At 71.8% G+C, this 48,782-nt stretch carries 44 protein-coding genes and 1 riboswitch (1 of these 45 running past the window's edge); of the genes, 29 read left to right on the top strand and 15 right to left on the bottom strand.

Features of this window, described 5'->3' with window-relative positions:
• Positions 1-414 precede the first annotated feature (414 nt).
• The 5 genes from ACFRIC_RS28280 to ACFRIC_RS28260 all read right to left on the bottom strand — a co-directional run bounded on the left by ACFRIC_RS28280 (position 415) and on the right by ACFRIC_RS28260 (position 6,787).
• Positions 415-1,431 (bottom strand): class I SAM-dependent methyltransferase, encoded by a 1,017-nt coding sequence (locus tag ACFRIC_RS28280; protein ID WP_382791176.1) that lies wholly within the window; start codon positions 1,429-1,431, stop codon positions 415-417.
• Positions 1,428-2,786, bottom strand: a complete 1,359-nt coding sequence (locus ACFRIC_RS28275; protein WP_382791173.1) for a dipeptidase — start codon at positions 2,784-2,786, stop codon at positions 1,428-1,430. The genes ACFRIC_RS28280 and ACFRIC_RS28275 overlap by 4 nt, the downstream gene beginning before the upstream one ends.
• A gap of 125 nt (positions 2,787-2,911) precedes the next feature.
• The gene (locus ACFRIC_RS28270; RefSeq protein ID WP_382791171.1) at positions 2,912-4,231 is read right to left on the bottom strand and encodes an MFS transporter; all 1,320 of its coding nucleotides are present in this window, start codon (positions 4,229-4,231) and stop codon (positions 2,912-2,914) included.
• Positions 4,228-5,490, bottom strand: a complete 1,263-nt coding sequence (locus ACFRIC_RS28265) for an ATP-grasp domain-containing protein (protein WP_382791168.1) — start codon at positions 5,488-5,490, stop codon at positions 4,228-4,230. Before ACFRIC_RS28265 ends, ACFRIC_RS28270 begins: the two co-directional genes overlap by 4 nt.
• Position 5,491: 1 nt before the next feature.
• Complete coding sequence (locus tag ACFRIC_RS28260; RefSeq protein ID WP_382791165.1) at positions 5,492-6,787, bottom strand: ATP-grasp domain-containing protein; 1,296 nt, start codon at positions 6,785-6,787, stop codon at positions 5,492-5,494.
• 396 nt (positions 6,788-7,183) lie between these two features.
• Here ACFRIC_RS28260 and ACFRIC_RS28255 point away from each other — a divergent pair, with 396 nt between their 5' ends.
• From ACFRIC_RS28255 to ACFRIC_RS28230, 6 genes are all read left to right on the top strand, one after another.
• The gene (locus ACFRIC_RS28255) at positions 7,184-8,464 is read left to right on the top strand and encodes a hydroxyacid-oxoacid transhydrogenase (protein WP_382791162.1); all 1,281 of its coding nucleotides are present in this window, start codon (positions 7,184-7,186) and stop codon (positions 8,462-8,464) included.
• Positions 8,465-8,509: 45 nt separating this feature from the next.
• On the top strand, positions 8,510-9,967 hold the full coding sequence (locus tag ACFRIC_RS28250; protein WP_382791160.1) for an aldehyde dehydrogenase family protein: 1,458 nt from the start codon (positions 8,510-8,512) through the stop codon (positions 9,965-9,967).
• 87 nt (positions 9,968-10,054) lie between these two features.
• Entirely contained in the window at positions 10,055-10,531 is a 477-nt protein-coding gene (locus ACFRIC_RS28245; RefSeq protein ID WP_382791157.1) for a response regulator transcription factor, read from the top strand.
• 120 nt (positions 10,532-10,651) lie between these two features.
• Positions 10,652-11,626 (top strand): GlxA family transcriptional regulator, encoded by a 975-nt coding sequence (locus ACFRIC_RS28240; RefSeq protein ID WP_382791154.1) that lies wholly within the window; start codon positions 10,652-10,654, stop codon positions 11,624-11,626.
• Between the two features lie 29 nt (positions 11,627-11,655).
• Positions 11,656-12,705, top strand: coding sequence for an aspartate-semialdehyde dehydrogenase (locus ACFRIC_RS28235; protein ID WP_382791152.1), 1,050 nt, complete (start codon positions 11,656-11,658; stop codon positions 12,703-12,705).
• A complete protein-coding gene (locus ACFRIC_RS28230; RefSeq protein ID WP_382791149.1) occupies positions 12,702-13,931 on the top strand; it encodes a hypothetical protein in 1,230 nt (409 codons plus the stop codon). The genes ACFRIC_RS28235 and ACFRIC_RS28230 overlap by 4 nt, the downstream gene beginning before the upstream one ends.
• A gap of 52 nt (positions 13,932-13,983) precedes the next feature.
• Here ACFRIC_RS28230 and ACFRIC_RS28225 read toward each other — a convergent pair whose 3' ends face one another.
• From ACFRIC_RS28225 to gcvT, 4 genes are all read right to left on the bottom strand, one after another.
• The gene (locus ACFRIC_RS28225; RefSeq protein WP_382791147.1) at positions 13,984-15,351 is read right to left on the bottom strand and encodes an L-serine ammonia-lyase; all 1,368 of its coding nucleotides are present in this window, start codon (positions 15,349-15,351) and stop codon (positions 13,984-13,986) included.
• A gap of 163 nt (positions 15,352-15,514) precedes the next feature.
• On the bottom strand, positions 15,515-16,774 hold the full coding sequence (glyA, locus tag ACFRIC_RS28220) for a serine hydroxymethyltransferase (RefSeq protein ID WP_382791144.1): 1,260 nt from the start codon (positions 16,772-16,774) through the stop codon (positions 15,515-15,517).
• An 11-nt stretch (positions 16,775-16,785) separates the two neighbouring features.
• Positions 16,786-17,163 (bottom strand): glycine cleavage system protein GcvH, encoded by a 378-nt coding sequence (gene gcvH, locus ACFRIC_RS28215; RefSeq protein WP_382791140.1) that lies wholly within the window; start codon positions 17,161-17,163, stop codon positions 16,786-16,788.
• A gap of 182 nt (positions 17,164-17,345) precedes the next feature.
• On the bottom strand, positions 17,346-18,464 hold the full coding sequence (gene gcvT, locus ACFRIC_RS28210; protein ID WP_382791137.1) for a glycine cleavage system aminomethyltransferase GcvT: 1,119 nt from the start codon (positions 18,462-18,464) through the stop codon (positions 17,346-17,348).
• Positions 18,465-18,609: 145 nt separating this feature from the next.
• Positions 18,610-18,706: riboswitch (glycine riboswitch) on the bottom strand.
• A 175-nt stretch (positions 18,707-18,881) separates the two neighbouring features.
• Between gcvT and ACFRIC_RS28205 the strand changes: the two genes are divergently transcribed.
• The 10 genes from ACFRIC_RS28205 to ACFRIC_RS28160 all read left to right on the top strand — a co-directional run bounded on the left by ACFRIC_RS28205 (position 18,882) and on the right by ACFRIC_RS28160 (position 30,410).
• Positions 18,882-19,550 (top strand): AAA family ATPase, encoded by a 669-nt coding sequence (locus ACFRIC_RS28205; RefSeq protein WP_382791134.1) that lies wholly within the window; start codon positions 18,882-18,884, stop codon positions 19,548-19,550.
• Positions 19,551-19,613: 63 nt separating this feature from the next.
• Complete coding sequence (locus ACFRIC_RS28200) at positions 19,614-20,387, top strand: enhanced serine sensitivity protein SseB (protein WP_382791131.1); 774 nt, start codon at positions 19,614-19,616, stop codon at positions 20,385-20,387.
• Positions 20,388-20,614: 227 nt separating this feature from the next.
• Entirely contained in the window at positions 20,615-21,415 is an 801-nt protein-coding gene (locus ACFRIC_RS28195; RefSeq protein WP_382791128.1) for an enhanced serine sensitivity protein SseB C-terminal domain-containing protein, read from the top strand.
• Between the two features lie 477 nt (positions 21,416-21,892).
• Positions 21,893-22,891 carry an ABC transporter permease gene (locus ACFRIC_RS28190; protein WP_382791125.1) on the top strand — a complete coding sequence of 333 codons (999 nt, stop codon included), beginning with the start codon at positions 21,893-21,895 and terminating at the stop codon, positions 22,889-22,891.
• 38 nt (positions 22,892-22,929) lie between these two features.
• Positions 22,930-24,702: an ABC transporter substrate-binding protein gene (locus tag ACFRIC_RS28185; RefSeq protein ID WP_382791122.1), complete on the top strand. Its 1,773-nt coding sequence runs from the start codon at positions 22,930-22,932 to the stop codon at positions 24,700-24,702.
• A gap of 66 nt (positions 24,703-24,768) precedes the next feature.
• Positions 24,769-25,776, top strand: coding sequence for an ABC transporter permease (locus tag ACFRIC_RS28180; protein ID WP_382791118.1), 1,008 nt, complete (start codon positions 24,769-24,771; stop codon positions 25,774-25,776).
• Positions 25,773-26,870, top strand: coding sequence for an ABC transporter ATP-binding protein (locus ACFRIC_RS28175; RefSeq protein ID WP_382791115.1), 1,098 nt, complete (start codon positions 25,773-25,775; stop codon positions 26,868-26,870). Before ACFRIC_RS28180 ends, ACFRIC_RS28175 begins: the two co-directional genes overlap by 4 nt.
• Positions 26,867-28,198 carry an ABC transporter ATP-binding protein gene (locus tag ACFRIC_RS28170; protein WP_382791111.1) on the top strand — a complete coding sequence of 444 codons (1,332 nt, stop codon included), beginning with the start codon at positions 26,867-26,869 and terminating at the stop codon, positions 28,196-28,198. The genes ACFRIC_RS28175 and ACFRIC_RS28170 overlap by 4 nt, the downstream gene beginning before the upstream one ends.
• A 107-nt stretch (positions 28,199-28,305) precedes the next feature.
• Positions 28,306-29,697, top strand: a complete 1,392-nt coding sequence (locus ACFRIC_RS28165) for a M1 family metallopeptidase (RefSeq protein WP_382791108.1) — start codon at positions 28,306-28,308, stop codon at positions 29,695-29,697.
• Positions 29,698-29,744: 47 nt separating this feature from the next.
• Positions 29,745-30,410: a trimeric intracellular cation channel family protein gene (locus ACFRIC_RS28160; RefSeq protein ID WP_355767789.1), complete on the top strand. Its 666-nt coding sequence runs from the start codon at positions 29,745-29,747 to the stop codon at positions 30,408-30,410.
• Here the strand turns inward: ACFRIC_RS28160 and ACFRIC_RS28155 are convergent.
• Positions 30,310-31,632 carry an alpha/beta hydrolase gene (locus ACFRIC_RS28155; protein ID WP_382791104.1) on the bottom strand — a complete coding sequence of 441 codons (1,323 nt, stop codon included), beginning with the start codon at positions 31,630-31,632 and terminating at the stop codon, positions 30,310-30,312. The genes ACFRIC_RS28160 and ACFRIC_RS28155 overlap by 101 nt on opposite strands.
• Positions 31,633-31,793: 161 nt before the next feature.
• On the opposite strand from ACFRIC_RS28155, the gene ACFRIC_RS28150 reads away from it, so the two are divergent.
• On the top strand, positions 31,794-32,654 hold the full coding sequence (locus ACFRIC_RS28150; RefSeq protein ID WP_382791101.1) for a thioesterase family protein: 861 nt from the start codon (positions 31,794-31,796) through the stop codon (positions 32,652-32,654).
• An 84-nt stretch (positions 32,655-32,738) separates the two neighbouring features.
• On the opposite strand, the gene ACFRIC_RS28145 is transcribed toward ACFRIC_RS28150, so the two are convergent.
• Complete coding sequence (locus ACFRIC_RS28145; protein WP_382791097.1) at positions 32,739-33,329, bottom strand: TIGR03086 family metal-binding protein; 591 nt, start codon at positions 33,327-33,329, stop codon at positions 32,739-32,741.
• Positions 33,330-33,431: 102 nt separating this feature from the next.
• Here ACFRIC_RS28145 and ACFRIC_RS28140 point away from each other — a divergent pair, with 102 nt between their 5' ends.
• Both ACFRIC_RS28140 and ACFRIC_RS28135 read left to right on the top strand, forming a co-directional pair.
• Positions 33,432-34,394 carry a helix-turn-helix transcriptional regulator gene (locus ACFRIC_RS28140; RefSeq protein WP_382791094.1) on the top strand — a complete coding sequence of 321 codons (963 nt, stop codon included), beginning with the start codon at positions 33,432-33,434 and terminating at the stop codon, positions 34,392-34,394.
• A 169-nt stretch (positions 34,395-34,563) separates the two neighbouring features.
• Complete coding sequence (locus ACFRIC_RS28135; RefSeq protein ID WP_382791091.1) at positions 34,564-34,914, top strand: hypothetical protein; 351 nt, start codon at positions 34,564-34,566, stop codon at positions 34,912-34,914.
• A gap of 165 nt (positions 34,915-35,079) precedes the next feature.
• Here ACFRIC_RS28135 and ACFRIC_RS28130 read toward each other — a convergent pair whose 3' ends face one another.
• On the bottom strand, positions 35,080-35,706 hold the full coding sequence (locus ACFRIC_RS28130; RefSeq protein WP_382791088.1) for a TetR family transcriptional regulator: 627 nt from the start codon (positions 35,704-35,706) through the stop codon (positions 35,080-35,082).
• 185 nt (positions 35,707-35,891) lie between these two features.
• On the opposite strand from ACFRIC_RS28130, the gene ACFRIC_RS28125 reads away from it, so the two are divergent.
• The 3 genes from ACFRIC_RS28125 to ACFRIC_RS28115 all read left to right on the top strand — a co-directional run bounded on the left by ACFRIC_RS28125 (position 35,892) and on the right by ACFRIC_RS28115 (position 37,756).
• Positions 35,892-36,059: a hypothetical protein gene (locus tag ACFRIC_RS28125; protein ID WP_355767555.1), complete on the top strand. Its 168-nt coding sequence runs from the start codon at positions 35,892-35,894 to the stop codon at positions 36,057-36,059.
• A gap of 245 nt (positions 36,060-36,304) precedes the next feature.
• Complete coding sequence (locus tag ACFRIC_RS28120) at positions 36,305-36,517, top strand: DUF4190 domain-containing protein (RefSeq protein ID WP_326790785.1); 213 nt, start codon at positions 36,305-36,307, stop codon at positions 36,515-36,517.
• A gap of 69 nt (positions 36,518-36,586) precedes the next feature.
• Positions 36,587-37,756 carry a cysteine desulfurase family protein gene (locus tag ACFRIC_RS28115; protein ID WP_382791084.1) on the top strand — a complete coding sequence of 390 codons (1,170 nt, stop codon included), beginning with the start codon at positions 36,587-36,589 and terminating at the stop codon, positions 37,754-37,756.
• Between the two features lie 152 nt (positions 37,757-37,908).
• Here ACFRIC_RS28115 and ACFRIC_RS28110 read toward each other — a convergent pair whose 3' ends face one another.
• A complete protein-coding gene (locus ACFRIC_RS28110; protein WP_382791081.1) occupies positions 37,909-38,613 on the bottom strand; it encodes an N-acetylmuramoyl-L-alanine amidase in 705 nt (234 codons plus the stop codon).
• Between the two features lie 60 nt (positions 38,614-38,673).
• Between ACFRIC_RS28110 and mnmA the strand changes: the two genes are divergently transcribed.
• Complete coding sequence (mnmA, locus tag ACFRIC_RS28105) at positions 38,674-39,795, top strand: tRNA 2-thiouridine(34) synthase MnmA (protein ID WP_382791078.1); 1,122 nt, start codon at positions 38,674-38,676, stop codon at positions 39,793-39,795.
• A 57-nt stretch (positions 39,796-39,852) separates the two neighbouring features.
• Here the strand turns inward: mnmA and ACFRIC_RS28100 are convergent, their stop codons facing one another.
• Both ACFRIC_RS28100 and ACFRIC_RS28095 read right to left on the bottom strand, forming a co-directional pair.
• On the bottom strand, positions 39,853-40,644 hold the full coding sequence (locus ACFRIC_RS28100) for an alpha/beta fold hydrolase (protein ID WP_382791075.1): 792 nt from the start codon (positions 40,642-40,644) through the stop codon (positions 39,853-39,855).
• A 64-nt stretch (positions 40,645-40,708) separates the two neighbouring features.
• Positions 40,709-41,032: a DUF427 domain-containing protein gene (locus tag ACFRIC_RS28095; RefSeq protein WP_382791072.1), complete on the bottom strand. Its 324-nt coding sequence runs from the start codon at positions 41,030-41,032 to the stop codon at positions 40,709-40,711.
• A gap of 50 nt (positions 41,033-41,082) precedes the next feature.
• Between ACFRIC_RS28095 and ACFRIC_RS28090 the strand changes: the two genes are divergently transcribed.
• The 6 genes from ACFRIC_RS28090 to gatC all read left to right on the top strand — a co-directional run.
• Positions 41,083-41,622, top strand: coding sequence for a TIGR00730 family Rossman fold protein (locus ACFRIC_RS28090; protein ID WP_382791069.1), 540 nt, complete (start codon positions 41,083-41,085; stop codon positions 41,620-41,622).
• 109 nt (positions 41,623-41,731) lie between these two features.
• Positions 41,732-42,430: an SDR family oxidoreductase gene (locus ACFRIC_RS28085; protein ID WP_382791066.1), complete on the top strand. Its 699-nt coding sequence runs from the start codon at positions 41,732-41,734 to the stop codon at positions 42,428-42,430.
• Positions 42,431-42,460: 30 nt separating this feature from the next.
• Entirely contained in the window at positions 42,461-43,468 is a 1,008-nt protein-coding gene (locus tag ACFRIC_RS28080; protein WP_382791063.1) for a methionine synthase, read from the top strand.
• A 15-nt stretch (positions 43,469-43,483) separates the two neighbouring features.
• Positions 43,484-45,679, top strand: a complete 2,196-nt coding sequence (gene ligA, locus ACFRIC_RS28075; RefSeq protein WP_382791060.1) for an NAD-dependent DNA ligase LigA — start codon at positions 43,484-43,486, stop codon at positions 45,677-45,679.
• Between the two features lie 260 nt (positions 45,680-45,939).
• Positions 45,940-48,165, top strand: coding sequence for a putative bifunctional diguanylate cyclase/phosphodiesterase (locus ACFRIC_RS28070; RefSeq protein WP_382791057.1), 2,226 nt, complete (start codon positions 45,940-45,942; stop codon positions 48,163-48,165).
• 440 nt (positions 48,166-48,605) lie between these two features.
• On the top strand, positions 48,606-48,782 hold the 5' portion of the coding sequence (gene gatC, locus ACFRIC_RS28065; protein WP_037622623.1) for an Asp-tRNA(Asn)/Glu-tRNA(Gln) amidotransferase subunit GatC. The gene runs 120 nt beyond the window's last position; the window shows 177 of its 297 coding nt (coding positions 1-177); it begins with the start codon at positions 48,606-48,608; its stop codon lies off the right edge, out of view.

The raw sequence follows: 48,782 nt of genomic DNA, 5'->3' as shown, positions 1-48,782 counted from the left end.
GGCTGTCCCCCCCGGGCCCCCGCCCCCCGCCCGCCCCCCCGCGGGGGCCCCGGGCCCGCCGGGCCCGCCCCCCGCCGCCCCCCCCCGCGCCCCCCCGGGGGGGGGGGGCCCGCCGCCCTGTCACCCCGCCCCAGGCAGGCTCCCCGCCCCCTGGCCGGCCCCCGCCGCACACCGATCGCCGAACCGCGCCGGGCGTGGCCGTTCCGGGCACCGACCCGCACAAGCCCCCCCGGGCGGCGACCCGCGCCAGCCGCGCGGGCGTCCGCCGTACCCGCACCAGCCGCGCGTGCGGCCGTGCCCGCGCCACCGCAGCGGGGTGCCCGCCCTTGTGCGACCCGCCGCCGAGTCGGCCGGCGCCGGGCCGGACCGGCGATGTGTGCCGGTCCGGGCCCGGCCCCGGTGCGGGTGGCCGCCTCAGGGGGACTTCCGGCCGATCGCGAGGACGGCCGTTCTCGGCAGGGTGCAGGTCCAGGTGCGGTCGGACGGGTCGTACGCGGCCGAGAAGGTCTCCACGGACCCGTCGGCGCGCCGCTCGCGGAAGATCGACCTGGCCAGTTCGACGGTGTGGCGGGCCGCGTCCGCCGCGTGCCTCCGCTCGATCGCGGCGAGGCCGTACATGTCCAGCAGGTAGCGCCCCAGTTCCAGTTCGGCCTCCCGGGCCGCGGCCGCCGTCGCCACGTACGGGTCGGCCATGTCGGTCACCTCACCCGACTCGAAGCCCGCCTTCGTCAGGTAGCCCCACAGCTCCTCCCGGGTGAAGTGGTCGAAGGCGTGGCCCGTCCGCGAGTACGGGTCGACCACGTCCTGGAACCAGGTCTCCATCGGGGACCCCACGAGGAAGTCGTGCAGCAGCAGGACCCCGCCGGGCCGCAGCACCCGGTACGCCTCGTGGACGAGTTCGGCCCGGTCCTCGGCGGCGATGTGGTGCGACCCGTAGGCGACGAGCACCGTGTCGACACTGCCGTCGCGCATGAGCAGCCGGTCGGCGCGCTGCACCAGCGCCGGACAGTCCGCCGCCCAGGCGGCGCGCACCATGTACGGGGAGGCGTCGCAGGTCAGCACGGACAGGCCGGTCAGACCCCGGGCGTCCGCGACCCTGCGGACCAGGCCGTCTCCGCCGAGCACGTCCACGACGACGGCGGGCCGCCGGTCGGTCCGGGCCGGCACCAGGGAGAGCAGATGGTGGATGCCCCGCGCGCGTGCGGTGAGGTTGCGGGCCTGCGCGCGGATGTACGAGGAGCCCCGGCCGCCGGCCCCGTCCGCGCCGAAGTCGTCCTTGAAGTCCTCGGCCCCGGCCGTGCGGGCCCAGGCCCGGGCCCGCACGGGGTCGACGCACGCGTGCAGATCGGGGGCCGCCCGGCCGAGCCGGTCCAGGTGATCGGCCATGTCCGTCTCGCCGAAGGTGACCTGACGTCCCGCCAGTCCGGTCACGACCGCCCTCCCGTGGACTCCAGGAACAACGCGAGGGCCAGCGCCATGCGTTCGATCTCCCCGGGGTCCACGCTCTCGTCGGGCGCGTGGATGAGGCACTGCGGCTCCTCGACCCCGATCAGCGCGATCTCCGCGTCCGGGAAGGTCTCCTGCAGCGCGTCGCAGGTGGGGATCGAGCCGCCCTGCCCCGCCGTCGTCAGCTCCCGTCCGAACGCCTCCCGCATCGACTCCGCGAGCAGCGCGTAGGCCGGGCCGTCGGTGCGGGCCCGGAAGGGGCGGCTGGAGGAGAGCCGGACGGTCTCCACCTCGACCTGCCAGGGGGCGGCCCGCTCCAGATGCGCCTTCAGCGCCTCCCAGGCGGCGTCCGGTTCGGTTCCGTAGGGGATGCGCAGATTGAGCTTGGCGGTGACCTCGCCGAGCACGGCGGGGGCGGAACCGACCACGGGCGGGCAGTCGATGCCGACGACGGTGAGGGCGGGCCTGGCCCACAGCATGTCGGCCACGCTGCCGTCGCCCACCAGCCGGACCCCGTCGCGCGCCCCGATGTCGTGGCGGTAGCGCTCGGCCGGGTACTCCGCGCCCTGCCAGCGCCCGCTGTTGTCGATGCCGTCGACGGTCGTGTTGCCGGCCGCGTCGTGCAGGGTGGCGAGCATCGCGATCAGCGCGTTGAGCGGGTCGGGGGCGGGGCCGCCGAACGACCCCGAGTGCACCGGCCCGGCCAGCGAGCGGACGGTGACGGTGGCGTGCACGACGCCCCGCAGGTCGGTGGTGGCGGTCGGCAGCCCGGCCGCGGAGTTGCCCGTGTCGCACACGAGCACGGTGTCGGCGTACAGGAGCTTCGGGTTCTCCCGGATCAGGGTGGCGAGACCGCCGGTGCTCTGCTCCTCGGCGCCCTCGGATATGACCTTGACGCCCACCCCGAGCCGGCCCAGTTCGCCGAGCGCCCGCAGCGCGGTGAGCTGCATGACGATGTTGCCCTTGCAGTCGGCGGCCCCACGCCCGTACCAGCGGCCGTCGGCGCGCTCGGTCAGGGTCCACACCGGGGTGGTCCAGGCGGGTTCGTCGAGCGGCGGCTGGACGTCGTAGTGGGTGTAGAGGAGGACGGTGGGGTAGCCGGGCGCGGCGGGCAGGTGGCCGTACACCGCCTTGCTGCCGTCCGGCGTGTCCAGCAGCCGCGTCCCGGGGATGCCGGCGCCGGCGAACAGCCGCGCGACCAGCGCCGCGGCGCTCTCGCACTCCTCCACCGGATACTGCCGGGGGTCGGCGACGGACCGGTGCGCGACCAGGTCCCGCAGGTCCTCCTGCGCCCGGCCCATCAGTTCGCGCACCTGTGCGCGTAACTCCTTGGGCGGCATGCGGCCTCCTTCTCGGTCGGTGTTCGGGGGTGTGTTCCGGGTCGTCCCGTACGAGCGTCGAAGGCGCCCGGACGCGGGCGGCCGCGTCCGGTTCGAGGCGTCCGGACCCGGGCGGAGCGGGCCGGTCAGCCGGACGCGGCAGGTGGACCGGCCGGCGCGGTCTCGGCGGTCCGGCGCCGGTCCACCGCGTCGGCGAGCGAGCGGCGCACCACGCGGGTGCCCGCCCCGTAGCCGATCCCCACGAGGGCCAGGACCAGCCAGAACAGCGACAGCGCGCCATGGCCCGCGGCCAGGTCGAAGCCGCCGCCGACGAAGCCGCCCAGCATGCCGCCGACACCCCAGGCCATCGTGGAGTAGCCCAGATACAGGCCGGTACGGCCCTCGGTCGCCAGGCCCGCGACGACCGCGTCGACCACGCCGCAGAAGAGCGACTCGCCGATCGAGGTGACGATCACGGCGGCGACGACGGGGCTGATCCCGTCGACCGAGCACAGCAGCCAGCCGCCGCCGAGCAGGACCCCGGACGCCGTGAACAGGTCCAGGCGGCCGACCGTGGAGCGCTTCTCGACGCGTGAGCCGATCAGCCACACGGTCAGCATCACCACGACGGCGTTGCCCGCGGTGAGCAGGCCGACCAGGTCGGAGTCGAGTTTCTGGTGGACGACGGTCAGGGGCAGCGCGACGCGGTACTGGGTGATGAGGAACCAGCCGCCGACCGCCAGCGAGCAGAAGATCATCAGCGGCCGGTCGCGCAGGGCCTCGGCCATGGCGGCGGGTCTGATGGGCGCCGCGTTCGTGGCGTGCAGCCCGCGCAGCAGCACCGCGGAGGTCACGGCGAACCCCAGGTGCAGGGCGGCGGCGATGAGGAACCCGGCCTTCATCGCGCCCGCCGCCATCAGCGCGGTGCCGATCAACGGGCCGATCAGGGCGGCCCCGTTGATCGACACGTAGTAGCGGCTGAGGTTGGCCGCGACCCCGCCGGACCTGCTGGAGGCGAGGACGCTGCGCGCGCCGTTGTTGTTGAGGGAGCCGCCGATGCCGAGCAGCGCGACGGCCGCGCCCCAGACGGCGAAGCTGCCGCCGGCCAGGGTGAACACGACGTACGCGCCCGCCTCGACGGCGAGCCCGAGGCTCAGGATCCGGGCGGCGCCGAAGCGGTCGCTGACCCAGCCGGACGGGATGCCGAGCCCGCGCCGGGTGAACTCCATGACGGCGAAGAGCAGTCCGGTCTGGAAGCTGCTCAGCCCCTCGTCCCTGGTCAGGTGCACCGCGAGGAACGGCACGACCATGAAGAAGCCGATGTTGGTGGTGAAGCGGCCGAGGATGACGACGTACGCCGGACCCCGTCCGGCCAGGAAACGGCCGGGCGGCGTCCCCGGGGTGTGCTCCGCCCGCGCCCCGGAGTTCCCGGCGAGCGTCACGCCGTCTCCCTTCTCGGAGGTCATCGGGCGGACTCCCCCTCGGTACGGACGACGATCCGGGCGGCCGCCGCGTCGGCCGCGTCGGCGGCGGTCTTGGGGTCGGGGCCGGCGGCGACGACGTGCCCGGCCCGGTTCCAGGAGTCGCCGAGCGCGACCAGTTCGGCTCCCACGGCGGGGAGTTCGCCGATCCGGATCACACCCTCCATGGCCAGCGCCTCGGCCGTGCCCGTCACCTCGGTGACCCATCCGGGCCGGGGGGTGAGGTAGCGGATCGAGGCGCCGCCCGCGAGGCCCGTGGCCGGCCCCGGCAGGACGCCGTGGGCGAGCGCGAGGACGGCGCCCTGGAGCATGTCGACGCCGGTGACGTGGTGGACGAGCTCCCAGATCTGGTCGCCGCCCTGCCGGGCGTTGATCTCGACGACGGTGGCGCGCTCGCCGTCCTCGGCGAGCATCACCTCGGTGTGACAGGGGCCCCAGGCGTAGCCGACGGCGTCCAGGGCCTTCAGCGCCGCGTCCACGACGGTCCGGTGCCGGTCGGGCGGCAGCGGAGCGGGCAGGTCGTGGCCGGTCTCCACGAAGTGCGGGGCACCCGAGGTGTGTTTGCGGGTGACCGCGAGGACCTGGTGGCGTCCGGCGGCGGACAGCGACTCGACGCTGAACTCCTGGCCGGTCAGGAACTCCTCGGCCAGCACCCTGGACGCCGACTCGCCCTGCGGCCAGGCGAAACCGGTGCGGGCACCGCTGGTCCAGGCCCACGCCGGGGCCAGCTCCTCTTCCGTGCGCACGAGATGGACGCCGGTGCCGCCGTTGCCGTCGACCGGCTTGAGGATCACTCCGGCCGGACAGCGGCGGAGCAGTTCGCGGGCCTCGTCGATGCCGGCGCACACCCGGTGGGCCACCGTCCCCAGGCCCCTGTCCCGCAGGTGCGCGCGCATGGCCGCCTTGTCCTGGGTCAGGGCGAGCGTGGCGGGGGTGTTGCCGCGGGCGCCCAGTGCCTCGGCCACGACGCTGGCCGGGCGCAGCGAGAGCTCGGTGAGCCCGAGCACCGCGTCCACGGGGCGCCGGGCGTGCACCTCGCGGGCGACGGCGAGCAGGGCGTCGGGGTCGGTGAAGTCGGCGTCGACGACCTGGAGGGCGAGGGATTCCTCCAGCTCCCGGTCGCCGCCGGGGCGGTGGACCACGGTGAGGGCGACCGGCAGGCCGACGAACTTGCCCAGGACGTCGTGGCGGGGACAGATGAGCAGGAGGTGGGGTACGTGGGTCCCGAACGACTGGCCCGGCATGTCAGGCGGTCCTCCCATCGCCGGCCGCGTCGTCGGCGCGGGCCGCGTTCCACGTCCGTTCCAGCTCCCGGATGCGGGCCGAGTCCTTCTCGATGGCGTCCCAGTCGTCGGCGCCCTGGATGACCCAGCCCAGGCTGGTGGTCACGTCGTTGGTGAGCGGCATGTCCCGGCCCTCGGCCGGGATCGACATGGAGTGGGTGGTGGGCAGGTCCGCGATCGCCTCGAGGATCTCCATGTGGTGCACCGGTCCGGCCAGGTCCGAGCAGAGCCAGAGGGTGCGGACCTCCTTGACGAGCTCGAACGACGGCACGAACTCCCCGTCGAGGACGTGCCGTACGGTGCGCTCGATCTGGTTGTCGCCGGTGGCCAGTGACCCGGAGATCATCATGCAGCTCCCCGAGTAGCGGGCGGCCAGCTCCACCAGGCGCGGGCCCTCCGGCGTCATGATCGCCTCGGCGTGCGTGGAGCCGTTGCGGATGCCGACGGCGTCGGCCGCGCGCATCACGTAGGGAGCGAGGACCGCCACGTCGGGGTGGTCGGGGGCCAGGAAGTCGGCGACGTCGTAGATGCCGTAGCGCGGGCCCCGGTCGTGCTTGGCGTAGACGCAGGTGTCGACCAGGCCGTGCCGCCCGTCCACCGAGTACAGGTCGACGATGTACTCGGGTCCCTCCAGGAACTCCTGCACGATGACGGTGTCGTTGCGCAGTTCGAACCCGTTGACCTGGCCGAGGATGTGGTCGAAGTGGCCGCGCCACTCGCCGCCGGCCGGCACGAAGTGCACGTTGTCGGTCCCCGCGCTGTGCGGCGGCTTCAGGATGAGCGGCCGGCCGGCGAGACCGCTCGACCCGATCCAGGCGGCGGCCTCGGCGGGGTCGGCCGTCGACAGGGTGCGCGGACCGGCCACTCCGGCGCGCTCCAGGGCGAGCGCCATCTCCCCTTTGTGCCGCTGGTATTTGGCGCTGCCGGGAACGTTCTGGAACTGTGGCATCAGACGTTCCACGAGCCGGGCGGCGAATTCGACACCGCTCTCGTTGCCGGTGACGATCCCCACCGGGTCATAGGATTCCACAATCTTTGCCATTGCCTCGAAGTCGCCGTCGAAATAATGCACGGCCTCGAAGTCGTCGGGGTACCAGATGTTCTTCTTGACGAATTTCGCCAGTGGCTGTGGGGTGCTCATGACGGTGACCGGCAGCACGCCCCGGGCCCGGAAGGCGCTGGCGAAGCCCCGGTCGTCGCCGTCCCTGATGTGGTAGCCGTCTACGACGATCACGTACCGCCGCCCAGTGGACTTCATGACTCAACTCTGCTGGCCGGGACGCCTCCGGCGACAGTGGCGGAACTGACACGCAACCACGATTTCCTGCCAGCGGCGCCTCGGGGCCGGCGTCGGGACGGACCCGTGCCGGGGCGCGGACCGGGGTGTTGATCCGCTGACTTCCGATATGTGCCGGTGGTAGTGATTGAGCCGTTTCTGTCATAGGGCAAGGGACCTATGGCGGGACTCAGGCCGACTGGCTACTGTGGCCCACGCCTGGTCGAAATTCTGTGTGAAGGTGACGTCGATTCGCCGGGTCGGCCGAGACGTCTGGGTGCGCGTCCCCGTTCGTCATGTCATTTTCTCGGCCGGAATTCCGAGTCAAGTCGATGAAGGCGGGGACGGACTGTGGAATCGCTCGGGTGGGGCGGCGGGATGCCGGAGCATGAACGATTAATCGCCTGGCAGGCTCCACCGCTGAAATTCGGTGTCGGCGCCACCGGGGACCTCGGACACGAACTGCGCCGGGCGGGTGTCGCCTCGGTCCTGCTGGTGACCGATCCCGTCCTCGCCGGGCTCGGCCTGCCGGCCCGCGTCGCCAAGGGGATCGAGCAGGAAGGGATCTCGGTCACGCTCTTCGACCGGGCCCGGGTCGAACCCACCGACACGAGCGTCGCCGACGCGGCCCGGGAGCTCGAAGGCCTCCACGTGGACGGCTACGTCGGGCTCGGCGGCGGCAGCTCGATCGACACCGCCAAGATGCTGAACCTGCTGCTCACCCACCCCGGCCGGCCGGTACGCGACTACCTGAACGCCCCGATCGGCGCCGGAGCCCCGATCCCGGGCCCGCTCAAGCCCCTGGTGGCCGTGCCCACCACCGCAGGCAGCGGCAGCGAGTGCACCGCCATGGTCGCCCTCGGGGTGACGGACCTGAACGTGAAGACGGGCATCAGCGACCTGCGGCTGATGCCGTCCCTGGCGCTCGTCGACCCGGCCAACACCCTGACGCTGCCCCCGGCCGTCACCGCCTCCTCGGGCTACGACGTCCTGACCCACGCCTGCGAGTCGTACACGGCCCGCGCCTACGACCGGCGCCCCCCGTACCCCACACCCGCCGACCGGCCGCTGTACATCGGCGCCAACCCGATCAGCGACGTATGGGCGGAGCAGGCGCTGGAACTGGTCGGCCGCTTTCTGCGGCGCGCCGTGCTCAACCCCGACGACCTGGAGGCCCGTACGGGAATGAGCCGGGCCGCGAGCTTCGCCGGGATGGGATTCGGCAACGCGGGCACCCACATCCCGCACGCCTGCGCCTACCCCGTGGCGGGCATGGTCCGCGACTACCGGCCCGACGGGTACGAGGTCGACCACGCCATGGTGCCGCACGGGGCGGCCGTCGTCTCCACCGCGGCCGCGGCCTTCGAGTTCACCTACCCGACCTCTCCCGAACGCCATCTGCGCGCGGCCGAGTTGCTCGGCGCGAACCTCGACGGGGTGACGGAGGCGAACGGTTCGGACGTGCTGCCGGCCACGCTCCTGAGCATCGTCGCGGACACCGGAGGACCCACCGGGCTGCGGGACTTCGGCTACTCGGCCAAGGACCTCCCCGGCCTCGTCGAGGGCGCCCGCAAACAGCGGCGGCTGCTGGTGTGCTGCCCGCGCGACGTCGCCGCACGTGATCTCGAACGGGTCATCGCCGCATCGATGACCCACTGAACCACCGAAGAAGTGCGCCCCCACGCCAAGGAGCTGGATGCACCCGTGAGTGATGCATCGATACCGGAACACCCGGCCGTCATCGCGGGCAAGCAGGTTCCCACGGACCGGTGGATCGACATCCTCGATCCGTCGGACGCCCGCACCGTGGCCCGCGTCGCCCGCTGCGGCCCGGCCGAGATCGGGGCGGCGGTGGAAGCGGCCCGGCACACCCACGAGACCCTCTGGCGGTTCGCGACGCCGGTCGAGCGCTCCCGTGTCTGCCACCGCATCGCGGAGGTGCTGCGCGCCCGGCGTGCCGAACTCGCGGCGCTGGAGACGCTCGACACCGGCAAGCCGCTGCGCCAGTCGCTCGCCGACGCCGACATCGCCGCCCGCTACTTCGAGTTCTACGCCAACGCCGTGGAGAGCCTCGGCGGCGAGACCATCCAGCACCGGCCGGACCGGCCCGCCTTCACCCTGCGCGAACCCTACGGAGTGTGCGGGCACATCATCCCCTGGAACTACCCGCTCCAGATCGCGGCCAGGACCCTCGCACCCGCCCTCGCGACCGGGAACTGCTGTGTCCTCAAGCCCGCCGAGGACGCTCCGCTGACCTCGCTCAGGCTCGCGGAGCTCGTCGAGGAGGCGGGACTTCCGGCGGGCGCCCTGAACGTCGTACCCGGTCTCGGGACGGAGGCCGGCGCCGCACTCGCCGCGCATCCGGGCCTGGACCGGCTGGCCTTCACCGGCTCGCGGGAGGTCGGCGAAGCCGTCATGACCGCGGCGGCGCGCAGCATCGTGCCGGTCACCCTGGAGCTCGGGGGGAAGTCCCCGCACCTCGTGCTCCCCGACTTCGACGCCGGACGCGCGGTGCCGCAGATCGTGGAGTCGATCACCGAGCACGCGGGGCAGAACTGCTCGGCCGGCAGCCGGCTGCTCGTGCACCGGTCCGTCCACCGCGAACTGGTGGACGCGCTCGTCGAACGGTTCCGCGCCCTGACCATCGGGCCGGGAGCGGCCGATCCCGACATGGGGCCGCTCATCTCCGCGAGACAGCGCGAGCGGGTGCTCGGCCACCTGGACGGGGGCCGGCGCGACGCCGTCCTGCGCACGGGCGGCGGGGTTCCCCGGGGGAAGGCGTACGCCGACGGGTTCTTCGTGGAGCCCACCATCCTCGACGAGGTCACCCCGGAACACCGGGTGTTCAACGAGGAGATATTCGGTCCCGTCCTGTGCGTCTCGGTCTTCGACTCGCTGGAGGAAGCGGTCGCCCTCGCGGAACACACCACGTACGGACTGGCCGCCGGAGTGTGGACGTCCGACGTGACCCGTGCCCACTGGCTCGCCGGGCGGCTCAGGGTGGGCCAGGTGTTCGTGAACAACTACAGCGCGGCCGGGGGCGTCGAGCTGCCGTTCGGCGGCCACCGGCGTTCGGGAATCGGAGTGGAGAAGGGACTGGAGGCGCTGCGTGAATACACGCGGTGCAAGACGGTGGCGATCCACGCGCAGCTTCCTTCCTGACCCGGCGCCCCCGGTTTCCTTCGCACGATTTCGGCCCTACGGAGAAGAGCGGTCCGGTCATTCACCTCGGTGGAGGGAGTTCATCTGATGTCGCCTGTTGTGCGCGGGTCGGTCGAGGAACTGGGGACCCGGCAGTGCTGCGCGGTCTGCGGGGCACCGGCCCAGCCCGTGACGGCCTTGGCCGAGGGCGTCGCCAAGGTGCACAAGGCCCTGGGCGAGGCACGGGACGCCCTCGAGGCCCAGGAACAGCTCATCGAGGACCTACGGGCCGACGGCCGCCGCGGCGCCCCTGCCGCGCCGCCCTCCGCGGAGGCGGCCGGGGCGGGACAGGCCCTCGCCGTGCTGACGGCCCGCGAACGTCAGATTCTCGTGCTCATCTCCCAGGGGAATTCGAATCGGCGTGTGGCGAAGGCACTCGGCATATCCGAGAAAACGGTGAAGAACCATTTGTCCGCGGTCTTCATGAAGGTCGGCGCGTCCGATCGGACGCAAGCCGTCGTCATGGGTATCCGCAGCGGGATCGTGTCCATCGGCCAGCCTGTCGACGATGTGTCCCACCCATGAGCGCCGACGAGTGAATCCCGACGCGCTTCCGGGTCCATGCCGTGAGTATGAGGGCTGATCCGGCCATGCGACAGCGGAGGGACTGTCAGAACACCATGTATTACTGCCACATTGGAAAACATGCTGAAAAACGTAGCCGCGGTCCTGCTCGACAACGTCCACCCCTTCGAGCTGGGTGTCGTGTGTGAGGTATTCGGGATCGACCGCCGCGAAGAGGGGCTGCCCGCCTACGACTTCGCGCTCGTCGCCGCGGAATCCCCGTCGGTGCGGGCGGTGCCCGGATTCACCATCAGCACGCCCTACGGCCTCGACCGGCTGGAGGAGGCCGACCTCATCGCGATACCGGTGGGGGACGACTTCCACACCCGGGAGTTCCCGCCCGCCCTGCTGGAGGCCCTGCGCCAGGCGGTGGCCCGCGGGGCCAGGGTGGTCAGCGTCTGCGTCGGCGCCTTCGTCCTGGGCGCCGCGGGGCTGCTCGACGGACGCCGCTGCACCACCCACTGGCGGTACGCCGAGGCACTCACCGAGCGCTATCCGAAGGCCCACGTCGAACCGGGCGTGCTGTACGTCGACGAGGACCCGATCCTCACCTCGGCCGGCACCTCCGCCGGGATCGACGCCTGCCTCCACCTCGTGCGCAAGCTCCAGGGCAGCGACGTCGCCAACGCCATCGCCCGGCGCATGGTCGTGCCCCCGCACCGCGAGGGCGGCCAGGCCCAGTACATCGAACGGCCGGTGGCGCAGTACGGGGAGGACGGCGTGCGCGAGGTGCTGACCTGGGCCGAACAGAACCTGGACCAGGAGATCAGCGTCGAGCAGCTCTCCGCCCGCGCCTGCATGTCACCGCGCACGTTCGCCCGCCGCTTCCGGGCCGAGACCGGGACCACGCCCTACCGGTGGCTGCTGGCCCAGCGGGTGCTGAGCGCCCAGCGGCTGCTGGAGAACACCGACGAGACGATGGAGGCCGTGGCCGCCCGTACGGGATTCGCCAACGCGGCCGCCCTGCGCTACCAGTTCGTGCACTTCCTCGGCACCACCCCCCACGCGTACCGGCGTGCCTTCCGGGGCCGGTCACCGGACGCGACCACGTACTGAGCCCCGGACGGGGCGACAGGAGGACGGGAATGCTGCGCATCGCGGTAGTCGGCGCCACCGGAGCGGTGGGCCGGGAGTGCCTGGCCCTGCTCGACGGCGGGATCGTGCCCGTGGAACAGGTCGTGCCCGTGGGATCGGCGCGCAGCGTCGGCCGGGACCTGGGCCGAGAACTGGGCCTGTCCCTGCCCCTGGCGGACCTGGTCACCCTCGACGAACTCGACCCCCGCGGCCTGGACGTCGCCGTCTTCTCCGCGGGCGCGGAGGTCAGCGGCCGGGAGGCCGAGCAGCTGGCCGCGGCCGGAGTGCTGGTCGTCGACAACAGCTCGGCGTTCCGGATGCGGCCGGACGTCCCGCTCGTGGTGCCCCAGGTCAACCCCGCCGCGCTCGACGACCGGCCGGCCTGCGGCCTCGTCGCCAACCCCAACTGCTCGACCATCCAGCTCGTACGCGCCCTGCACCCGGTGCACGAACTGGCCGGTCTGCGCGGCGTCGTGGTGGCGACCTACCAGGCGGCCTCCGGCGGCGGGGTGCGCGGCCTGCGGGAACTGGCCGAGGAGTCCAGGGCCGTCCTGGACGACCCCGGCGCGCAGGGCGCCCCCGGCGGGCGCTTCGGGCAGCCGCTGGCCTTCAACCTCGTGCCCGAGATCGGGCTCCCGGACGCACACGGCCTCACGCACGAGGAACGCAAACTCGTCCGCGAACCCCGCAAGATCCTCGGACTGCCGGACCTGCGGGTGAGCGCCACCGCGGTACGGGTGCCGGTCTTCGACTGCCACTCCGAGGCCGTGCACATCGCCCTGCGCGAGCCCGTCACCGCCGAGGCGGTCGAGGAGGCCCTGGCCGCGACACCCGGCCTGCGCGTCCACCGCCGCTCCCACAGCCCCGCGTACCCCATGCCCCGTACGGTCTTCGCCCGCCGCGAGGACCGGGCGCTGGTCCACGTCGGCCGCGTCCGCGTCGAGCCGGAGGACGACCGCGCCCTCGCGCTCTGGGTCGTCGCCGACAACCTGTGGGTGGGCGCCGCCCTGAACGCGCTCCAGATCGTGGAGCTCGCCGCGAAGAACGGGTGGCTGGGATGACGGCCCGGCGGGGGCCGGGTCCCCGGCCGCTGGTGCTGAAGTTCGGCGGCTCCGCCTTCGCCGACCTCGACGGCTACCACCGCGTGGCCCGCTACGCGGCTCGTCGCGGGACCGAGGAGGAGCGTCCGGTGGTCGTCGTGGTGAGCGCGATGTCCGGCACGACGGGCAGACTCCAGCAGACCCTGGACGCGCTGGCCCCCGATCCGCCCGCCCGGGCCGCGGCGATGCTCCTGACCGCCGGGGAGACGGTGAGCGTCGCCCTGCTCGCCGCCGCGCTCGACGCCGCGGGCGTGCCCGGCTGCCCGCTGCCCGCGGCGGCCACCGGGCTCCTCGCCGAAGGGCCGGGCGACCGGGCGGAGCTGGTCACGGCGAGCTCCGAGGCGCTGTCCAGGGCCCTGGCCGACTGCCCGATCGCGGTGGTCCCCGGCGGTCAGGCCGTCGACGCGGCCGGCCGGACGGTCATGCTGGGCCGCAACAGCTCGGACCTCTCGGCGGTGGCGACGGCCGCGACGCTGGGCGCGGACACCTGCGAGCTCTTCTCCGACGTGCCCGGGGTGTGCACCGCCGACCCCCACCTCGTGCCGGCGGCGCGCACCCTGACCCGGATCAGCTACGAGGGAGTGCGCCGGATGTCGCGCCACGGCGCCAAGGTCGTCCACGAGGGCGCCGTGGACTGGGCGGAGCGCGAGGGGGTGCGGCTGCTGTGCCGCCCCTTTCCCTGGAGCGGCGCTCCGGAGGCCGGGACGGCCGTCGGGGCGGGTCCGGCGGCGGCCGCGGTCGTCGTGCTCAAGGACAGCGACGTGTGGTCGTTCCGGTCCGGACGGGAACGGCGGTCCGTGGGGGGACGGCTGCGGGCCGAGGGCCTGACGGTCACCGAGTTCGACACCCCGGACGCGGTGTGTCTCGCGGTGCCGGCCGGAGCGCGTGGCGCGGCCCGGTACCTGCGGACCGCGCGCCTGCTCGACGGCCTGTGCCTGGTCACCACCCTGCGGGCGGACGGCCGGGCCGAGCACACCGTGGTGCCGCGACCGGAGGCCGCCGCCGAGGCCCGCAGACGCCACGGCCTGCTCTACCCGGACGCCTCGGACGCCCCGGACACCGTGGACGCACCGCGACCGGCCGCGCCCCCGCCGTCCAAGGCCCGGTCCGCGCACAGCGACGTCCTGGTCGGCCCGGGAGCCGCACCCGTTCCCGCCCCCGCGCCGGAGGGCGAGCGCCCCGGCTGACCGGCGCGGGCCGGTGCGGGGCCGCCCGCTCAGCGCTCGGGGTCGTACCCGCTCAGCACTCGATGATGTTGACCGCTAGCCCGCCCCGGGCCGTCTCCTTGTACTTCACGCTCATGTCGGCGCCGGTCTCCTTCATGGTCTTGATGACCTTGTCGAGGGAGACCAGGTGCGAGCCGTCACCGCGCATCGCCATCCGGGCCGCCGTGACGGCCTTCACAGCGGCCATGCCGTTGCGCTCGATGCAGGGGATCTGGACCAGACCGCCGACCGGGTCGCAGGTCAGGCCGAGGTTGTGCTCCATGCCGATCTCGGCGGCGTTCTCGACCTGCTCGGGGCTGCCGCCCAGCACCTCGGCGAGCGCGCCGGCCGCCATGGAGCAGGCCGAGCCGACCTCGCCCTGGCAGCCGACCTCGGCGCCCGAGATGGAGGCGTTCTCCTTGAAGAGCATGCCGATGGCCCCGGCCGCGAGCAGGAACCGAACGACCCCGTCCTCGTCGGCGCCCGGCACGAAGTTGATGTAGTAGTGCAGCACCGCCGGGATGATGCCCGCCGCGCCGTTGGTGGGGGCGGTGACGACCCGGCCGCCCGCCGCGTTCTCCTCGTTGACCGCCATCGCGTAGAGGGTGATCCACTCCATCGCGTGGGCCAGCGGGTCGCCCTCGGCGCGGAGCTGGCGGGCGGAGAGGGGGGCGCGGCGCCGGACCTTGAGACCGCCGGGCAGGATGCCCTCGCGGGTCATGCCGCGCGAGACGCAGGCCTGCATCACGCGCCAGATCCCGAGAAGCCCCTCGCGGATCTCCTCCTCGGTGCGCCAGGCCCGCTCGTTCTCCAGCATCAGGGCGGAGATCGACAGACCGGTCTCCTTCGTGAGCCGCAGCAGCTCGTCACCCGTGCGGAACGGGTACTTCAGGACCGTGTCGTCGAGCTTGATGCGGTCCTCGCCCACCGCGTCCTCGTCGACGACGAAGCCGCCGCCCACCGAGTAGTACGTCTTCTCCAGGACGAGGCCGCCCGAGGCGTCGTACGCGAAGATCGTCATGCCGTTGGCGTGGTACGGCAGGGCCTTGCGGCGATGCAGGATCAGGTCGTCGTCGAAGGAGAAGGGGATCTCGTGCTCGCCGAGCAGCCGGATCCGGCCCGAGCTCTTGATCTTCTCGACCCGCTCGTCGGCGCCCTCCACGTCCACCGTCCGGGGCGAGGCGCCCTCCAGACCGAGCAGCACCGCCTTGGGGGTGCCGTGGCCGTGGCCGGTCGCTCCCAGGGAGCCGTACAGCTCGGCGCGTATCGAGGCGACCGGGGCCAGCAGGTCCTCGTTGCGCAGCCGCCGCGCGAACATGCGCGCGGCGCGCATCGGGCCCACCGTGTGGGAGCTGGACGGGCCGATGCCGATCGAGAACAGGTCGAAGACCGAGATGGCCACGGGAACTCCTTGCTGGTTTCGCCGGACGCCGTTGTCCGGCAGAGGTGGTGCGGGACTGCATGGAACGGGGCACCGCGCTCTGCTTCCAGTGTGCGCGGTGCCCCGGATGTCCGTACGAAAACAACCGTACGGGGTGAAAACGCAGGACAGAAACCCTGCGGAACTACTTCAGGCCGGGGTACAACGGGTGCTTGTCGGCCAGAGCGGACACCCGGGCCTTCAGCGCGTCCACGTCGTACGACGGCTTCAGCGTCTCGGCGATGACGTCCGCGACCTCGGTGAAGTCCTCGGCCGTGAAGCCGCGGGTGGCGAGGGCGGGCGTGCCGATGCGCAGGCCCGAGGTGACCATCGGCGGGCGCGGGTCGTTCGGGATGGCGTTGCGGTTGACCGTGATGCCGACCTCGTGGAGGCGGTCCTCGGCCTGCTGTCCGTCCAGCGCGGAGTTGCGCAGGTCCACCAGGACCAGGTGCACGTCCGTGCCCCCGGACAGGACGTCCACGCCGACGGCCTTCACGTCGTCCTGGACGAGACGCTCCGCCAGGATGCGCGCGCCGTCGAGCGTCCGCTGCTGGCGCTCCTTGAAGTCGTCCGAGGCGGCGACCTTGAAGGAGACGGCCTTGGCCGCGATCACGTGCTCCAGCGGACCGCCCTGGAAGCCCGGGAAGACCGAGGAGTTCAGCTTCTTCGCGAAGTCCTTCTTCGCGAGGATGATGCCGCCGCGGGGGCCGCCGAGCGTCTTGTGCGTGGTGGAGGTGACCACGTCCGCGTACGGGACCGGGTTCGGGTGCAGACCCGCCGCGACCAGACCCGCGAAGTGGGCCATGTCGACCCACAGGAAGGCGCCGGCCTCGTCCGCGATGCGGCGGAACTCGGCGAAGTCGAGCTGACGCGGGTAGGCGGACCAGCCCGCGATGATGACCTTCGGGCGGTGCTCCTTGGCGAGCCGCTCGACCTCGGCCATGTCGACCAGGCCGGCCTCGTCCACGTGGTACGCGACCACGTTGAACTGCTTGCCGGAGAAGTTCAGCCGCATCCCGTGGGTCAGGTGGCCGCCGTGCGCAAGGTCCAGGCCGAGGATGGTGTCGCCGGGCTGGGCCAGCGCGAACAGCGCGGCCTGGTTGGCGGACGCGCCCGAGTGGGGCTGGACGTTGGCGTACTCGGCGCCGAACAGGTCCTTGACCCGGTCGATGGCGATCTGCTCGGCCACGTCGACGTGCTCGCAGCCGCCGTAGTAGCGGCGGCCCGGGTAGCCCTCGGCGTACTTGTTGGTCAGGACCGAGCCCTGGGCCTCCATGACCGCGACCGGAGCGAAGTTCTCCGAGGCGATCATCTCCAGCGTGGACTGCTGGCGGTGCAGCTCGGCGTCGACGGCGGCGGCGACGTCGGGGTCGAGCTCGTGCAGGGGGGTGTTCATGAGAGACATGCGGTGACTCCTCAGCCGGCGGTGAACGCGGTGTACTCGTCGGCGGACATCAGGTCCTCGGGCTCGCCGGCGACGCGGACCTTGAACAGCCAGCCGCCCTCGAAGGGCGCGGAGTTCACCAGGGCCGGGTCGTCCACGACGTCCTGGTTGGCCTCGACGACCTCGCCGTTCACCGGGGAGTACAGGTCGCTGACCGACTTGGTCGACTCCAGCTCGCCGCAGGACTCGCCCGCGGCCACCGTGTCACCGACCTCCGGGAGCTGGGCGTAGACGACGTCGCCGAGCGCGTTGGCCGCGAACTCGGTGATGCCGACCGTCGCGACGCCGTCCTCGGCGACCGACAGCCACTCGTGCTCCTTGCTGTAACGCAGCGTCTGGGGGTTGCTCATGACCTGAATTCTCCTGTACGCGGTGGAGTGCTGATGGAGGGAAGCGTGGGTGACCGGGCCGATGTGCCCAGGGTCACGTCCGGCACCCGGCGGGCGCCCGCCGGTGCCGGCGCCTCGGGGGCGTCCGCCGGGGGCGGCGCCCGGAAGGCGTCCGTGTCATGTCCGGCCCGTGCGGGCCAGTGTCACTTCTGGCGCTTGTAGAACGGCAGCGCCACGACCTCGTACGGTTCGTGGCTGCCCCGGATGTCCACGCCCACACCACCGGTGCCCGGCGCGGCGTGCGCGGCGTCGACGTACGCCATCGCGATCGGCTTGCCCAGCGTGGGGGAGGGGGCGCCGGAGGTGATCTCGCCGATCACCTGGCCGTCGGCCACGACCGCGTACCCGGCGCGCGGCACCCGGCGGCCCTCGGCGACCAGGCCGACGAGGATCCGCGGCGGGTTCTGCTCGGCGCGGGCGGCGGCCTGCTCCAGAGCCGCGCGGCCCACGAAGTCGCCGTCCTTCTCGAACTTCACGACCCGGCCGAGGCCGGCGTCGAAGGGGGTCAGCGAGGTGGTCAGCTCGTGCCCGTACAGCGGCATGCCCGCCTCCAGGCGCAGCGTGTCGCGGCAGGACAGACCGCAGGGGACGAGACCGGCCGGGGTGCCCGCGTCGGTGAGCGCCTGCCACACCTTCTCGGCGTCGGCGGGGGCGACGAACAGCTCGAAGCCGTCCTCGCCGGTGTAGCCGGTGCGGGCGATCAGGGCCGGGACGCCGGCCACGGTGCCCGGCAGTCCCGCGTAGTACTTCAGGCCGTCGAGGTCGGCGTCGGTGACCGCCTTGAGGATGCCGGGGGACTCGGGGCCCTGCACGGCGATCAGCGCGTACGCGTCACGGTCGTCGCGCACCACGGCGTCGAAACCGGCGGCGCGCTCGGTGAGGGCGTCCAGCACCACCTGGGCGTTGGAGGCGTTGGCCACGACCATGTACTCGTGCTCGGCCAGGCGGTAGACGATCAGGTCGTCCAGGATGCCGCCGTCCTCCTGGCAGATCATGGTGTAGCGGGCGCGGCCGACGCCGACGGTGGCGATGTTGCCGACCAGCGCGTGGTTCAGGAGGGCCGCCGCCTGCGGTCCGGTGACGGTGATCTCGCCCATGTGGGAGAGGTCGAAGAGTCCGGCCTTCGTGCGGACGGCGAGGTGCTCGTCGCGCTCCGAGCCGTAGCGCAGGGGCATGTCCCAGCCCGCGAAGTCGGTCATGGTCGCGCCGAGCGAACGATGCAGGGCATCGAGCGCGGTGTGACGGGGTGCGTTGCTGCTCATCGGTCTGGCTCCCAGGGCATGACGGCGAGGTCGTTCCTCCCCATCTGTCATCGGAACCTGAGAGGTTCATCAAGACCCCACGAAACGGTGGTCCTGACTTGCACCTTGGGTGGAGCCGACGGAGCGGCCCGCTTTTCAGATGTGCCTCGCCCGCGCGGTAACGGTGCCTGAGAGATTCAAGGGAGGGACTTGCTCCTTCGGCGCCCGGGCACACGTACCCAGGACTCTCCCGCGCGGATTCAAGCGGCCGGTATGCAGTTGGCGCGGCCATCATCGCACGCGCTGTCGGATCACGGCAGCCCGCCATCTGTGACCGTGCTGTGGCAGTCCGCGCATGAAATGGGGAAGCACCGGGCATTACCTTCTCTTTACACTTGACGGGGATGGGACTCCACACCGAAGGGGAGGACGGTCACGGTGAACAGGACCAGGGCGTACGCGACGACCTCGGGTCTCGCACTGCCCGAGCAGCCCGGCGCACCGGCCCGCGAGGCGCGGGGCGGGCGTCCCGCGGCCGTCGTGCGGGACCTCCGTGACCGGGTCGGGCACAGTCCGCACGGTCTGCGCTTCGGGACGCACGACGTGGTGGTGGTCAGCGGGCTGCCGGGCAGCGGCAAGTCGACGCTGATGCGGCGGGCCGTGCGGGGCGCGCGCGTCGACTCCCAGGACACCCGCGACCGCTGGGACGGCCGGATGTCCGGGCTGCTGCCGTACGCGCTCTACCGCCCCCTCGTCCGCCTCGCGCACTACGCGGGCCTGCGCCGCGCCCTGCGCGGGGGCGGCGGGGTCGTCGTGCACGACTGCGGTACACAGGCCTGGGTGCGCCGCTGGCTCGCCCGCGAGGCCCGGCGCCGCGGCGGGGCGCTGCACCTGCTGCTGCTCGACGTCACGCCCGCCGCCGCGCTGGCCGGCCAGCGCGAGCGCGGCCGGGGCGTCTCGCGCTACGCCTTCGCCCGGCACCGCGGCGGGGTCGCCCGGCTGCTGCGCTCCGCCGAGCGGGGAGACCTGCCCGAGGGGTGCGGCTCGGCGGTGCTGATCGACCGCGACGCGGCGGACGTGCTGCACAGGATCGACTTCGGCCACTGACCGGCCGCGGCGGCCCACTAACCTTTCCAGCCGGAACAACGGTTCGAAGCGGACGGTAGACAGATGGACTTTCCGGCACAGGCGCACCCCCATCCGCACGGCGGCTGGCCCGGCAACGAGCTGGAGGAGGTGTTGTCCTCCGCCCTCGGCGTGCCCGGCCCCTCGGCGGCCGCCCGCATCGTCGAGGTGCTCGGCCGCAGCTTCGTGTGGGTGCCGCTGCCCAACGGCGGCGGCCCGCAGAGCGGTCCGCTCGATCTGCCCACGATGGACATCGGCGGCCAGGTCTACGTCCCCGTCTTCAGCTCCGAGGAGCAGTTCCGCCAGGTCGTCGGCGGTCACATGTCGTTCACGATCGCGCCCGCCGTGGAGTTCGCCCGCGGACTGCCCCCGCAGGCCGGCATCGTGGTGAACCCGGACGGCGTGGTCGGCGTGCCGCTGCCGCCGCCGGCCGTGGCCGAGCTGTGCCGGGCCGGGCGGACCGAGCTGGACGGGTCGGCGAGCGGGGGCCGTGTGCGGCTCTTCGAGCCCGACTGGCAGGACGATCCGATGGACTTCCTCGCCGCGGCCTCGGCGGAGTTCGCCGCGACCGGTGTCGTCCTGAGCGCGCGGCGCTGTCTGGCCAGCATCGAGGGCGACGAGCCGGTGATGTTCATCGGCGTCGAACTCGCGGCGTGGGAGGGCGACGCGCGCGCCCTGCCCCTGGACGCCCTGGGCCGCGCCCTCGGCCGGGTTCCGGTGAACATCGCGGTGAACCTGGTTCTCCTCGACGTGGCGCAGGACCCGGTCGGTGACTGGATGCGGGCGCAGGTGCGGCCCTTCTACCAGCACGGTCACTGAACGGAGCGGCCCGCGGGGGTGCCCCGAGGGGCCGCACACCCGCCGCGTGGGGCCCCGGGCCGCCCCGCGTGGCGGTTCCCGGCTCTCGACTGCTTCCCCCGGCGGAGCGCGATCGCCGCATAAGCTGGTTTCATGGCCTGGTCGAGGTGTTGACGCATGCCGGTGACCGGTACCTCGGGCGTAAGGGATGAGTTCGTCGTGAATTGTTCGCGAAGGGGCGGTTGAGGGTGAGCGCGTCGGGCACGGCCGCGGCCGGGCAGGTCGAGCACATGCTGCGCCAGGTGACTCCCGGGCGTTACGACGCCTACGAGGCGCTCCTTCGCGCGCTCGCGACCCCGTCGTCCGGCCAGGTGTGGATGCTGCTGTGGCACGGCCAGGCCGGCTCCCCGGACGCCCAGTACGGGAACATGCAGGTGGACGGCTTCGGTTACGCGCCCTGCGTCACCTCCGCGCAGGAGCTCTCGGCCAGTGGCTGGAACCGCAGTTACGAGGTCGTGGACGGGCTGGACGTCGCCCGCACCCTGTACCCGGACCACTTCGGCCTGTGGCTCAACCCGCACGCCCCGAACGGCGGCCTCGGCATCCCGTGGCTGGATCTGCGCCGGATCGCCACGGGCCTGGAGCGCCAGCCCGCGGGCCCGCTGCGGCTGTCCGAACCGGCCATCGAGATCCCGCAGTTCTACGCCCTGCTCACGCAGAACGCCCATCTGACCCCGGCCGTACGGTCGTTGCGCCGGGCCTGGGTCCAACCCACGGTCGGGGCGCCGTATCTGGCCATCGGCCTGGACGTGTACGACACCTCGCCGCCCGCCGTCGACTCGGTGCGGGCGATGATGCAGCAGTCCATCGGCGCGGTTCCGGACGGCCTGCCCGTGTCCACCGTCGCGATGTCGGACGAGTTCGACCCGGTGGCGATGTGGCTGCGTGCGAACGCACGCCCGTTCTACGACCGTGAGGCGCACGGCGCTCCGGCGCAGGCGCCGACCGCGGGTGGTTACGGCTATCCGCCTGCCCGCGGCGGCTACTGAGGGCGTCCCGAATCCCGGACCTGTCGGATGCCAGTGCGAGAACGACTGGCATCATGATTCTGCACACGGCCTTCACGAGGCGTGCGTTCCATACTGCTGACCTGCGGGGAAGCCGACTGATGTGCCGATTGTCCCGTTTTGGCGGGACTTCTGATCCAAAAGACCCTTTCACGGCTTTTCGGCTCAATTGGCAGTCGTCCGGCTCCCGTTACCCACTGTTCGGATAACGGAATCCCCCAACAAGCATCACGGTTGCGCATACTTTCTCCATGAAGCCTGGCAACTGATCGTGGCGGCACTGAAGACTCGCCCATCAGACACGGGGTCGTTCGATCCTGTGAGCGAGTGCAAGCCGAATCATCAGCCGGGTCACCGGACCGCACCATCTGCGGTCAACTTCCCGGCGAGCAAGTGAACCAAGCCGCAGACAGCGGCAGTCGTAGGCCGGTCACCACCGGCGAGAGGGGTCGGGTCACTGTGACCGCACCGATCGAGACCACCGCGGCGGCAACGGAAGCGCAGCCTGAGGCTGTGCTTGCCGGAGCCGACAAGGGGCGGATCGAGGGCCGTTCCCTGGGGCAGATCGCCTGGACGCGCTTCAAGCGTGACAAGGTGGCGGTCGCCGGCGGTGTCATCGTCGTACTGCTCATCCTGATGGCCATCCTCGCCCGCCCCATCCAGTCGATGCTGGGGCTGGACCCGAACGCCTTCCACCAGGACCTGATCGACGCCAACACCTCGCTGCCCAAGGGCGGGATGGGCGGCATGAGCGCCGACCACCCGCTCGGTGTGGACCCGAAGTTCGGCCGCGACCTCGCCACCCGCCTCCTCGAGGGCTCCTGGGTGTCCCTGGTCGTCGCCTTCGGCGCCACCATCCTGTCGAACGTGATCGGCGCGATCCTCGGTGTCGTCGCGGGCTTCTACGGCGGGCGGGTCGACTCGATCATCAGCCGCCTGATGGACACCTTCCTCGCCTTCCCCCTCCTGCTCTTCGCGATCGCCATCTCGGCCACCCTCCAGGGCGGCGCGTTCGGCCTCGAAGGGCTTCCGCTCCACCTGAGCGTGCTGATCTTCGTGATCGGCTTCTTCAACTGGCCCTACCTGGGCCGGATCGTGCGTGGCCAGACGCTGGCCCTGCGCGAGCGGGAATTCGTGGACGCCTCCCGGGGCATGGGCGCCAAGGGCCCGTACATCCTGTTCCGGGAGCTGCTGCCCAACCTGGTCGGCCCGATCATCGTCTACTCGACGCTGCTCATCCCGACCAACATCCTCTTCGAGGCTTCCCTCAGCTTCCTCGGTGTCGGCATCCAGCCCCCGCAGGCATCCTGGGGCGGCATGCTCCGTGAAGCGGTCACCTACTACGAGGTCGACCCGCAGTTCATGATCGTGCCCGGCCTCGCCATCTTCGTGACCGTCCTCGCCTTCAACCTTCTGGGCGACGGTCTCCGCGACGCTCTCGACCCGCGCAGCCGCTGATGCCTGACGGACACCGAGAGATCACCAAGTTTCCGACAATGGAGGGGAACCCGCCCATCATGCGTAGGTCAACGCTGGCCGCCATTGCGGCCATCGGCTCCGCGAGTCTGCTCGTTGCAGGCTGCAGCAAGGCCGATGACAACAAGAACACCGACAACACGAAGTCAGCTGGGGCCAACGCAGCGACCAAGGACGTCGTCAACGCCTCCACCAAGAAGGGGGGCACGGTCACGTACGAGTACTCGGACGTGCCGGACTCCTTCGACCCGGGCAACACGTACTACGCGTACATGTACAACCTGAGCCGCCTGTACGCGCGCCCGCTGATGACGTTCCAGCCCGGCGCCGGCGAGAAGGGCAACACCCTTGTCCCCGACCTCGCGGCCTCCAAGGGTGTCCCGAGCGACGGCGGCAAGACCTGGACGTACAAGCTGCGTTCGGGCCTGAAGTACCAGGACGGCACCGCGATCACGTCCAAGGACGTCAAGTACGCGGTCGAGCGCTCCAACTTCGCGCGTGACGTGCTCTCCCTCGGCCCGAACTACTTCCAGCAGTTCCTCGTGGGCGGCGACAAGTACAAGGGTCCCTACAAGGACAAGAGCGCCAAGGGCCTCTCCTCCATCGAGACCCCGGACGACACCACCGTCGTCTTCCACCTGAAGACGGCCTTCCAGGAGTTCGACTACCTGGTCGCCTCGCCGCAGACGGCTCCGGTCCCGCAGGCCAAGGACAACGGCGTCGACTACGTCAAGAACATCGTGTCCTCGGGCTCGTACAAGTTCCAGAGCTACGCCGACGGCAAGCAGGCCGTCCTCGTGCGCAACGAGAACTGGGACGCGGCGACCGACCCGCTGCGCAAGCAGTACCCGGACAAGATCGTCGTCAACCTGAAGGTCGCCGCCGAGACGATCGACAAGGACGTCCTCGCGGGCGACGCGATCGACCTCGGTGGTGGCGGTGTCCAGGCCGCGACCCAGGCGGACGTGCTCACCTCCGCCGCCAAGAAGGCCAACACGGACAACACCTACGGTGGCCGTCTGGTCTACATGGCGATCAACACCAAGGTGAAGCCGTTCGACAACGTCGCGTGCCGCAAGGCCGTGCAGTTCGCGATCGACAAGGTCTCGGTCCAGACGGCCGAGGGCGGCCCGATCCGCGGCGACATCGCCTCCACGGTTCTCCCGCCGGACATCCCGGGCTACGAGAAGTCGGACGTCTACGCGTCGGCCGGCAACAAGGGTGACGCCGCCAAGGCCAAGGAGCAGCTCAAGGCCTGCGGCAAGGAGACCATCAACACCAACATCTCCGCCCGCAGCGACCGCCCGCAGGAGATCGACGCCGCCACGGCGATCATCGCCTCGCTGAAGAAGGTCGGCATCAACGCCAGCCTGAAGCAGTACCCCTCGGGCAAGTACTTCACCGACTACGCGGGTGTCCCGAAGTTCACCGAGAAGAACAACATCGGTCTGATCATGATGCAGTGGGGTGCCGACTGGCCCTCCGGCTACGGCTTCCTGCAGCAGATCCTGAACGGTTCCGCGATCGGCGACTCCGGTAACACCAACCTGTCGCAGTACGACAACAAGGACGTCAACAGTCTTCTCGAGAAGGCGATCGGCACGCAGGACGACGCCGCGCGTCTCGGCCTGTACACGCAGATCGACAAGAAGACCATGGACGACGCCGTCCTCGTGCCGCTGACCTACTTCAAGGTCCTGCTGGCCCGCCCGCAGTACGCGACCAACCTGGTCTCCACGGCGGCCTTCAGCGGTCAGTACGACTACCTCAACATCGGCACCACGAAGAAGTAGCCCCGGAAGGCAGGTGAAGGCATTGGTGCCCGCGGGCTCAGCCCGCGGGCACCAGCGCCGATCCCCGTGATTTCGTACATCCTCCGTCGGACGGCAGCGGCAGCGATCCTGCTCCTGGTCGTCTCCGCGGTCACCTTCGCCATCTTCTTCCTGCTGCCCAGACTGGCCGGCCAGACGCCCGACCAGCTCGCGCAGCAGTACATCGGGAAGAGCCCGTCGAAGGCCGACATCATCGCGGTCAAGCACAACCTCGGTCTGGACCAGCCCGTCTACGTCCAGTACTGGCACTTCATCAAGGGGATCGTCAGCGGCGCTACCTACGACCTGGGTCCCACCACGGCGCACTGTGACGCGCCGTGCTTCGGGTACTCCTTCAAGACCCACCAGGCCGTGTGGCCGGACCTCACCTCGCGTCTTCCGGTGACCCTGTCGCTCGCCGCGGGTGCCGCGGTGCTGTGGCTGCTGTCCGGCGTGGCCGCGGGTGTGATCTCCGCCCTCAAGCCGCGTTCGTTCTTCGACCGCACCTTCATGGGCATCGCGCTCGCCGGTGTCTCGCTGCCCATGTTCTTCACGGGCAACCTGGCGCTGCTGCTCTTCACCGTCAACTGGCCGATCTTCGGACGCACTTACGTCCCGTTGACCGAGAACCCCGCGCAGTGGGCCAACACCCTCTTCCCCGCGTGGTGTTCTCTCGCTCTCCTGTACTCCGCCATCTACGCGCGGCTCACCCGCTCGGGCATGCTGGAGACGATGAACGAGGACTTCATCCGCACGGCCCGTGCCAAGGGCCTGCGCGAGGGCAAGGTCGTGGTCCGGCACGGACTGCGCGCCGCCCTCACCCCGATCATCACCGTCTTCGGCATGGACCTCGGTCTGCTGCTCGGCGGCGCCGTGATCACCGAGTCCGTGTTCTCTCTGCACGGCATCGGCCAGTACGCCGTGCAGGGCATCACCGACAACGACCTGCCGAAGATCCTCGGCGTAACTCTTCTCGCCGCGTTCTTCGTCGTCGTGGCAAATCTTCTGGTGGACCTGCTGTACGCCGCCGCCGACCCGCGGGTGAGGCTCTCGTGACCGAACTTTCCAAGACCGGCGCCGCTGTCGGCGAGCCCGTCTCCTCGCCCTCGGACGCTCCCAAGGCGTTCCTCGAAGTGCGCGACCTCAAGGTCCACTTCCCGACCGACGACGGTCTGGTCAAGTCCGTCGACGGTCTCAGCTTCTCGGTCGAGAAGGGCAAGACCCTCTGCGTCGTGGGCGAGTCGGGTTCCGGCAAGTCCGTCACCTCGCTGGCGATCATGGGTCTGCACCGCCTCGGCGCGCGCGGCAAGAACGTCCAGATGTCGGGCGAGATCTGGCTCGACGGCAAGGAACTGGTCAACGCCCACCCGGACGAGGTGCGCAAGCTCCGCGGCCGCGAGATGGCGATGATCTTCCAGGACCCGCTGTCCGCGATGCACCCGTACTACACGATCGGCAACCAGATCGTGGAGGCGTACCGCACCCACCACAAGGTCAGCAAGAAGGTCGCCCGCACGCGGGCGATCGAGATGCTCGACCGCGTGGGCATCCCCGAGCCGGGCAAGCGCGTCGACAGCTACCCGCACGAGTTCTCGGGCGGTATGCGCCAGCGCGCGATGATCGCCATGGCGCTCGTCAACAACCCCGAGCTGCTCATCGCGGACGAGCCGACGACCGCCCTGGACGTCACCGTCCAGGCGCAGATCCTCGACCTCATCCGCGACCTGCAGAAGGAGTTCGGCTCCGCGGTCGTCCTCATCACCCACGACCTGGGTGTGGTGGCCGAGATCGCCGACGACGTCCTCGTGATGTACGGCGGCCGGTGCGTCGAGCGCGGCACCGCCGAGCGGGTCTTCGAGCAGCCGCAGCACCCCTACACCTGGGGTCTGCTCGGCTCGATGCCCCGTATCGACCGTGAGACGTCCGAACGGCTCATCCCCGTCAAGGGCCAGCCGCCGAGCCTCATCAACGTCCCCTCGGGCTGCGCCTTCCACCCGCGCTGCCCGTACGCGGACCTGCCCAAGGGCAATGTCACCCGCACCGTGCGCCCCGAACTGCAGCTCGTTGGCAGCGATCACTACACCGCCTGCCACCTCTCGCAGGAGGACCGCACGCGGATCTGGACCGAAGAGATTGCGCCGAAGCTGTGAGTGAGAACAACAAGACGGACGGCGCCGGCGCGGTGATCCCGCAGCAGGCCGCGGCTCCCGAGCACCGCGCGAAGTCCTCGGAAAGCAGTGAGGTCCTCCTCCGGGTCCAGGGGCTGCAGAAGCACTTCCCCATCCGGAAGGGCGTTCTCCAGCGTCAGGTCGGCGCGGTCAAGGCCGTCGACGGCATCGACTTCGAGGTCCGCAAGGGCGAGACGCTCGGCGTCGTCGGCGAATCCGGCTGCGGCAAGTCGACCATGGGCCGGGTCATCACCCGCCTCCAGGACCCGACCGGCGGCACCATCGAGTTCGAGGGCCAGGACATCACCCGTCTCAGCGCCTCGAAGATGCGTCCGCTGCGCCGTGACATCCAGATGATCTTCCAGGACCCGTACGGGTCGCTGAACCCCCGTCACACCATCGGCTCGATCGTCTCGGCGCCCTTCCGGCTCCAGAACGTGGAGCCCGAGGGCGGTGTGAAGAAGGAGGTCCAGCGGCTCCTGGAGCTGGTGGGTCTGAGCCCCGAGCACTACAACCGCTACCCGCACGAGTTCTCCGGCGGCCAGCGCCAGCGCATCGGCATCGCCCGCGCGCTCGCCCTGAAGCCGAAGCTTGTCGTGGCGGACGAGCCGGTCTCGGCGCTCGACGTGTCGATCCAGGCGCAGGTCGTGAACCTGATGGACGACCTGCAGTCCGAGCTCGGTCTGACGTACGTGATCATCGCTCACGACCTCTCCGTCGTGCGCCACGTCTCGGACCGCATCGCGGTGATGTACCTCGGCAAGATCGTCGAGCTCGCCGACCGCACCTCGCTCTACCAGGCGCCGATGCACCCGTACACCAAGGCCCTGATGTCGGCCGTGCCGGTGCCGGACCCCAAGCGCCGGGGCGCCAAGAGCGAGCGGATCCTGCTGCGCGGCGACGTTCCCTCGCCGATCGCGCCGCCGAGCGGCTGCCGGTTCCACACCCGGTGCTGGAAGGCCACGCAGGTCTGCAAGACGGTCGAGCCGCCGCTCATCGAGCTCAAGCCCGGCCAGCGCGTCGCCTGCCACCACCCGGAGAACGCCCCGGACCAGGCTCCGCAGGACGTCGTCCTGCTCTCGGCCGCCCGCGAAGCGGTCGAGCTGGTGTCCGGCGTGGAGTCCGCCGAGGTGTCGGGTACGGCTCCGGCCGAGCTCGCCGCCGACGCCGACAAGGACGCTGCCGCGTCCGACTCCGTCACCGTCGACGAGGCCGGCTCCGCGTCGGTCCCGGCCGCTGGTGACGAGGCCGGCTCCGAGAAGGACTCCGCGGTTGCGGAAGCCGATCGTCAGGAGTCAACCGGCAAGTAGGCCGTGACGACTTGGCAAAGTCATGAACATGCCTGAACGGGAGAGTGCAGAGTCCTGCGTGACCGTCTGATCGGAAACGATCGGCACACGTACGAAAGGGACGCGAAATGGCACTCTCCCGTTCGGCACGTTTAGGCGCGCTCGCCACAGCGGCGGCCTCCTTCCTCCTCGTCGCCGCCTCCTCCGCCCCCACCCCCGGCGCGGACGGCATCGGTGACCCCTACTTCCCCCAGCTCGGCAACGGCGGCTTCGACGCCCGCCACTACGCCCTCGACGTGGCGTACGACCCCGGCACCGACCGCCTCGACGGCGTGACGACCCTCACCGCCCGCGCCACCCAGAACCTCTCCGCCTTCGACCTGGACCTCCAGAAGCTGGACGTCACGAAGGTCGAGGTGAACGGCAGGAGAGCCCACTTCACGCGGGAGGGCGACGAGATCCGCGTCACCCCGCGCGGCCCCCTGGCCAGGGGCAAGAACTTCACGGTGACCGTCACCTACGGCGGGGTCCCCGAGCCGCTCAACGGCCCGATCGTGTTCGGCTCCGACTACGGGTGGATGAAGACCCCGGACGGCGTGTTCGTCGCCTGCGAGCCCAACGCCGCCTCCACCTGGTTCCCCTCCAGCGACCACCCGTCCGACAAGGCGACCTACGACATCCGCATCACCGCGCCCAAGGGCCTGACGGCGGTCTCCAACGGACGCCTGATATCGACCCGGGACAAGGGCGCCTCCACGGTCACCCACTGGCGCGAGAGCCGGCCCATGGCCACCTACCTCGCCACGGCGACCATCGGCACGTTCGACGTGAAGACCGGCACCACCCCGGGCGGTACACCGATCTACGTCGCGATCGACCCCGTGCTGGCCAACAGCAACAGCGTCGACGTGTACGCCGTCACCGCCGAGGCGACGGACTACTGGTCGCAGGTGTTCGGGCCCTACCCGTTCGAGGAGACCGGCGCGATCGTCGACGACATGCCCGAGGCCGGCTTCTCGCTGGAGGTCCAGTCGAAGCCCGCGTACTCGGCGGTGCGGTCGGAGACGACCATCGTGCACGAGCTGGCCCACCAGTGGTTCGGCGACTCGGTCTCGGTGGCGCACTGGAAGGACATCTGGCTCAACGAGGGCTTCGCGACCTACGCCCAGTGGCTGTGGGCCGAGCACAAGGGCACCCGCTCGGCGCACGACTCGTTCCTCGCCGGGTACAACCAGCGGCCCGCGGACTCCGCCTTCTGGCAGACCACGGTCGGCGATCCGCAGCGCGACACGATGTTCGCCTCGGCGGTCTACCAGCGGGGCGCGATGACGCTCCAGACACTGCGCGAGCGCATCGGCGACACCGCCTTCTTCAAACTGCTGCCGGCCTGGACGAAGCTGCACCGGTACGGCAACGCGAGCACCGCCGACTTCATCGCCCTCGCGGAGCGGATCTCCGGGCAGCAGCTCGACGATCTCTTCCAGACCTGGCTGTTCACCACAGGCAAGCCGGCCCTCTAGACCTTCCTTCGTAAGGCGCACACCCCGCGACAGGTGAGAATGTGGGGGTGTTCCAGCAACTGTTCAGCCCCTCCGTCCAGCACACGCTCGATCTGATCGGCATCTTCGTCTTCGCGATCTCCGGCGCCCTGCTGGCCGTCCGCAAGAACTTCGACGTCTTCGGCATCGCCGTCCTCGCGGAGATCACCGCGCTGGGCGGAGGGCTGCTGCGCGACATCATCATCGGTGCCGTGCCCCCGGCCGCCTTCACCGACCTGGGGTACTTCACCACCCCGCTCGTCGCCGCCCTGCTCGTGTTCTTCCTGCACCCGCAGGTCGAGCGCATCCAGGTCGGCGTGAACGTCTTCGACGCGGCCGGGCTCGGACTGTTCTGCGTCACCGGCACGGTGAAGGCGTACGACTACGGGCTCGGCCTGACCGCCTCCGCCGCCCTCGGCCTCGCGACCGCCGTGGGCGGCGGTGTGCTGCGTGACGTCCTCGCCAACGAGGTCCCCTCGCTGCTGCGCTGGGACCGCGACCTCTACGCGGTCCCGGCGATGGTCGGCGCCACCATGGTGGTGCTCTGCATCCGCTACGACGCGCTCACGCCGTTCACCAGCGGCCTCGCCATCGTCACGGCCTTCGTGCTGCGCCTGTTCGCGATGCGCTACCACTGGCGAGCTCCGCGCGCGTGGAACCGCCGCTCGACGGTGCGGGAGGAAGAGACTTCCTGACGCCCGCCGCGTTCGCGGTGCCCGCGGCGCCCCGGTCGCCTCCGGCGTCCGCGGTCCCGGCGCCGTCGGGGACGCTCCCGGCGTCCGCGGTGCTTCCCCTGGCGCCGCCGAACTCCTCGGTCAGCCAGCGGAACACCTCCGGAAGCTGCGGCCGCCACAGCCCCATGTCGTGGCCGCCCATGCTGCGCGGCAGCAGCACCACGTCCACACTCGTCGGCGGCTTCGCGATCGCCTGGATCGCCGCGCCCGCCTGGTAGCCGTCGCCGGACTCGCCGGAGAAGTAGAGGGCGAGCCGCGGGTGGACGCGCTCGGCGCGCAGCAGCAGGTAGGGGTTGTTCCTGCGGCGCAGTTCGAGGCTCCGTCCGGCGAGTGAACTGCGTTCGCCCTTGGGGTCGTTGTAGCCGGACATGCTCACCGCGGCCCGGTAGCGGTCGGGGTGGGCGACCGCCAGCTTGGTGGCGCAATGCGCACCGGCCGAGTATCCGGCCGTGGCCCAGCCGCGCGGGGCGGGCTCGGCGCGGAAATTGTCCATGACCATCCGCGGCACGTCGATGCTGAGCCAACTCTCCGCGTTCACCGTCCCCGGGATGTTCGCGCAGCCGGTGTCCGCCCTGGCCAGCAGGTTGGTGCGCGGCGCGACCAGGATGAACGGCGCGACCCGGCCGTCGAGCATCATCGGCCGCAGCTGTTCGTGCACCCGCAGGGATCCGAACCACGCCTTGGCGGAGCCCGGGTATCCCGGCAGCAGCTCCACGACGGGGAACCTCCGGTGCCGGTAGGCGGGTTCGTCGTACTGCGGTGGCAGCCAGACGTAGACCTCGGCGTCCACCCCCGACACCCGTCCCTTCAGGTCCGTGACGCGTACGCCGCCGGCCTGCCGCATCCGCGGCCCGTCGGCCGGCCGGAAGGTCTGCCGCATCCGGGGCAGGTCCCTCAGCGAGATCCCGCCGGTGCCGTCCGCGCCGAGGTCGGCGGCCTGCTGGACGTGGTTGCCGGTGCCGAGGAGGTCGGCCCAGTTGTCGTACAGGTTGTTGGCGTTGTTCACGAGGACGAACACCAGGCTGATCGCCGTCCCCTGGGCGAAGAGCAGCATCAGGAGCCGGGCCGCGGCGCGCACCGGCCCCGGTCCGGGCACCCGGGACCACAGGACCAGGGGAGTGAGGAGGGCGACGGCGCACAGTACGAAGGAGGTCAGGAGGAACGGTGTCCCGGTGAGGCTCATGTCCCATCAGAGGAGAACTCGGACCGATTGGTCACGGATGATTACGGACACTTGACAAGAAATTGCCGAATCCTCACCTGTATGGCCGGACAACGAGGGTGCCCCTGCGTCCGAAAGCGTGAAAGCTACCGCTTAGTAATTTCCTGTTGTACCGTTCACGCATGCCAGAAGCAGCTTCGGTACAGGCCGTACGGGCCACGATCGGCGACAGCGAGTTCGACCGGGACACCGCCGTCACCCCGCGGGGGAACGGCGTCTACGACGTCGACCTCTCCGCCGGGTGGACGATCATCAACGCCGTCAACGGCGGCTATCTGCTGGCCGTCCTCGGCCGCGCGCTCGCCGACGCGCTCCCGCACTCCGACCCCTTCACGGTCTCCGCGCACTATCTGACCGCGTCCCAGCCGGGCCCCGCGGTCGTCCGCACGGACGTCGTCCGCACCGGCCGGACGCTGTCGACCGGACAGGCCTCCCTGTTCCAGTACGACGACGAGGGCCGCGAGGTCGAGCGCATCCGCGTGCTCGCCTCGTACGGAGACCTCGACTCCCTGCCCGACGACGTCCGCACGACCGCGCGGCCGCCGGCGATCCCGCCCATGGACCAGTGCTTCGGCCCGCAGGACGCCCCCGCCCCCATCCCCGGCAGCTCGGCCATCACCGACCGGCTGTTCCTCAAGCTCGACCCCGCCACCCTCGGCTGGGCGCTCGGCGCCCCGTCCGGCAAGGGCGAGATGCGGTCGTGGTTCGGACTCGCCGACGGCCGGGACGCGGACCCGCTCTCGCTGCTCCTCGCGGTCGACGCGCTGCCGCCGACGGCCTTCGAGATCGGCCTCTCCGGCTGGGTGCCGACCGTCGAGCTGACCGTGCACGTGCGGTGCCGCCCGGCGCCCGGCCCGCTGCGTGTGTCGATCACCACCCGCAACCTCGCCGGGGGCTTCCTGGAGGAGGACGCGGAGGTTTGGGACAGCCAGGACCGCCTGGTCGCCCAGTCCCGCCAGCTCGCCCGCGCCCGCCTCGCCTGACCCGGTCCGGGCCTTCGCGGCCCGGCCACGGATTCGGGGGCACCCCTCCTGCCGGGGGTGCCCCGGAATCCGCGCTCCGCGCCGTCAGGCGGTCACCAGGGGGCGGCGGCCCATCCAGGCCGCCAGCCGCCCGTAGGCGTCCGCGCCCTCGGGTGCCGGCACCACGGCGCCGAACGGCAGCTCGGGGTCCTCGCGCCCCTCGTCGGGCAGCACACGGGCGGCGATGGTGAGCGCGAACTCGGCCAGTTCCGGATCGAGTTCGAGGGGCCGTCCCAGCGCCTCCGAGAGGTCCCAGGTGTGGGTCACCGCCTCCATGACGTACCCGGCGAGGGCGATCCGTCCACTCACCTCGCCCCAGGGCACCCGCACCGCCGCGTCCAGCCGCGTGTCGTCCGCCCACGCCACGCGGACCTGCTCCCTGGCCTCGGCGTAGGCGGCGCTCCAGCCGTCGTCCGGCACGCCGTCGGCGAACGGCCGCACCGCGAGCCCGTCCCCGCCCGCCCCGATCACGGCGATCCGCCGGGTGCCGCCGACCATGTGCGACAGCAGCAGACGTACGTCGAACTCGGCGCACGGGGTGACACCGTCCAGCCGCTCCGGCCGGACGGCCGCGATCAGCGACGCGATCTGCGCGGCGGCGCGGGAGTACAGAGGGCGGGGGTCCATCGCGTTCATGACTACCTCTTCCGTGGGTCGGTGTGCCCTCACTCTCGAGGCATAACCTGACAGTTTCCGTCAACATTTGTGCGGGCCCGGCGCGGGCGCGATCCTGGGCGCGTGAAGTCCGACCGCCTCCTCTCGATCCTGCTGCTCCTCCAGACCCGCGGCCGCGTCCCGGCCCGCGAACTCGCCGACCGGCTGGAGGTGTCGGTGCGCACCGTCTACCGGGACGTCGAGGCCCTGTCCGCCTCCGGCGTCCCCGTCTACGCCGAACGCGGGCGGCACGGCGGCATCGAACTGCTCGCCGGATTCCGTACGGACGTCACGGGACTGACCGCGGACGAGTCCCGGTCGCTGTTCATCCTGGCCGCGCAGGGCGCGCACGCCGCCCTCGGCCTGGACGCGGCGCTCGGCTCGGCGCTGCGCAAGGTCATGGCCGCACTGCCGGCCCCCTTCAGGCCCGCCGCCGAGGTCACCGGGCGGCGGATCCTCGTCGACGCCACCCGCTGGCGGGGCGGTCCCCGACGGGCCGTCGACCTGGACGTACTGCAGGACGCCGTCTTCTCCGACCGCCGGCTCCGGCTGCGCTACCGCCACGGCGGGGACGCCGAGCCGCGCACGTACACCGTCGACCCGTACGGCCTCGTCTCCAAGGCGGGTGTCTGGTACCTGGTCGCCGACCGGCGCGGCGCTCCGCGGCTGTTCCGCGCCGACCGGGTCCGCACGGCCACCCTGCTGCCGGACCCGGTGCGGCGCCGTCCGGGCGTCGAACTCGCCGACGTCTGGGAGGTGTTGCGCCGCCAGGTCGAGGAGCGGCCGGGCGGCGTCGACGTCACGGTCCGGGTGCGGCGCTCCCGCCTGGACATGTTCGTACGCCTCCACGCGGCCTCCCTCGCCGAGCTGCCCGAGGACGACGGCGCCGGCGAGTGGGTGACGGCGCGCCTGGTCCTCGGCTCGGTGCGCGAGTCCCGCACCCTGCTGGCCTTCGGCGACGCGCTGGAGATCCTCGCCCCGCCCGAGGCCCGCCGAGAACTGTCCACGACGGCGGCGGCCATCAGAGCGGTGTACGAGCCGGATTGAGCACGGGGGTCGACACCGCGCCGAGGCTGCCCTGGAGCCGCGCCGGGGCCGTCTCGCACAGCAAGGCACAGGTTCGGCACAGCGTGGCCCTACGTGGATCTGGTCCGCTGTCTCCCGCTCGTCCGGCTCTCGTCGGCCGATCCACGTGACTTGACTGGGAGTTGCCCCAATGAACCGTCGTGCACGACTCGTTCCCCTCGTCGCCGTCCTCGCGCTCTCGCCCCTCCTGGCGGCCTGCGGCTCCGGTGACTCGTCGTCCTCGGACGGCACCACCTCCGGCGAGCAGAACTGCACCCGCCCGTCCGGGATGCCGAGCGGCGGGCCCGGCGGCCGCCCCAGCGGCGCTCCCACGGGCATGCCCTCGTGGTCCGGAACCCCCTCGGCGATGCCCACCGGGAAGGCCCCGTCCGGTTTCCCCTCAGGAATGCCGAGCGGTGCCCCCGGCGGCGGCGCGGGTGGCGGCCAGGCCGGTGGTTGCGGCGGCCCCGGCGGGGGTCAGATGGGCCAAGGCCAGGGCTGAGACCCGGGGCCTGGCCGCTGCCGCCGCCCCGGCCTCTCGTCCCGGTCCGGCTCTGCCGGGTCCCGGGGCGGGCGGGGTTCGCGAACCGTGCCGGGACCCGGCTCAGGGTTCCTCGCGGCGCGGCCCCGTAGCGGGGCCGCGGCCGCCGACCGGTCGCCGCGGCGGTCAGCCGAGCCAGTGGCGGCGGCCGATGCTGATCAGCCGCATCTGGCGGCTCGCCACCCCGGCCACCCGCTCGCGTTCCGCCTCGGAGCCGTCCAGCGCCTCCAGGAACGCCGAGGCCGCCATCAGCATGTGGTCGACGTACAGGCCGGCCAGCATCAGCAGATCGTCATCGCTCCACCCCGCCGACTCGGGGTGCTCGGCCAGCGCGTCCCTGACCTCCTCGGCGAACCGGGCCAGTTGCTCGCGGATCGCCTCCCGTACCGGAGCGACCCCGCCGTGCCGCTCGCGGGCGATGAAACGGACGTGCGCCGGATGCGCCGCGACGTGATGGGCGATCACCTCGACGGCGCGAGCGATGCGTTCCTCGCTGTCCCCGGCCGTGGACAGCGTGTCCTCGATCACCGGGTGCAGGCTCCCGAGCGCCTCCTCGACCAGCGCCGCCCCGAGATCCGCCGTCGAGCGGAAGTGCCGGTAGAAGGCGGTCGGGGCGACTCCGACGGCACGGGTGACCTCGCGCAGCCCCAGGCTGCTCAGGCTCTGATCCTCCAGAAGCCCCAACGCGGCGTCCAGCAGAGCCTGTCGGGTCTTCTGCTTCTGCGCCTGGCGGATGCCGAGAGTGTGACTCATGCCATGCAGTTAACAACTGTTCTCTGGAATTTAAAAGCCGTGGGACACGTTAGACTCCAGAGTCAGTGAACAAGTGTAACTACAAGCGTTCACTGAGTCGTCAAGTCCCGGAAACATCGGGCCCTCACCGTTGAGGTGCCGGAGGTTCCGAGACCGGACTTCGAGACTTCTTCGAGAGGCATCTCATGCTGTTCCTCGTCGCCGCACTCCTGCTGCTCGGCGTTGTGATGGGCTCCGTGGCGCACGCGCCGCTGAGCTTCACCCTCGCCGCCGCGGCCGTCATCGGCGTCTGGCTGATCGTCTTCGCGCTGCGCGAGCGCGGGGCCCGCCGACGCCACTCCTCCGCCAACTGACCGTTGGTCCCGCACCTTTGCCGACCGGCCGTTGGTCCACCCCTTCACCAACTGACCGTTGGGAGCTGACTCACGTCATGGAACTCACCGCGCGCACCACCGGCACCACCCGCTCCACCCGCACGGCCACCACCACCGCGCCCCGCACCACCGGCGCCGACCGCACCGCCGAAGCCGCGCGCACCCCCGGTGCCGCCGGGGCCGTCCGCGCCACGCGCCGGACCGGCGTCAAGGACGCCGACGGCATGGCCGTGGCCTCCTTCGTCCTCGGCCTGCTCGGCCTGCTCGTGCTGAACCTCTTCCTGGGCCCCATCGCCATCGTGCTCGCCTCCGTCGCGCTGTGGCGCGGCACGGCCCGCCGCGGCCGCGCCTTCCTCGGCCTCGGCCTGGGGATCGCCGACCTGGTCGTCCTGGTCGCCTTCATGCAGGTCGACAACACGGTGTCCTGGAGCTTCTGAGGCCGCCACGGGGCCCAGGGGACGGGGGGCCGGGGCGAGGGGGAGCGGGCCCGTAGAATCGAGCCCACCATGGCTTACCTCGACCACGCCGCGACCACCCCCATGCTTCCCGAGGCAGTAGAGGCACTGACCGCCCGACTGGGCGTCACGGGCAACGCCTCCTCCCTCCACGCCGCCGGCCGCACCGCGCGGCGCGCGGTCGAGGAGGCCCGCGAGACCCTGGCGGACTCCCTCGGCGCCCGCCCCAGCGAGGTGGTCCTCACCTCCGGCGGCACCGAGGCCGACAACCTCGCGGTGAAGGGCCTGTACTGGTCCCGCAGGGACGCCGACCCGGCCCGCACCCGCGTGCTCGCGAGCCCCGTCGAGCACCACGCCGTCCTCGACGCGGTCCACTGGCTCGGCGAGCACGAGGGCGCCACGGTCGAGTACCTACCCGTCGACGCCTACGGCCGCGTCCACCCCGAGGCCCTGCGCGAGGCCATCGCCCGCAACCCCGAGGACGTCGCCCTCGCCACGGTCATGTGGGCCAACAACGAGATCGGCACCATCATGCCGGTCCGCGAACTCGCCGACGTCGCGGCCGAGTTCGACGTCCCGCTGCACGCCGACGCGGTCCAGGCCTTCGGTCAGGTCCCCGTCGACTTCGCGGCCTCCGGCCTCGCCGCGATGACGGTGTCCGGCCACAAGATCGGCGGCCCGTACGGGATCGGCGCGCTGCTCCTCGGCCGTGAGTACACCCCGGTTCCCGTGCTGCACGGCGGCGGTCAGGAACGCCACGTCCGCTCCGGCACGCTCGACGTGCCCGCCATCGCGTCCTTCGCGGTCGCCGGACGGCTGGCCGCCGAACGCCAGGAGTGGTTCGCCCGCGAGATCGGCGCCCTGCGCGACGACCTGGCCGACGCGGTCGTGAAGGCCGTGCCCGACGCCATCCTCGGCGGAGACCCGGCACCCGGGGGCCGGCTGCCCGCCAACGCCCACTTCACGTTCCCCGGCTGCGAGGGCGACTCGCTGCTCCTGCTGCTCGACGCGCAGGGCATCGAGTGCTCCACCGGATCGGCCTGCACGGCGGGGGTGGCCCAGCCGAGCCACGTCCTCCTCGCCACCGGCACCGACCCCGACCTCGCCCGGGGCACCCTCCGCTTCTCCCTGGGCCACACCTCCACCCGGGCCGACGTCGCCGCGGTGGCGCAGGCCATCGGCCCTGCGGTGGAACGGGCGCGCCGGGCGGGCCTCACCTGACCTCACCCGCCGAGGACCGGGACCGGATCGGGAGACCCGGGACCGGGAGAGCCGGGGCCGGGAGAGCCGGGGCCGGGAGAGCCGGGGCCGGGAGAGCCGGGGCCGGGATCGGCACCCGGAGGAGACCCGGGGCCGGGACCGAGCGGCCCGGGTCAGGCGGACGCCGTACGTGCCCGCCGGACGAGCCGTATGTACCGGTCCCAGTCCCAGTGCCGCCCGGGATCCGTGTGGTCCGTGCCCGGGACCTCGACGTGCCCGATGATGTGCTCGCGGTCCACGGGAATGCCGTACCGCCCGCAGATCCCGGCCGTCAGCCGCGCCGACGCCTCGTACATCGCGTCCGTGAACGAGGAGGGGCGGTCGACGAATCCCTCGTGCTCGATGCCGACACTGCGTTCGTTGTACGAGCGGTTTCCCGCGTGGAACGCCACGTCCAGCTCGCGGATCATCTGCGTGACATGGCCGTCCTTGCGCACGATGTAGTGCGCGGCGGCTCCGTGCTTGGGGTCCTGGAAGACCCGTACCGCGCTCGCGAAGCTGCCCTGGGTGACATGGACGACCACGCGGTCTATCCCGTAGTCGTCGGGTCGGTCCGCCCGCCGCCAGTTCGCCGCGGAGGCCGCCACCCACTGCGCGCCCCGGAAGTCCACCGCCCCGGCCACGCGTGACTTCTCCACGCCCGGCAGCCGCCACCACAGGTGCGACAGCTCCTCCCGGGCGAGACCGGCCGCGCTCGCGGCGGCCACCAGTCCGCCGATCAGCAGCACCCGGCGGCCGACCGGCTTGTCGCCGTCCCCGGCTCCCGCCGCGGCTCCACGGCTCCGCGGCGCTCCCGGACTCCCCTTTTTCGCCCCCATGCGATCTTCAACGGATACTCGCGGGTCCCGGTTCCCGCGGCCCCGTACTCTGGAGGGGTTATGACTGACACCTCGCAGCGCCCCCTCCGCGTCCTCGCCGCCATGTCGGGCGGAGTGGACTCCGCCGTAGCCGCCGCCCGTGCCGCCGAGGCCGGGCACGACGTGACGGGCGTGCACCTCGCCCTCTCGGCGAACCCGCAATCGTTCCGGACCGGCGCGCGCGGCTGCTGCACCATCGAGGACTCGCGCGACGCCCGCCGGGCCGCCGACGTCATCGGCATCCCGTTCTACGTCTGGGACCTCGCCGAGCGCTTCCGCGAGGACGTCGTCGAGGACTTCATCGCCGAGTACGAGGCCGGCCGCACGCCGAACCCGTGCCTGCGCTGCAACGAGAAGATCAAGTTCGCCGCGCTGCTGGACAAGGCGCTCGCGCTCGGCTTCGACGCGGTCTGCACCGGCCACTACGCCCAGGTGATCGTCCGCGAGGACGGCACCCGCGAGCTGCACCGCGCCTCGGACATGGCCAAGGACCAGTCGTACGTCCTCGGCGTCCTGGACGACCGTCAGCTCGCCCACGCGCTGTTCCCGCTCGGCGACACGGTCACCACCAAGGACGAGATCCGGGCCGAGGCCGAGCGCCGGGGCCTGGCCGTCGCCAAGAAGCCCGACTCGCACGACATCTGCTTCATCGCCGACGGCGACACCCAGGGCTTCCTCGCGGGCCGGCTCGGCAAGGCCGAGGGCGACATCGTCGACGAGAGCGGCGCCACGATCGGCACCCACGAGGGCGCCTACGGCTTCACGATCGGCCAGCGCAAGGGACTGCGCATCGGCACCCCGGCCGCCGACGGCAAGCCCCGCTACGTCCTCGACATCTCACCGGTGAACAACACGGTCACGGTCGGCCCGGCCGCCTCCCTGGACGTGTCCGCGCTGACCGCGATCAAGCCCCGCTGGTGCGGCGCGGCCCCGACCGGCCCCGGCACCTACACCGCCCAGCTCCGCGCCCACGGGGGCGAGACGGAGGTGCGCGCCGACCTCGTCGACGGCGAGCTGCGGGTCACCTTCACCGAGCCGGTCCGCGGCGTCGCGCCCGGCCAGGCGATCGTCCTGTACGACGGCACCCGCGTGGTGGGCTCGGCGACGATCGCGACGACCACGCGCGCGACGGCGGACGTCTAGCCGGACCGGGCGAGGGGGACCTCGCCCCCTTGCCCGATCGACTGGTCGCCCGGCCGCCTAGACGCCCGTACGGAAGAACTCCGCCAGCACCGGAGCCAGCACCCGGGGATCCACCATGTGGGTCTGACCCTCCAGCGTGCGGTACGACCCGTTCGGCGCCGCCTCCGCGATGCTCCGCGCCGCCTCGCGCATCCACGCGGGGCTGGCGTCGCCCGCGACGGACAGCAGGGGCAGGGAGAGAGCGGCCAGCCGCTCGCGGGGCACCCGGCTCTCGCCCCTCCCCATGGCGGCGTCGTCGTAGGCCAGGGTCGGCGCGATGGCCTCCATACCGGGCCAGGCGTGGGACATGCGCACCCCGGAGATCATCTCCGGGGGCGTGCCCACGAGGGTCAGGAACAGTTCGACGGCGTCGCCGTGCCGGTCCTGGCCGAGCAGTTCCGTCAGCCGTTCGGTGTACTCGGCCCGCTGCTTGCCCGCGACCTCGTCGACGGCGAACGGCGTCTCGTAGACGACGACTTCACGGACGGGCAGCCCGCTCATGGCCGCCTCCAGGGCCAGCGCGCCGCCCGACGAGATGCCGTAGAGCGCCGCGCTGCCCCCGAAGGTCTCGATCAGTGCCGCGATGTCCTCGATCTCACGGGCCACCGCGAAGGGCGCCGTGTCGCCGCTGTCGCCGCGGCCCCGCCGGTCGTAGGTGACGGCGCCGAAGCGGTCCGAGAGGGCCTCGGCGAGCGGCGCGAGCGTGGCGCCGGTGCACATGGCACCGCCGACCAGGACGACCGTCGGGCCGTCACCGTGGCGTTCGTACGCGATGGGTGTCCCGTCGCGCGAGATGGTCTTCTTGTCCATGCCTGCACAGACTGCCCGCAGCCCGGGAACTCATCGCGTCACCACGCCCGCGTCCGCCCGGATCTCAGGACACGTCGACCTCGTAGAAGCACAGATGGTCCCTGATCTCGGCGACATCGGGCTTGGGATCGGGGTAGGCCCACACCAGATCGGCCGCGCCGGGACGCGACCAGTAGGACGCGGTGCCCTTGAACGGGCAGTACGTGTGGGTGTCGGAAGGCGTCAGCAGGTCCAGGCGGACGTCCTCGGGCGGGATGTAGTAGCGCACCGGACAGCCCGTCTCGCGCAGCACCAGGGGGCGGTCGCTCTCCGCCAGGACCTGGCCGCCGTGCACGACACGGACGCTCCGCGTGCCCTGCTCGATGGTGATCGTGTGTCCTTCAGCCATACAGGGAAAGCGCTCGCGGGCCCCGAATCGTTCCCGCGTACGGTGAAGCCATGAACATCTGCGTCTTCCTCTCCGCCGCCGACCTCGACGACCGCTACACACGCCCCGCGCGGGAGTTCGCCGAACTCCTCGGAAAGGGCGGCCACACCCTCGTGTGGGGCGGTTCCGACGTCGGACTCATGAAGGTCGTCGCCGACGGGGTGCAGCAGGCGGGCGGACGGCTCGTGGGCGTCTCCGTGGACTTCCTGGCCGACCGGGCCCGCCCGGGCGCCGACGAGATGGTCGTCGCCCGTGACCTGGCCGAGCGCAAGGCGCTGCTCCTGGCGAAGGCCGACGCGGTCGTCGTCATGGTCGGCGGCACCGGCACCCTGGACGAGGCGACCGAGATCCTGGAGCTGAAGAAGCACGGGAAGACCGAGAAGCCGGTGGTCCTGCTGAACACGGCCGGCTTCTACGACGGCCTCAAGGAGCAGTTCCGGCGGATGGACACCGAGGGCTTCCTGCCGCGCCCCCTCACCGACCTGGTGTTCTTCGCCGAGGAGCCGGTGGGGGCGCTCGCCTACCTGGAGGAGAGCGTCGGCATCCGCTGACCGTCCGCGCGGTACGCGACCGGCACCCGCCGAGGTGGCGGGCGGTTCGGGACGCCGTCCGCCGAGATGCCCGGCGGGCGGTTCGAGACCGGCGCCCGGTGATGCGAGCATGGCGTCCATGGCTACACATGTGATCACCGGGGCCGGTTCCGGCATCGGCGCGGCCGTCGCCCGCCGTCTGCACGCGCGCGGGGACGAACTCGTGCTCCACGCGCGCGACGCCGGCCGCGCGAAGGAACTGGCCGCCGCGTTCCCCGGCGCGAAGACCCTGGTCGGCGACCTGGCGGATCCCGACAAGCTCTCCTGGGCGTTCTCGCACCAGGCGCTCCCGGGCAGCGTCGACTCCCTGCTGCACATCGCTGGCGTGGTCGACCTCGGCCCGGTCGGCGAACTGACCCCGAAGTCCTGGCGCCACCAGCTCAACGTCAACCTGGTCGCGCCCGCCGAACTCACCCGCCACTTCCTGCCCCAGCTCCGCCTCGCCCAGGGCCACGTGGTCTTCGTGAACTCCGGAGCCGGACTGAACGCCCACGCCGACTGGTCCGCCTACGCCGCCTCCAAGCACGGCCTGAAGGCCCTCGCCGACTCGCTGCGCCACGAGGAGCACGCGGCCGGCGTCCGCGTGACCTCCGTCTACCCGGGGCGCACCGCCAGCCCCATGCAGGCCAAGGTCCACCAGCAGGAGGGCAAGGAGTACGACGCCTCTAAGTGGATCGACCCCGAGTCGGTGGCGACCACGATCGTGATGGCGCTCGACCTGCCCCGCGACGCCGAGGTCAACGACCTGACGGTGCGCCCGGGAGGCTGACCCCCGCGCGGGATTCCGTAGGCTTCCGGGGTGAGCGAAAACAGCGAGTTCAGGTTCGGCTCCGCCACCGGGGTCGGATCCATGCCGGGCGGTGACGCGCGGGAGACCGCGAAGACCGTCACCGGATCCTTCGAGGACTTCCCCTTCCTCGCCGAACTGCCCGCCCGCGGGCCCGGGGCGGACATGATCGGCCGGACCGCGGGGATGCTCGTCGAGCTGTACGCGCGCGTGGAGCCCAGCGGCTGGCGCTTCGGGGACCGGCCGGGCCGGGACACCAAGCGGGCCAGGTCGTGGCTGGGGGAGGACCTCGACGCCCTGGAGGAGTTCACCCAGGGGTACGAGGGACCCCTCAAGGTGCAGGCCGTCGGTCCCTGGACGCTGGCCGCCGCGCTGGAGCTGAGGAACGGCGAGTCCGCCCTCTCCGACCCCGGCGCCTGCCGCGACCTCGCCGGCTCGCTCGCCGAGGGACTGCGTCTCCACCTCGACGAGGTCCGCCGGCGGATCCCGGGAGCCGAGATCGTCCTCCAGCTCGACGAGCCCTCCCTGGTCTCCGTGCTGCGCGGCCGGGTGCCGACCGCCAGCGGCTACCGCACCCACCGCGCGGTCGACCGTCAGATCGCCGAGGCCACGCTGCGGGACGTCGTCGCGGTGAACGGCGGCGGCCCCGTCGTGGTCCACAGCTGCGCTCCGGACGTCCCCTTCGCCCTGCTGCGCCGGGCGGGCGCGGCGGCGATCTCGTTCGACTTCTCCCTCCTCACCGAGCGTGACGACGAGGCGATCGGGGAAGCGGTCGAGGGCGGTACCCGTCTGTTCGCCGGTGTCGTCCCCGGCGTGGACGTCCCATTGTCGGACCCTGCCGGTAGCGTCATGGGTGTCAGGACGTTGTGGCGCAGGCTGGGGCTGCGGCCGGGTCTTCTCGCGGAGGCCGTCACGCTCACTCCGTCGTGCGGACTCGCGGGGGCCTCCCCCGACTTCGCGCGCAGGGCGCTGGCCCACTGCGTCCGGGCGGCGAGATCCCTCGCGGACAACCCAGAGTAACGGGAGGACACAACGGTGGCCGGCGAAATGCACGCAGAGCCCACATCGGTACCCGCCGAGGCACGCGAGCGGCACGCGCAGCTCGCCGAGCAGATCGAGGAGCACCGCTTCCGGTACTACGTGAAGGACGCCCCGGTCGTCAGCGACGCGGAGTTCGACACGCTGCTGCGTTCCCTGGAGGCGCTGGAGGAGGAGTACTCCGAGCTGCGGACACCGGACTCGCCGACCCAGAAGGTCGCCGGGGCCTACGCCACGGAATTCACCTCGGTCCAGCACCGGCAGCGCATGCTGTCGCTCGACAACGCCTTCACCGATCTGGAACTGGCGGCGTGGGCCGAGCGCGTGGCCAGGGACGTGGGCGCCTCCGACCACCACTTCCTGTGCGAGCTGAAGGTCGACGGCCTCGCCGTCAACCTCACGTACGAGCGGGGCCGTCTCACCCGCGCGGCGACCCGAGGTGACGGCCGCACGGGCGAGGACATCACGCCCAACGTCCGTACGATCGCGGAGATCCCGGACCGTCTGACCGGCGATCACGTCCCCGACCTCGTGGAGATCCGCGGCGAGGTCTACTTCCCGATGGAGAAGTTCGAGGAGCTCAACGCCCGGCTGGTGGCGGCGGGTGACAAGCCGTTCGCCAACCCCCGTAACGCGGCGGCCGGTTCGCTGCGGCAGAAGGACCCGCGCGTCACCGCGTCCCGGCCGCTCCACATGGTCGTCCACGGCATCGGCGCCCTTGAGGGCTTCGAGGGACTGGGCCGGCTCTCCGAGGCCTACGGCCTGCTTCACTCCTGGGGGCTGCCGACCACGCGGTACGCCGAGGTGGTCGACGACCTCGACGGCGTACGGGCGTTCATCGCGAACTACGGGGAGAACCGCCACTCCGTGGAGCACGAGATCGACGGGGTGGTCGTCAAGCTCGACGAGATCCCCCTCCAGGGCCGGCTCGGCTCCACCGCGCGCGCACCCCGCTGGGCGATCGCCTGGAAGTACGCGCCCGAGGAGGTCAACACCAAGCTCGTCAACATCCGTGTCGGCGTGGGCCGTACGGGCCGGGTCACGCCGTACGCGCAGGTCGAGCCGGTGACGGTCGCGGGCTCCGAGGTCGAGTTCGCCACCCTGCACAACCAGGACGTGGTGAAGGCCAAGGGCGTCCTCATCGGGGACACGGTGGTGCTGCGCAAGGCGGGTGACGTCATCCCCGAGATCCTCGGACCGGTCGCCGACCTGCGCGACGGCACCGAGCGGGAGTTCGTGATGCCGGCCGAGTGCCCCGAATGCGGTACGGCGCTGCGGCCCATGAAGGAGGGCGACGTCGACCTGCGCTGCCCGAACGCGCGGGCCTGCCCCGCCCAGTTGCGCGAGCGGCTGTTCTACCTCGCGGGGCGCAAGGCGCTGGACATCGAGCACTTCGGGTACGTCGCGGCGGCGGCCCTCACCAAGCCGCTGGAACCCTCCGACCCGCCGCTGAAGGACGAGAGCGACCTCTTCGACCTCACGATCGAGCGGCTGCTGCCCATCAAGGCGTACGTCCTCGACCAGGACAGCGGGCTGCCCAAGCGTGATCCGAAGACCGGCGAGGAGAAGATCGCCACGGTCTTCGCCAACCAGCAGGGCGAGCCGAAGAAGAACGCGCTTGCCATGCTGGAGAACATCGCCGCGGCCAAGGAGCGGCCGCTCGCGCGCGTGCTGACCGGTCTGTCGATCCGTCACGTCGGGCCCGTCGCGGCCGAGGCGCTGGCCCGGGAGTTCCGTTCCGTGGAACGCATCGAGGCGGCCACGGAGGAGGAGCTCGCCACCACCGAGGGCGTCGGGGCGATCATCGCCGCCTCGCTCAAGGAATGGTTCGCCGAGGACTGGCATCGCGAGATCATCCGCAAGTGGAAGGCGGCCGGCGTCCGGATGGAGGACGAGGGCGCGGGGGAGGACGAGGGGCCGCGACCGCTCGAAGGCCTCACGGTCGTGGTCACGGGCACGCTCGAACACCACACACGGGACGGGGCGAAGGAGGAGCTGCAGAGCCGTGGAGCAAAGGTGACCGGCTCCGTCTCGAAGAAGACGTCCTTCGTCGTGGTGGGCGACAATCCCGGCTCGAAGTATGACAAAGCGATGCAGTTGAAGGTTCCGGTCCTGAACGAGGAGGGCTTCGCGGTCCTGTTGGCGCAGGGACCGGACGCGGCGGCGGAAGTCGCCCTTCCGATCGAGGAATAGGGGTTCAAGACCACCCGTTCGGAGCAAATCGGGGATATACGGGTGACCAGGTCGCATTCGGGCAACCGTCGACGACCGCTGCCCGTGGAAGCCTTCCGCGGCCTACTGTTGACGTGTGCGCCTGCCGTGCCCGGCCGCGGCCGGCGCATCCTCGACTCCGCATGAGCGGAGGGAAGGGTTTTCCGACGCAGCACCGTTGGCCGCTGTCGCCGGCAACGGATCGTGTGGCGTCGGCACCGCCGGCAGTGAGAGGGACGGGAATGGAACCGACCGAGAGCGCCGCTCCCGACTCACGGCTGCGCCCGCGCCGGACGACCGGCGCGTGGCTGACCGGCCTGCGGACGGGACGGCAGTCGGAGCGCGCCGCCCGGAGCGGGCTCGGCGCCGCGCCGCTCCCCGTTCCCGCCGGCCCCGCCGCCCTCACCGCTGGCACCGGCCTGCCCGGCCAGGACCCCGAGCGCCATCTGTCCTGGCCGACGCTGCCCACGGCGGTCGTGGCCACGGCCGCGTTCGTCCTGGGGGCGGGCTTCTACCGGGCGTTCAGCGGTCATCACGCCCTCTTCCCCTGCGGCGCCGTCGGCTGGGCGCTGGCCCTGCTGACCGGCGTCATCGTCGGTCACCTGGTCGCCCTCGGCCGGGCCCGCTGGTGGGGAGCCACCGGTTCCGGCGCCGCGCTCACCCTCGCGGTCCTGCTGCTGTACGGCTGGGTCCCGGCCGGGATGGTCAGCCTCACCGTCGTCGTCCTGGTGGGCACCGCCCGCCGCAACCGCTGGCGCCAGGGCATCGTGCACGGCGCCGTCGACATCCTCGGCATCGGCGCCGGAGCCCTGGTCCTCGCGTCGTTCGGACGGTTCCCGAGCGTCGAGACGCCCTGGGCCCCCGACACCTGGACGTTCTACGCCGCACCCCAGGTCGTGCTGGTCGCCGGCGCCTATCTCGCCGTCACCCGCGCCCTGCTCTGGTACGTGAACACGCCGCGCGGGGGCCTGCCCACCGTCGCCCGTACGGCCCTGGTCAGGCACGGACTCGTCGCCGTGGCCCTGCTCGGCATCGCGCCGCTGATCTGTGTCGTCGCGACGGCCCAGCCGGCCCTGCTGCCCCTGTTCTCGATCCCGCTGATCGCCCTCGACTCCACCCTGTGGATAGCCCGGGCCCGGGCCGAGGAGCAACTGCGCGACCCGCTGACCGGGCTGCCGAACCGTCAGTGGCTGCTGGAACGCACCTGGACGGCCCTGGACGACGCCGAGCGCATCGGCGTGCGCTCCGCACTCCTGCTCATCGACCTGGACCGCTTCCGTTCGGTGAACGACACGCTGGGGCACCTCGCGGGCGACCGGCTGCTCCTTCAGATAGCCGAGCGGCTGCGGCTGGCACTGCCGCGCGGGGCGGAGGCCGCGCGGCTCGGAGGCGACGAGTTCGCCGTGTTACTGCCGGTCGTGGACTCCACCACGTCGGCCACGCGGGTGGCCCGCAATCTGGTCGCCACCCTCGGCTCGCCGCTCGACCTGGACGGGCTCACCCTCGTCCTGGAGGCCAGTGCCGGGCTCGCCGTCTTCCCCGACCACGCGCTCGACGCGGAGGGGCTGCTGCGCCTGGCCGACATCGCGATGTACCAGGCGAAGCGGGACCGTACGGGCGTCGAGGTGTACGAGTCCAAGCGGGACTCCAACACCCCCGACCGGCTCGGTCTGCTCGGCGATCTGCGCCGGGCCCTGGACACCGGCGACGTCGAACTGCACTACCAGCCCAAGGTCCGCTTCGACGGACAGGTGGCCGGGCTGGAGGCGCTGGTGCGCTGGGTGCATCCCGAGCGCGGCAAGGTGCCGCCGGACGAGTTCATCGCCATCGCCGAGTCGTCCGGGCTGATGCCGCACCTCACCGAGTACGTCCTGGAGACGGCCCTCGGGCAGGTCGCGCGCTGGCGGGCACAGGGGCTGTACGTGCCGGTCGCGGTGAACGTGTCGCCGCGCGACGTGCACACCCCGGGGTTCGCGGGCGCCGTCGCCGCGCGGCTGGCCCGGCACGGAGTGCCCGCGGGAGCGCTCCAACTGGAGATAACGGAGCATGTGCTCCTGGAGGACCCGCAGCGTGCCGCCGACACCCTGGCGGCGCTCACCGGGCACGGCGTGAAGATGTCGCTGGACGACTTCGGCACCGGGTACTCCTCCCTGGTCCATCTGCGCCGTCTGCCGGTCAGCGAGCTGAAGATCGACCGTTCGTTCGTCGCGCGGCTCGCCGTCGACGCCGAGGACGCCGAGATCGTGCGGTGCACCGTCGACCTCGCCCATTCGCTGGGGCTCCTCGTCGTGGCGGAGGGGGTCGAGGACGACGAGACGTGGGAGCGGCTGCGGGACCTGGGGTGTGACGCCGTCCAGGGGTGGCTCGTCGCCGCCGCGATGCCGCCCGAGGAGGCGACGGCCTGGCTGCTCGCCCGGGGAGCCCGCGGCTGGCAGCGCCCCCGAGCCGCCCTCCCGGCCGCCGAGTAGCAACTCGGCCCCGCCCTCCGGCCGACCATCCCCCTCGCCGCGAGGCCCGCCGACGGCGGGACGACCGAGCGGGAGAGCTCGGCTTTTCGTCGGACGGTGAACGGGTGGTGCGCGGGTGGGGGACGTCCGGCCGGAGGCCGGGGTGTCGTCCGTCGGCCGCCGACGGCGGGACGGCGGGCGGGAGAGTCCGGCTTCTCGTCGGACGGTGAACGGGTGGTGCGTGGGTGGGGGACATCCGGCCGGAGGCCGGGGTGTCGGTCGGTCGGCTGGATCGGCCCCGGCGCACGGGACGGCCGGGGTGAACGGGTGGTGCGTGGGTGGGGGACGTCCGGCCGGAGGCCGGGGTGTCGGCGTGGCCCGGCAAACCCGGGCGCGGGCATCGGCCCGGGCCCCATAGGATTGGGCCAAACCACACCGCACTCACCCCAGAGGATCGCTGCATGCCTGGCATCACGCGCGAGGAGGTCGCCCACCTCGCACGGCTGGCGCGTCTGGAGCTGAAGGGCGAAGAGCTCGACCACTTCGCAGGCCAGCTCGACGACATCATCGGCGCGGTCGCCCGCGTCAGCGAGGTCGCCGACCAAGACGTACCGCCGACCTCTCATCCGCTGCCGCTG

It is taken from the genome of Streptomyces sp. NPDC056738, assembly GCF_042790435.1.
Taxonomy (GTDB): domain Bacteria; phylum Actinomycetota; class Actinomycetes; order Streptomycetales; family Streptomycetaceae; genus Streptomyces.
This window is presented reverse-complemented; position numbering and strand designations above follow the sequence as displayed.

Bases quoted from the DNA above. Each gene is read 5' to 3' on its own strand.
- glyA (WP_382791144.1), bottom strand. From the start codon at position 16,774: ATGTCTCTCATGAACACCCCCCTGCACGAGCTCGACCCCGACGTCGCC.
- gcvT (WP_382791137.1), bottom strand. From the start codon at position 18,464: ATGAGCAGCAACGCACCCCGTCACACCGCGCTCGATGCCCTGCATCGT.
- ACFRIC_RS28260 (WP_382791165.1), bottom strand. From the start codon at position 6,787: ATGAAGTCCACTGGGCGGCGGTACGTGATCGTCGTAGACGGCTACCAC.
- ACFRIC_RS28200 (WP_382791131.1), top strand. From the start codon at position 19,614: ATGGACTTTCCGGCACAGGCGCACCCCCATCCGCACGGCGGCTGGCCC.
- ACFRIC_RS28230 (WP_382791149.1), top strand. From the start codon at position 12,702: ATGACGGCCCGGCGGGGGCCGGGTCCCCGGCCGCTGGTGCTGAAGTTC.
- ACFRIC_RS28095 (WP_382791072.1), bottom strand. From the start codon at position 41,032: ATGGCTGAAGGACACACGATCACCATCGAGCAGGGCACGCGGAGCGTC.
- gcvH (WP_382791140.1), bottom strand. From the start codon at position 17,163: ATGAGCAACCCCCAGACGCTGCGTTACAGCAAGGAGCACGAGTGGCTG.
- ACFRIC_RS28100 (WP_382791075.1), bottom strand. From the start codon at position 40,644: ATGGACAAGAAGACCATCTCGCGCGACGGGACACCCATCGCGTACGAA.
- ACFRIC_RS28185 (WP_382791122.1), top strand. From the start codon at position 22,930: ATGGAGGGGAACCCGCCCATCATGCGTAGGTCAACGCTGGCCGCCATT.
- ACFRIC_RS28130 (WP_382791088.1), bottom strand. From the start codon at position 35,706: ATGAGTCACACTCTCGGCATCCGCCAGGCGCAGAAGCAGAAGACCCGA.
- ACFRIC_RS28145 (WP_382791097.1), bottom strand. From the start codon at position 33,329: ATGAACGCGATGGACCCCCGCCCTCTGTACTCCCGCGCCGCCGCGCAG.
- mnmA (WP_382791078.1), top strand. From the start codon at position 38,674: ATGACTGACACCTCGCAGCGCCCCCTCCGCGTCCTCGCCGCCATGTCG.
- ACFRIC_RS28275 (WP_382791173.1), bottom strand. From the start codon at position 2,786: ATGCCGCCCAAGGAGTTACGCGCACAGGTGCGCGAACTGATGGGCCGG.
- ACFRIC_RS28235 (WP_382791152.1), top strand. From the start codon at position 11,656: ATGCTGCGCATCGCGGTAGTCGGCGCCACCGGAGCGGTGGGCCGGGAG.
- ACFRIC_RS28070 (WP_382791057.1), top strand. From the start codon at position 45,940: ATGGAACCGACCGAGAGCGCCGCTCCCGACTCACGGCTGCGCCCGCGC.
- ACFRIC_RS28155 (WP_382791104.1), bottom strand. From the start codon at position 31,632: ATGAGCCTCACCGGGACACCGTTCCTCCTGACCTCCTTCGTACTGTGC.
- ACFRIC_RS28125 (WP_355767555.1), top strand. From the start codon at position 35,892: ATGCTGTTCCTCGTCGCCGCACTCCTGCTGCTCGGCGTTGTGATGGGC.
- ACFRIC_RS28110 (WP_382791081.1), bottom strand. From the start codon at position 38,613: ATGGGGGCGAAAAAGGGGAGTCCGGGAGCGCCGCGGAGCCGTGGAGCC.
- ACFRIC_RS28085 (WP_382791066.1), top strand. From the start codon at position 41,732: ATGGCGTCCATGGCTACACATGTGATCACCGGGGCCGGTTCCGGCATC.
- ACFRIC_RS28090 (WP_382791069.1), top strand. From the start codon at position 41,083: ATGAACATCTGCGTCTTCCTCTCCGCCGCCGACCTCGACGACCGCTAC.
- ACFRIC_RS28255 (WP_382791162.1), top strand. From the start codon at position 7,184: ATGCCGGAGCATGAACGATTAATCGCCTGGCAGGCTCCACCGCTGAAA.
- ACFRIC_RS28135 (WP_382791091.1), top strand. From the start codon at position 34,564: ATGAACCGTCGTGCACGACTCGTTCCCCTCGTCGCCGTCCTCGCGCTC.
- ACFRIC_RS28150 (WP_382791101.1), top strand. From the start codon at position 31,794: ATGCCAGAAGCAGCTTCGGTACAGGCCGTACGGGCCACGATCGGCGAC.
- ACFRIC_RS28115 (WP_382791084.1), top strand. From the start codon at position 36,587: ATGGCTTACCTCGACCACGCCGCGACCACCCCCATGCTTCCCGAGGCA.
- ACFRIC_RS28265 (WP_382791168.1), bottom strand. From the start codon at position 5,490: ATGCCGGGCCAGTCGTTCGGGACCCACGTACCCCACCTCCTGCTCATC.
- ACFRIC_RS28120 (WP_326790785.1), top strand. From the start codon at position 36,305: ATGGCCGTGGCCTCCTTCGTCCTCGGCCTGCTCGGCCTGCTCGTGCTG.
- ACFRIC_RS28270 (WP_382791171.1), bottom strand. From the start codon at position 4,231: ATGACCTCCGAGAAGGGAGACGGCGTGACGCTCGCCGGGAACTCCGGG.
- ACFRIC_RS28240 (WP_382791154.1), top strand. From the start codon at position 10,652: ATGCTGAAAAACGTAGCCGCGGTCCTGCTCGACAACGTCCACCCCTTC.
- ACFRIC_RS28245 (WP_382791157.1), top strand. From the start codon at position 10,055: ATGTCGCCTGTTGTGCGCGGGTCGGTCGAGGAACTGGGGACCCGGCAG.
- ACFRIC_RS28165 (WP_382791108.1), top strand. From the start codon at position 28,306: ATGGCACTCTCCCGTTCGGCACGTTTAGGCGCGCTCGCCACAGCGGCG.